Source organism: Nocardia sp. NPDC051030 (assembly GCF_040683015.1).
In the GTDB taxonomy this organism is placed as follows: Bacteria; Actinomycetota; Actinomycetes; order Mycobacteriales; family Mycobacteriaceae; genus Nocardia.
Window position 1 is genome coordinate 346,029 of record NZ_JBFBCD010000006.1, and the last position, 57,671, is coordinate 403,699.

The 57,671-nt window shown below is 67.0% G+C and carries 47 protein-coding genes (2 of these 47 cut by a window edge); 28 read left to right on the top strand and 19 right to left on the bottom strand.

Annotation, left to right across the window (positions count from 1 at the left end):
* Nucleotides 1–1,105, top strand: the 3' portion of a protein-coding gene (locus AB0N05_RS22350) for an FHA domain-containing protein (RefSeq protein ID WP_364697370.1). The gene continues 272 nt to the left of window position 1, outside the view; only the last 1,105 of its 1,377 coding nucleotides appear in the window; its start codon lies beyond the left edge, outside the window; it ends in the stop codon at nucleotides 1,103–1,105.
* 33 nt (nucleotides 1,106–1,138) lie between these two features.
* On the opposite strand, the gene AB0N05_RS22355 is transcribed toward AB0N05_RS22350, so the two are convergent.
* Nucleotides 1,139–2,596 (bottom strand): neutral zinc metallopeptidase, encoded by a 1,458-nt coding sequence (locus AB0N05_RS22355; RefSeq protein ID WP_364697899.1) that lies wholly within the window; start codon nucleotides 2,594–2,596, stop codon nucleotides 1,139–1,141.
* A 153-nt stretch (nucleotides 2,597–2,749) separates the two neighbouring features.
* Here AB0N05_RS22355 and AB0N05_RS22360 point away from each other — a divergent pair, with 153 nt between their 5' ends.
* The 5 genes from AB0N05_RS22360 to glmM all read left to right on the top strand — a co-directional run bounded on the left by AB0N05_RS22360 (nucleotide 2,750) and on the right by glmM (nucleotide 10,559).
* Entirely contained in the window at nucleotides 2,750–5,473 is a 2,724-nt protein-coding gene (locus AB0N05_RS22360) for an FHA domain-containing protein (protein WP_364697373.1), read from the top strand.
* A gap of 109 nt (nucleotides 5,474–5,582) precedes the next feature.
* Complete coding sequence (locus AB0N05_RS22365) at nucleotides 5,583–7,880, top strand: hypothetical protein (RefSeq protein WP_364697376.1); 2,298 nt, start codon at nucleotides 5,583–5,585, stop codon at nucleotides 7,878–7,880.
* Between the two features lie 182 nt (nucleotides 7,881–8,062).
* Nucleotides 8,063–8,506, top strand: coding sequence for a 50S ribosomal protein L13 (gene rplM / locus AB0N05_RS22370; protein WP_364697379.1), 444 nt, complete (start codon nucleotides 8,063–8,065; stop codon nucleotides 8,504–8,506).
* Nucleotides 8,503–9,024, top strand: coding sequence for a 30S ribosomal protein S9 (rpsI, locus tag AB0N05_RS22375; RefSeq protein ID WP_364697382.1), 522 nt, complete (start codon nucleotides 8,503–8,505; stop codon nucleotides 9,022–9,024). Before rplM ends, rpsI begins: the two co-directional genes overlap by 4 nt.
* 167 nt (nucleotides 9,025–9,191) lie before the next feature.
* The gene (gene glmM / locus AB0N05_RS22380) at nucleotides 9,192–10,559 is read left to right on the top strand and encodes a phosphoglucosamine mutase (RefSeq protein WP_364697386.1); all 1,368 of its coding nucleotides are present in this window, start codon (nucleotides 9,192–9,194) and stop codon (nucleotides 10,557–10,559) included.
* 68 nt (nucleotides 10,560–10,627) lie between these two features.
* On the opposite strand, the gene AB0N05_RS22385 is transcribed toward glmM, so the two are convergent.
* Nucleotides 10,628–12,271, bottom strand: coding sequence for an ABC-F family ATP-binding cassette domain-containing protein (locus tag AB0N05_RS22385; protein WP_364697388.1), 1,644 nt, complete (start codon nucleotides 12,269–12,271; stop codon nucleotides 10,628–10,630).
* A 116-nt stretch (nucleotides 12,272–12,387) separates the two neighbouring features.
* Here AB0N05_RS22385 and AB0N05_RS22390 point away from each other — a divergent pair, with 116 nt between their 5' ends.
* The 4 genes from AB0N05_RS22390 (at nucleotide 12,388) to AB0N05_RS22405 (ending at nucleotide 15,062) form a co-directional block, all read left to right on the top strand.
* A complete protein-coding gene (locus AB0N05_RS22390) occupies nucleotides 12,388–12,588 on the top strand; it encodes a PspC domain-containing protein (protein ID WP_364697392.1) in 201 nt (66 codons plus the stop codon).
* Nucleotides 12,589–12,691: 103 nt separating this feature from the next.
* On the top strand, nucleotides 12,692–13,000 hold the full coding sequence (locus AB0N05_RS22395) for a DUF6802 family protein (protein WP_364697395.1): 309 nt from the start codon (nucleotides 12,692–12,694) through the stop codon (nucleotides 12,998–13,000).
* Between the two features lie 32 nt (nucleotides 13,001–13,032).
* Complete coding sequence (locus tag AB0N05_RS22400; RefSeq protein WP_364697398.1) at nucleotides 13,033–13,353, top strand: hypothetical protein; 321 nt, start codon at nucleotides 13,033–13,035, stop codon at nucleotides 13,351–13,353.
* Complete coding sequence (locus tag AB0N05_RS22405; RefSeq protein WP_364697401.1) at nucleotides 13,350–15,062, top strand: hypothetical protein; 1,713 nt, start codon at nucleotides 13,350–13,352, stop codon at nucleotides 15,060–15,062. The genes AB0N05_RS22400 and AB0N05_RS22405 overlap by 4 nt, the downstream gene beginning before the upstream one ends.
* Nucleotides 15,063–15,298: 236 nt before the next feature.
* Here AB0N05_RS22405 and AB0N05_RS22410 read toward each other — a convergent pair whose 3' ends face one another.
* Nucleotides 15,299–16,162, bottom strand: coding sequence for a dienelactone hydrolase family protein (locus AB0N05_RS22410; RefSeq protein WP_364697403.1), 864 nt, complete (start codon nucleotides 16,160–16,162; stop codon nucleotides 15,299–15,301).
* A 101-nt stretch (nucleotides 16,163–16,263) separates the two neighbouring features.
* Here AB0N05_RS22410 and glmS point away from each other — a divergent pair, with 101 nt between their 5' ends.
* Nucleotides 16,264–18,132 carry a glutamine--fructose-6-phosphate transaminase (isomerizing) gene (gene glmS, locus AB0N05_RS22415; RefSeq protein ID WP_364697406.1) on the top strand — a complete coding sequence of 623 codons (1,869 nt, stop codon included), beginning with the start codon at nucleotides 16,264–16,266 and terminating at the stop codon, nucleotides 18,130–18,132.
* Nucleotides 18,133–18,198: 66 nt separating this feature from the next.
* On the opposite strand, the gene AB0N05_RS22420 is transcribed toward glmS, so the two are convergent.
* Nucleotides 18,199–18,621, bottom strand: a complete 423-nt coding sequence (locus AB0N05_RS22420; protein ID WP_364697409.1) for a cupredoxin family copper-binding protein — start codon at nucleotides 18,619–18,621, stop codon at nucleotides 18,199–18,201.
* 232 nt (nucleotides 18,622–18,853) lie between these two features.
* Between AB0N05_RS22420 and AB0N05_RS22425 the strand changes: the two genes are divergently transcribed.
* Nucleotides 18,854–20,395, top strand: coding sequence for an NAD(P)H-hydrate dehydratase (locus AB0N05_RS22425; protein WP_364697412.1), 1,542 nt, complete (start codon nucleotides 18,854–18,856; stop codon nucleotides 20,393–20,395).
* Nucleotides 20,396–20,879: 484 nt separating this feature from the next.
* On the opposite strand, the gene AB0N05_RS22430 is transcribed toward AB0N05_RS22425, so the two are convergent.
* Nucleotides 20,880–21,770 (bottom strand): LysR substrate-binding domain-containing protein, encoded by an 891-nt coding sequence (locus tag AB0N05_RS22430; protein ID WP_364697415.1) that lies wholly within the window; start codon nucleotides 21,768–21,770, stop codon nucleotides 20,880–20,882.
* A gap of 71 nt (nucleotides 21,771–21,841) precedes the next feature.
* Between AB0N05_RS22430 and dapA the strand changes: the two genes are divergently transcribed.
* The 6 genes from dapA (at nucleotide 21,842) to tsaD (ending at nucleotide 26,813) form a co-directional block, all read left to right on the top strand.
* A complete protein-coding gene (dapA, locus tag AB0N05_RS22435; protein ID WP_364697418.1) occupies nucleotides 21,842–22,735 on the top strand; it encodes a 4-hydroxy-tetrahydrodipicolinate synthase in 894 nt (297 codons plus the stop codon).
* A 72-nt stretch (nucleotides 22,736–22,807) separates the two neighbouring features.
* Nucleotides 22,808–23,959 (top strand): alanine racemase, encoded by a 1,152-nt coding sequence (gene alr, locus AB0N05_RS22440; protein WP_364697421.1) that lies wholly within the window; start codon nucleotides 22,808–22,810, stop codon nucleotides 23,957–23,959.
* A 20-nt stretch (nucleotides 23,960–23,979) separates the two neighbouring features.
* The gene (gene tsaE, locus AB0N05_RS22445) at nucleotides 23,980–24,411 is read left to right on the top strand and encodes a tRNA (adenosine(37)-N6)-threonylcarbamoyltransferase complex ATPase subunit type 1 TsaE (protein WP_364697901.1); all 432 of its coding nucleotides are present in this window, start codon (nucleotides 23,980–23,982) and stop codon (nucleotides 24,409–24,411) included.
* Between the two features lie 73 nt (nucleotides 24,412–24,484).
* Complete coding sequence (tsaB, locus tag AB0N05_RS22450) at nucleotides 24,485–25,249, top strand: tRNA (adenosine(37)-N6)-threonylcarbamoyltransferase complex dimerization subunit type 1 TsaB (protein ID WP_364697424.1); 765 nt, start codon at nucleotides 24,485–24,487, stop codon at nucleotides 25,247–25,249.
* On the top strand, nucleotides 25,246–25,785 hold the full coding sequence (rimI, locus tag AB0N05_RS22455) for a ribosomal protein S18-alanine N-acetyltransferase (protein ID WP_364697427.1): 540 nt from the start codon (nucleotides 25,246–25,248) through the stop codon (nucleotides 25,783–25,785). The genes tsaB and rimI overlap by 4 nt, the downstream gene beginning before the upstream one ends.
* The gene (gene tsaD, locus AB0N05_RS22460; protein ID WP_364697430.1) at nucleotides 25,782–26,813 is read left to right on the top strand and encodes a tRNA (adenosine(37)-N6)-threonylcarbamoyltransferase complex transferase subunit TsaD; all 1,032 of its coding nucleotides are present in this window, start codon (nucleotides 25,782–25,784) and stop codon (nucleotides 26,811–26,813) included. The genes rimI and tsaD overlap by 4 nt, the downstream gene beginning before the upstream one ends.
* A 427-nt stretch (nucleotides 26,814–27,240) precedes the next feature.
* On the opposite strand, the gene AB0N05_RS22465 is transcribed toward tsaD, so the two are convergent.
* Nucleotides 27,241–28,710, bottom strand: coding sequence for an Hsp70 family protein (locus AB0N05_RS22465; protein ID WP_364697433.1), 1,470 nt, complete (start codon nucleotides 28,708–28,710; stop codon nucleotides 27,241–27,243).
* A gap of 704 nt (nucleotides 28,711–29,414) precedes the next feature.
* Here AB0N05_RS22465 and groES point away from each other — a divergent pair.
* Nucleotides 29,415–29,717, top strand: coding sequence for a co-chaperone GroES (gene groES / locus AB0N05_RS22470; protein ID WP_067698216.1), 303 nt, complete (start codon nucleotides 29,415–29,417; stop codon nucleotides 29,715–29,717).
* Between the two features lie 153 nt (nucleotides 29,718–29,870).
* On the top strand, nucleotides 29,871–31,478 hold the full coding sequence (gene groL, locus AB0N05_RS22475; RefSeq protein WP_364697437.1) for a chaperonin GroEL: 1,608 nt from the start codon (nucleotides 29,871–29,873) through the stop codon (nucleotides 31,476–31,478).
* An 87-nt stretch (nucleotides 31,479–31,565) separates the two neighbouring features.
* Here groL and AB0N05_RS22480 read toward each other — a convergent pair whose 3' ends face one another.
* From AB0N05_RS22480 to AB0N05_RS22500, 5 genes are all read right to left on the bottom strand, one after another.
* Nucleotides 31,566–31,757, bottom strand: coding sequence for a hypothetical protein (locus AB0N05_RS22480; protein ID WP_364697440.1), 192 nt, complete (start codon nucleotides 31,755–31,757; stop codon nucleotides 31,566–31,568).
* Nucleotides 31,750–31,932, bottom strand: a complete 183-nt coding sequence (locus AB0N05_RS22485) for a hypothetical protein (protein ID WP_364697443.1) — start codon at nucleotides 31,930–31,932, stop codon at nucleotides 31,750–31,752. Before AB0N05_RS22485 ends, AB0N05_RS22480 begins: the two co-directional genes overlap by 8 nt.
* Before the next feature lie 138 nt (nucleotides 31,933–32,070).
* Nucleotides 32,071–32,382 carry a hypothetical protein gene (locus tag AB0N05_RS22490; protein WP_364697446.1) on the bottom strand — a complete coding sequence of 104 codons (312 nt, stop codon included), beginning with the start codon at nucleotides 32,380–32,382 and terminating at the stop codon, nucleotides 32,071–32,073.
* Between the two features lies 1 nt (nucleotide 32,383).
* Nucleotides 32,384–32,959: a sigma-70 family RNA polymerase sigma factor gene (locus AB0N05_RS22495; RefSeq protein WP_364697903.1), complete on the bottom strand. Its 576-nt coding sequence runs from the start codon at nucleotides 32,957–32,959 to the stop codon at nucleotides 32,384–32,386.
* 373 nt (nucleotides 32,960–33,332) lie between these two features.
* Nucleotides 33,333–33,626: a WhiB family transcriptional regulator gene (locus AB0N05_RS22500; protein WP_153805677.1), complete on the bottom strand. Its 294-nt coding sequence runs from the start codon at nucleotides 33,624–33,626 to the stop codon at nucleotides 33,333–33,335.
* Nucleotides 33,627–34,237: 611 nt separating this feature from the next.
* Between AB0N05_RS22500 and AB0N05_RS22505 the strand changes: the two genes are divergently transcribed.
* From AB0N05_RS22505 to AB0N05_RS22515, 3 genes are all read left to right on the top strand, one after another.
* Nucleotides 34,238–35,173, top strand: a complete 936-nt coding sequence (locus tag AB0N05_RS22505; RefSeq protein ID WP_364697450.1) for a hypothetical protein — start codon at nucleotides 34,238–34,240, stop codon at nucleotides 35,171–35,173.
* 157 nt (nucleotides 35,174–35,330) lie between these two features.
* Entirely contained in the window at nucleotides 35,331–35,912 is a 582-nt protein-coding gene (locus AB0N05_RS22510) for a sigma-70 family RNA polymerase sigma factor (protein WP_364697453.1), read from the top strand.
* The gene (locus AB0N05_RS22515) at nucleotides 35,905–37,053 is read left to right on the top strand and encodes an anti-sigma-D factor RsdA (protein ID WP_364697456.1); all 1,149 of its coding nucleotides are present in this window, start codon (nucleotides 35,905–35,907) and stop codon (nucleotides 37,051–37,053) included. The genes AB0N05_RS22510 and AB0N05_RS22515 overlap by 8 nt, the downstream gene beginning before the upstream one ends.
* A 299-nt stretch (nucleotides 37,054–37,352) precedes the next feature.
* Here the strand turns inward: AB0N05_RS22515 and AB0N05_RS22520 are convergent, their stop codons facing one another.
* The gene (locus AB0N05_RS22520) at nucleotides 37,353–37,766 is read right to left on the bottom strand and encodes a DUF5319 domain-containing protein (RefSeq protein WP_029923780.1); all 414 of its coding nucleotides are present in this window, start codon (nucleotides 37,764–37,766) and stop codon (nucleotides 37,353–37,355) included.
* Between the two features lie 370 nt (nucleotides 37,767–38,136).
* On the opposite strand from AB0N05_RS22520, the gene guaB reads away from it, so the two are divergent.
* Both guaB and AB0N05_RS22530 read left to right on the top strand, forming a co-directional pair.
* On the top strand, nucleotides 38,137–39,693 hold the full coding sequence (gene guaB, locus AB0N05_RS22525) for an IMP dehydrogenase (RefSeq protein ID WP_364697459.1): 1,557 nt from the start codon (nucleotides 38,137–38,139) through the stop codon (nucleotides 39,691–39,693).
* A 77-nt stretch (nucleotides 39,694–39,770) separates the two neighbouring features.
* Nucleotides 39,771–40,904: a GuaB3 family IMP dehydrogenase-related protein gene (locus AB0N05_RS22530; protein ID WP_364697462.1), complete on the top strand. Its 1,134-nt coding sequence runs from the start codon at nucleotides 39,771–39,773 to the stop codon at nucleotides 40,902–40,904.
* A gap of 174 nt (nucleotides 40,905–41,078) precedes the next feature.
* Here the strand turns inward: AB0N05_RS22530 and AB0N05_RS22535 are convergent, their stop codons facing one another.
* Entirely contained in the window at nucleotides 41,079–41,903 is an 825-nt protein-coding gene (locus AB0N05_RS22535; RefSeq protein WP_364697465.1) for an alpha/beta hydrolase, read from the bottom strand.
* A 119-nt stretch (nucleotides 41,904–42,022) separates the two neighbouring features.
* Here AB0N05_RS22535 and guaA point away from each other — a divergent pair, with 119 nt between their 5' ends.
* The gene (gene guaA, locus AB0N05_RS22540; RefSeq protein ID WP_364697468.1) at nucleotides 42,023–43,582 is read left to right on the top strand and encodes a glutamine-hydrolyzing GMP synthase; all 1,560 of its coding nucleotides are present in this window, start codon (nucleotides 42,023–42,025) and stop codon (nucleotides 43,580–43,582) included.
* A 71-nt stretch (nucleotides 43,583–43,653) separates the two neighbouring features.
* On the opposite strand, the gene AB0N05_RS22545 is transcribed toward guaA, so the two are convergent.
* The 5 genes from AB0N05_RS22545 to AB0N05_RS22565 form a co-directional block, all read right to left on the bottom strand.
* The gene (locus AB0N05_RS22545; protein ID WP_364697471.1) at nucleotides 43,654–43,854 is read right to left on the bottom strand and encodes a hypothetical protein; all 201 of its coding nucleotides are present in this window, start codon (nucleotides 43,852–43,854) and stop codon (nucleotides 43,654–43,656) included.
* Entirely contained in the window at nucleotides 43,847–45,532 is a 1,686-nt protein-coding gene (locus AB0N05_RS22550) for a PspC domain-containing protein (RefSeq protein WP_364697474.1), read from the bottom strand. The genes AB0N05_RS22545 and AB0N05_RS22550 overlap by 8 nt, the downstream gene beginning before the upstream one ends.
* 79 nt (nucleotides 45,533–45,611) lie before the next feature.
* Nucleotides 45,612–49,583, bottom strand: a complete 3,972-nt coding sequence (locus AB0N05_RS22555; RefSeq protein WP_364697477.1) for a hypothetical protein — start codon at nucleotides 49,581–49,583, stop codon at nucleotides 45,612–45,614.
* A 45-nt stretch (nucleotides 49,584–49,628) separates the two neighbouring features.
* Complete coding sequence (locus AB0N05_RS22560) at nucleotides 49,629–53,597, bottom strand: WD40 repeat domain-containing protein (protein ID WP_364697480.1); 3,969 nt, start codon at nucleotides 53,595–53,597, stop codon at nucleotides 49,629–49,631.
* Between the two features lie 122 nt (nucleotides 53,598–53,719).
* Nucleotides 53,720–54,379, bottom strand: coding sequence for an MspA family porin (locus AB0N05_RS22565; RefSeq protein ID WP_364697482.1), 660 nt, complete (start codon nucleotides 54,377–54,379; stop codon nucleotides 53,720–53,722).
* A 469-nt stretch (nucleotides 54,380–54,848) separates the two neighbouring features.
* Between AB0N05_RS22565 and AB0N05_RS22570 the strand changes: the two genes are divergently transcribed.
* Together AB0N05_RS22570 and AB0N05_RS22575 are read left to right on the top strand one after the other, a co-directional pair.
* On the top strand, nucleotides 54,849–56,153 hold the full coding sequence (locus tag AB0N05_RS22570) for a PspC domain-containing protein (RefSeq protein ID WP_364697485.1): 1,305 nt from the start codon (nucleotides 54,849–54,851) through the stop codon (nucleotides 56,151–56,153).
* An 18-nt stretch (nucleotides 56,154–56,171) separates the two neighbouring features.
* Nucleotides 56,172–56,858 carry a response regulator transcription factor gene (locus AB0N05_RS22575; RefSeq protein WP_364697488.1) on the top strand — a complete coding sequence of 229 codons (687 nt, stop codon included), beginning with the start codon at nucleotides 56,172–56,174 and terminating at the stop codon, nucleotides 56,856–56,858.
* A gap of 67 nt (nucleotides 56,859–56,925) precedes the next feature.
* On the opposite strand, the gene AB0N05_RS22580 is transcribed toward AB0N05_RS22575, so the two are convergent.
* Nucleotides 56,926–57,671: the 3' portion of a serine/threonine-protein kinase gene (locus AB0N05_RS22580; RefSeq protein ID WP_364697491.1), read on the bottom strand. 406 nt of this gene lie beyond the right edge of the window; only the last 746 of its 1,152 coding nucleotides appear in the window; its start codon lies off the right edge, out of view; it ends in the stop codon at nucleotides 56,926–56,928.

The following is a 57,671-nucleotide window of genomic DNA, read 5'->3' on the forward strand; positions in this document are numbered from 1 at the left end:
CGCCGCCGAGACCGGTGGACTGGCCATCTTCCTGCACGGATCGGTCACCGCGGTGCTGGCGGGCGGCGTGCTCGAGTACTACCGGGGCAGCGATGCCGCCTTCACCGTGGACCGGGTCGCCGAACATCCGGCCACGGCGGCGGCGCTGTTCATCGAGGACGACAAGAAGCGGGTGCCGGAACTGCCCGAGCGCGGAATCGGTTCGCTCATAGAAGGAGTCGCGCCCGCGGTGGGAGCGGTCGTCTGGTTCGAGGGCGAGCCGGAACCGGTCAAGACCACCCCGGTGCACCGCAAGCGGCCCGAACCGGTCGCCCGCACCCGTGGCGACGATCCGCTGCCGGAGACCGCCGCCTATGACCCGGACCCGGACCGCTCGGACCCGATTCCGCTGGACCCCAACCTGATCCCCACCCGCACCTCCATGAACCTGCCCGCGGCACTGGACCCGGTGCTCGGCGAGGGAATCGAATCCTCCACCGCCACCAGCGGTTACGACCCGCGCGAGTCCGAGTTCGACCCGCATCACGCGCCCACCGAGGTGGGCACCGTCGGCGGCACCAATCCGGCCCCGAAGCCCGATCCGGATCTGCAACGCCGGCTCGAGGCCACCGCCAAGGCCAACGCACTCACCGTGAAGGTGCTCGGATTCAAGTGCGCGCGAGCCCATCCCAGCGATCCCCGCTCCGCGTTCTGCTCGGTCTGCGGCATGCCGGTCGACCAGACCCAGCAGGTCTCCGAGGTGATCCGGCCGCCGCTCGGCATGCTCGTGCTCGATGACGGCATGACCTACGTGCTGGCCGCCGACGCCGTCCTCGGCCGCGATCCGGAACAGTCCGAACCGGTGCAAAAAGGCCTGATCCCCTTGAAGATCGACGACACCTCCGGCGGCATGTCCCGGGCGCACGCCGAAATCCGCCTGGTCAACTGGGACGTCACCGTGGTGGACCGCGGCTCCACCAATGGCACCCGGGTACGACTACCCGGCTACCGGGATTGGGTTCGCCTGCAACCGAATCAGCCGATGACCATGATCGCGGGCAGCGAGATCATGCTCGGCAACCGGCTGCTGCGGCTGGAGCCGGTCGCGCCACCACCGTTTGGGTAAAACCTCAGCCTTTCGGGTGAACCGAAGTGGCGGTTACGAATAGCGCGCCTTGCAGGTGTTCTGATCGCCCAGTACGCCCGCGCGGAACGCGTCCACCCGGGAGAACCCGCTCGGCACCGTCTTGCCATCGGTATCGCTGGCCGCGAGGCCGTCGGTGAGCAGGCCCGATACCGCTTCGTCCAGGTCGCCCGCGGACAGGGTGATATTGCCTTCGGACTTGGATCGGTTGGGGTCGGCCAGTTTTCCGGTGATCACCCCGGACAGGCAGGCCGCTCGCAAGCCGACCTTGGGGCCGGTCATCGCCTGACCGGCGCTGTGCTGCACGGCCAGCGCGTAGCGGGAGATGAAGACGATGTAGGAGGTGAAGTCGCCGGTCACCTTGACCGGCAGGCCATCCTGTTCATCGCTGTTGGAGACCCCGCGCTCGTGCAGGGCGGGCACATCGGAGCCGATGGTGTTGGTGGCGGGGCAGTAGGTGACCGGCACGGTGTCGGAACCATTGCGGCACTTCAGCTTTGCCGTGGTGTAATCGTATTTGGGCTCGTCCGTGATCGGCATGATGGCGGCCATGGACTTGGCGAGTTCCTCCAGATTGGCCTGGTCCACATCGGAATCGCCGTGCGTGGTGTCATTGCCGAAGGTCTGCGGCAGTTTGCCGCGGCGGCGGTCGATCTCGTTCATATCGATGGCCTTGCAGCCCTTGGGGCCATCGGTGAAGCCGATCTGCATGGCCGTGACGCGTTCGAAGGCCGAACCGTGCACGCTGTCCGGGTCATCCGGATTGTCGTCGCGAATGGCGACCGTGGCGGCCAGCACCTGGTTCAGGCCATCGGACGTATTGATCGTGAAGTGTTTCGAGTTGCCCTCGGCCACATGCCGGATGAACGCGCCGGAGAAGCAGTCCGCCTGCTGCTCCTTGACGATCGTCGGCGTCTTGCGAGTCACGATGCCCGCCATGTCCTGGATGGCGTGCCCGTACTCGTGGGCCAGCACCGAGACCACGGCCATCTTTCCGAAGGATTCCTGCACGGCGGGCAGCAATACCGTGCGATCCCAGCCGACCGACCGGTCCAAGCTGCAGTAAGCGGCATTGACGAGTCGATAGGTAGTTTCCTCGCAGAACTTGACCTCCTGCGAGCGCGGCGCGCGGGCACTCCAGGACACCAGCCTGGTCACCCGGGTGAAATCACCCGAGAATTCCTTGGGGTACTCACCCTGCCAATAGGTCTCGATGTCCTCGATGGCGTTCATGACCAGGTGGTCCACCTCGCCGCCATCGGTATTGTCCGGTTTCACCGGGTTATCGGCGACGCCCGCCCGCGGCCCGCTGGGGCCGCTCGTGGTGGGCAATCCGGCCACCTTGAACGGATCGTCATAGATGGAGACGGCCCGTCCGTGAACAGTTCGTGTACATCCGGTCAGCATCATCACCACCAGGGCGAGGATCCCGAGCACGACCGCGGACCGTCGGATTCCCTTGCCTCGCCGCATCCGAACCGTCGCAGACCGGCGCAACGAGATCGCCTCCCCCTGGCGCATAGCCACCTCAACTCCTCGTAGGCAGGTCGGTCGTTCTCTCCCGGTATCGGGCAAATGGCCAACAAGCGCAACGCCGTAGTCCGGGGCTTCGCATATTATGCGGCCATGTCTTCACCGGGGGCGCAGCAGATCACCGTGCGTCATGATGGAACCGATCGGGTCTTCGACGCGACCCAGCAGATCACCATGGGGCGGGCGCCCGAGGTGACGCTGTTCGTGGACAGCCCGCTGGTATCCAGGGTGCACGCGACCCTCATTTTCGAGGCCGGCTCCTGGATGCTCACCGACAATGGGAGCACCAACGGTGTTTTCGTCGACGCCAGGCGCTTGAACAGCCCGGTCGTCATCAACCGGCCCACCCAGGTGCGGCTGGGCGACGCCATCAACGGGCCACTGCTGCATCTGGTGCCGCAGGGGGCGGGCAGTCCTACTCCGCCGCAACGCCAGCAGGACCGGCGCGTACCGCCGCCCCAGCAGAACCGGCCGCCGTCGCGGCCGCAACAGCCGAATGCGGCTGCCCCGCAGCCCAATGTGCACGCCCAGCGGCCGCCGGTGCAACCCTGGCAGAACCAGCAGAACATCCCGAGCGCACAGCAGCAGCGCCCGCCGACGCCGCAGCACAATATTCCGCAGCAGCACATCCCGAGTGCCCAGCAGCGTCCGCAGATGGGGCCGCAGCACAATATTCCGAGCGCGCAACAGCATCGGCCGCCGAGCACGCCGCCGCGCCCGCAGACGCCGAACCCCCAGCAGTCCGGACCCAATGTCCAGCAGGACATGCCGCTGCATCCGGACGTGCCGACCAATATGAACATGACCGCCAAGGCCAGCACCTCCATGCTGCCCCCCATGCGGGCCCGCTCCGCCGACGCTCAGGTCGCCAGCGCGGATCGACTGCCGCGCGGCGGCCTCACCATCGGCCGCACCAGCGACAACCAGATCGTGGTCAATGACCCACTGGCCTCGCGCAGGCACGCCCGCCTGGTCCCGGACCGGCAGGGCCTGGCCATCGAGGACCTCGGCTCGGCCAACGGCACCTTCGTCAATGGCCGCCGCGAACAGCACACGGTGCTGCGCGAACGCGACATCGTCACCATCGGCAATGTCGACTTCGTGGTCGAGCAGGGCACTCTCGTGCACCGGCAGAAGCCGGCCGCCGAACAGGGCCTGCACGTGCACGGCGTCGGATTCACCATCGAGGGCAATAAGCAGCTGCTGATCGACGTGAACATGACGGCCGGGCGCGGCTCGCTGACCGCGCTGATCGGTCCCTCCGGCGCGGGCAAGTCCACGCTGTCCAAGCTGATCGCCGGTGCGACCCGGCCCTCGGCGGGCGTGGTCACCTTCGAGGGCCGCAATCTGCACGCCGAATACGACGCGCTGCGCTCCCGCATCGGCATGGTGCCGCAGGACGATGTGCTGCACCGGCAGCTCACCGTCCGGCAGGCGCTCGGCTTCGCCGCCCAGCTGCGACTGCCCCCCGACACCAGCAAGGAAGACCGCAAACAGGTGATCGAGGGTGTGCTGAAAGAGCTTTCGCTCACCCAGCACGCCGACACCCGGGTGGACCGGCTGTCGGGCGGTCAGCGCAAGCGCGCCTCGGTGGCCATGGAGCTGCTCACCGGTCCGTCGCTGCTCATCCTCGACGAGCCCACCTCCGGCCTGGACCCGGCGCTGGACCGTCAGGTCATGACCATGCTGCGCGAGCTGGCCGACGCGGGCCGCACCGTCATCGTGGTCACGCACTCCGTGGCCTGCCTGGACATGTGTGATCAGGTGCTGCTGCTCGCGCCCGGCGGCAAGACCGCCTACGCCGGGCATCCGGGACGGGTGCGCGAATTCCTCGGCACCAATGACTGGGCGGAGATCTTCTCCCGGGTCGCCGCCGATCCGGATCGCGCCTTCGCGAACTTCCGCTCCCGCCAGACCTTCGCACCGCCGCCACCGGCCGCGAAGCAGATGGAACGGGCGAAGCCACCGAAATCCAGTGGGGTCAAGCAGTTCTCGACCCTGGCTCGCAGACAGTTGCGGCTGATCGTGGCCGACCGCGGATATCTGATCTTCCTCCTGGTGCTGCCGTTCGTACTGGGCGGGCTGTCGCTGGTGGTGCCGGGCAAGAACGGTTTCCACAAGGGTGCGCTGACGCAGATGCCGGACGGTTCGTTCGTGCTCACCGGCGGCAGCGAATCTCAGCAGCTGCTCGTCGTGCTGATCCTCGGCGCGTGCTTCATGGGTTCCACGCTCACCGTGCGTGACCTGGTCGGCGAGCGCGCCATCTACTTCCGCGAGCGGGCCGTCGGATTGCGTTCCGGCGCATACCTGATGTCGAAGGTGATCATCTTCAGCGTCGCGGCGTTGTTCCAGGCGGGCATCATGATGGCCATCGTGCTGCTCGGCAAGAAGCGGCCCGGACCCGGCGCGGCCATCTCGGCGGGCAGCCTCGAGCTCTACATCGACATCGCCGTGACCGCGGTCTGCTGTGTGGTGCTCGGCCTGCTGCTGTCCACCCTCGCCAAGTCCAATGAACAGGTGATGCCGCTGCTGGTGGTCATCATCATGTGCCAGCTGGTGATGGCGGGCGGCATGATCCCGGTGACCAATCGGCCTGTGCTGTCACAGATTGCGTGGCTCTTCCCGGCGCGCTGGGGGTATGCCTCCGGTGCGGCGACGGTGAACATACGAGACCTTTTCCCAGCTTCACAGGCGGATTCGCTGTGGAAGCACGAGGCCGCCGCCTGGGCGCTCGACGTCTCCATGCTCGGCGTGCTCACCGTGGCGCTGGCCCTGCTGACCTGGTCGCGACTGCGTTTGAAGAAGTCCGCCGCATGACGCCCGAATTGCCGGAATCGGCCGTCCCGGCGGAAGTCCGATCCCGCGTGTCGTGCGCGAAGAAGGCTCGATCGCGCACCGCGCGGATTCAGCAGGCACACTGATGGCTGTGACAGCTCGAGTCGGCGCAGTGCATCTCGGCTGGGACGTGGTGTCGGTGGCCGCCGGTGGCGGCGGCGCTGCCATTCGCCCGGTCCAGGTCGAAGGGACATACACACCGCCCGCCTATCTGCTGGCGGATTCGTCGGGGCGGTTGCATACCGCCGGCGTGGATCGGCGGCCCGATGTGGGCATCGCCATCGCGGATGTGCGCGACATCATCGGTCACCCGCAGATCGTGGTGGCCGGGGCGACCTGGCCGGCCGAACTGGTCTTCCGGGCGCGCATGCACAACCCCCTCGCCTCCATTGCCGACCACCTCGGCGCACAGCCCGATGTGGTCGCGCTGCCCTATCCGGACGAATGGCCGGACGGCAAGGTCGACGCGTACGTGCAACTGGTCGAGCAGCTCGGCGTGCTCGCCGAACCGCTGCCGGAATCGGTGGCGCTCTCCGGGTATGTGCGGGCGCTCGGACTGGTCCGGGCTCCCGGCCGCGGACCCGCCGTGGGTGCCGTCGGCGTCTACTCGGACGGGCGCGAATGCCTGGTCGTGGCCGTGCACGGCGATGACGAGCAGCCCACCGAATCGGTCAGCGTCGCGATTACCGCGGACGCCCTGCACGAGGCCCGCGCCGCCGACAATGTGGTGATCGAGGTGATGGCCGCGGCCCGCACCATCAATGCCGACACCTCCACCATCCTGCTGACCGGCAATGTGTGCTTCAACGAAGCCATCCGGCTGGCCTTCCGCAATCACCTCGGGCACCGATTCCAGGTGGCCGACCATCCCATGCACGCGCTCGTGCTCGGGGCCACGCATCTGCTGGTCGCGGACAGTGAGGGCGAATTCCCGGAACGTGAGGCCCGGCAGCCGAATTCGCCCGCCGCGTCGGCTCCCCACGCGCAATCGGCGCCGCCTGCGCAGTCGGGTCCTCTCGTGCAATCGGCACCGTCCGCGCAGTCGGCACCGCCCGCACAATCGGCACCGTCCGCGCAGTCGGCACCGCCCGCACAATCGGCACCGTCCGCGCAGTCGGGTCCCCTCGCACAGTCGGGTCCGTCCGCGCAGTCGAGTCCGCCCGCGCCGGATGCGGGCGGCGACGAGGGCCGCCGAGTCGATCAGGGCCCGCGCCATGTCGAGCCCAATGCCCCGGCCGGGATGCAGCCCATGCAGCGGCAGCCCGAACCGCTCGCACAGCAGCCGGAAATGGTTCCGCGGCATAGGGAATCGGCACAGGCGGCCGAATCCGAGGGTCCGGCCTCGGGCCCGCAGCCCGCGACCGACCCCGCCGGTGCCACTCGTCGGATCGGTGCCGAGGAACTGGCCGCACTCGGTGCGGCGGAAGCACCCGCGGGCGAAGGCGAGACGCGACGTATTGCACCCGAAGACGTTTCGTCCGTACCGGTCGCTTCCCGAGGCGGACTACCGCCGGGGCTGGAGGGCGTTGGCAGCCGGTTCACCCGGCCGCCCGGTACTCCGGCCGATGATCAGATGACGGCCGTGATGGGGCGTGGGCCGCAGTCGGGGCAGCCGGGCCAGCCCGGATACGGCGATACCGGTACGCCCGGATACGGCTCGCCGCAGCAGCAATCCGGTGCGGCCTATGGTCAGCAGGGTCCGACGCAGCAGTATCCCGCGGGTCCGCAACAGGGTCATTCGGGTGCTCAGCAGGGGCATTCCGGTGCTCAGCAAGGTCATCCGGGCGCTCAGCAGGGTCCGACGACCGGGCAATACGGCCAGGTGCCGGGTGGCCCGGCACCGTACGGGCAGCACGCCGCCGGAAGGATTCCCGGCCAGCCGCAGGGTCAGCCCGGCGGCTACCCGCAGCAGGGCCAGTACGGAGCCGCGGGTCCCGGCGGCTATGGCGCACAAGGCGGATACGGCCCCGGTGGTTCCGGAAACGCTCCTGGTCAGCCGGGCGCGGGGTACGGTGGGCCGATGCCGCCCAGTGGTTCTCGTCCGGAAGATGCCGCAGGGCAATCGGATTCAGAATCCGATGCGGAAGGCCGCAAGCCGCGCAAGGGCAAGCTGTGGGGCAAGGTGAAGGACAAGTTCACCGCCCCCATCGTGATCGGTGCGACCGCACTGACGGCGATCGGCCTGCAATCCGGTGGCGAGCCCGCACAGCTGGCGGACACGCAGACCTGCGCACTGACCCCATCCATCTCCGGCGCTCCCCAAGCGGGCATCGCCGATATCGGCGATCCGCAGGACCTGGATTGCCTACGCCTCGGCATCGACAATCTCCAGTACACGCTGCCCGGCCCGCCCCGCGGAGTGGACCCGGGCCCGCCGATGCTGATCTGACCGGTCGGCCTTCCGGCCGGTTTCAGATGAGCTATAGGCCGCTGGTATGGTGGCTCGTTGGCGTGCGGTACGGCCGGGGTTCTGCCCTGGTTGTCCAAACGAGCCCCGGGTCTCCACTAGCCGCTGGGAATCGCTCGACCGCGCGCTTGGCTGGCAAAACCTACGACAGACAGGGAATCACTGTGCCTACGTACAGCCCCAAGGCTGGTGACGTGACCCGCAAGTGGTACGTCATCGACGCCACTGACGTAGTGCTCGGCCGTCTCTCCGTGCAGGCTGCGAACATCCTGCGTGGAAAGAACAAGCCGACCTACGCCCCCCACGTCGATGGTGGCGATTTCGTCATCATCATCAATGCGGACAAGGTTGCCATCTCCGGCAACAAGCGTGAGGACAAGGTCCTCTACACCCACTCCGGCCACCCCGGTGGTTTGAAGGGTCGTACCGTGGGCCAGATCCTGGACACCCGCCCCGACCGTCTGGTCGAGCGTGCCGTCAAGGGCATGATCCCGAAGAACAAGCTCGGCAACCAGATCATCGGCAAGCTGAAGGTCTACGCGGGCCCGAATCATCCGCATGCCGCTCAGCAGCCCATTCCGTTCGAGATCAAGCAGGTGGCCCAGTGACCGCTCCTGAGGAATTCAACGAAGAAGAATTCGTCGTCGAGGACACCGCCGTCGAGGTTGTGGACGAGGACGGCTACGAGGGCGAGGCAGAGGCCGAGGACTTCACCGCTTCCTTCGCCCCCGTCGGGATCGATCGCCCGATCCAGACCGTCGGCCGCCGCAAGGAAGCCGTCGTTCGCGTGCGCATGGTGCCGGGTACCGGCAACTTCGTGCTCAACGGCCGCACCATCGAGGATTACTTCCCGAACAAGGTGCACCAGCAGCTGGTCAAGTCGCCGCTGGTGACCGTCGAGCGTGTCGAGAACTTCGACATCTACGCCCGTCTCGTCGGTGGCGGCCCGTCCGGTCAGGCCGGCGCGCTGCGTCTGGCGATCGCGCGTGCGCTGATCGTGGTTACCCCGGATGATCGTCCCGCCCTCAAGCGTGCCGGCTTCCTGACTCGTGACCCGCGTGCCACCGAGCGTAAGAAGTACGGCCTGAAGAAGGCCCGTAAGGCGCCTCAGTACTCGAAGCGCTGATTTTTCGTCGTATGGCTGTACCGTGTTCGGTTCCTCGCGGCACTGGGCACGGTACGGTTTACACGGCAACCTGTACGAGAGCAGGCTCCCTGCAACGGTTTTCGGTTCACACCGGGGATCTCTGGGGTGCCTGCTCTCGTGCGTTTTCGACCAACCAGGGGTGAGCTATGGGACGTTTGTTCGGCACCGATGGAGTCCGCGGGCTCGCCAACGACTCATTGAGTCCGGAACTGGCGCTGCGCGTTTCGGCCGCGGCGGCCCAGGTTTTGAGCACGGGCAAGGAGCGTCCGCTCGCCGTGGTCGGCCGCGACCCGCGCGCCAGCGGCGAAATGCTGGAGGCCGCCGTCACCGCGGGCCTGACCGCCGCGGGCGTGGACGTGGTTTCGGTGGGCGTGCTGCCGACCCCCGCGGTCGCTTATCTGACCGGCGTCTATGGCGCCTGCTTCGGCGTGATGATCTCCGCCTCGCACAATCCCATGCCGGACAATGGCATCAAGATCTTCGCGGCCGGCGGGCACAAGCTCGACGACAGCGCCGAGGACCGCATCGAAGCCCTGGTCGCCGAGGGGACGTTCACGCGCCCCATCGGCGCGGGCATCGGCCGCGTGCTCGGCCACCCCGGCCGACTGTTCGACGCCAATGACGCGTACAGCCTGCACGACACCCATGAACGCTATGTGGAGCATCTGGTCGAGGCGACCGGGCGCGACCTGAGCGGGATCACCGTGGTGCTGGACTGCGCCAATGGCGCGGCCTCCGAAGTCGGCCCCGCCGCCTACCGCGAGGCGGGCGCGACCGTGATCGCCATCAGCGCCGAGCCGGACGGGCTCAATATCAATGACGGCTGCGGCTCAACCCATTTGGGGCAGATCCAGCGCGCCGTCCGCGAGCACGGCGCGGATATCGGCCTCGCCCTCGACGGCGACGCCGACCGCTGCCTCGCCGTGGACGCGACCGGCGCGATCGTCGACGGCGACGCCATCATGGCGGTCATCGCCATGGCCATGGCCGAGTCCGGCGACCTCGCCGAGAAGACCCTGGTAGCCACCGTCATGAGCAACCTCGGCCTGCACATCGCCATGCGCGACGCCGGAATCGCCATGCGCACCACCGCGGTCGGCGACCGCTACGTGCTGGAGGAACTCCGCCGCGGCGGCTTCACCCTCGGCGGCGAACAGTCCGGGCACGTGGTCTTCCCGCAATTCGGCACCACCGGCGACGGCGTCCTCACCGGCCTGCGCCTCATGGCCCGCATGGCCGAAACCGGCCGCACCCTGGCCGATCTGGCGTCGGTGGTCGAGACCGTCCCCCAGGTCCTCGTGAACGTCCCGGTCTCCGACAAGGCCGCGGTAGCCTCGGCCCCCTCCGTCCAGGAAGCGGTGGCCGAAGCCGAACGCCTCCTCGGCGACACCGGCCGAGTCCTGCTGCGCCCCAGCGGAACCGAACAACTCGTCCGCGTCATGGTCGAGGCCACCGACCCCGACCGCGCCAACCGCATCGCCGACGACCTCGCCAAACTCGTAGCAGCCGTATAGAGGTGAGGGAGCACTGGTGGTGGGAATTCGTCCGGATTCCCACCACCAGAGCTCCCTGATCTTGGTGGCTAGTGGGCTTCGGTGAGGTGACCCGCGGTGATGTGCCAGCGGCGGGTGGCTCGGACAGTGTCGAGCATGCGGCGGTCGTGCGTGACGAGTAGGACTGTGCCGTCGAAGGATTCGACGGCTTCCTCCAGTTGCTCGATGGCGACCAGGTCCAAGTGGTTGGTGGGCTCGTCCAGGACCAAGAGATTGACGCCCCGGGCTTGCAGCAGAGCCAGGGCGGCTCGGGTGCGCTCGCCGGGGGAGAGAGTGTCATTGGGGCGCAACACGTGTGGGCCTCGGAGGCCGAATTTGGCCAGGAGGGTGCGGACTTCGGCTTCCGGCCAGTCGGGGACCTCGGCGCTGAAAGTGTCGGCGAGGGTGGCATTGCCGCGGAAGAGGCCGCGGGCCTGATCGACCTCGCCGATGGCTACGCCCGAGCCCAATGACGCGGATCCGCTGTCCGGCTTGGTTTTTCCCAGTAGGAGCGAGATCAGGGTGGATTTGCCTGCGCCGTTCGCGCCGGTGAGGACTATGCGGTCGCCGAAATCGACCTGGATGGTGATCGGGCCGAGGGTGAAGTCTCCGCGGGTGACCGTCGCGTTCGACAGGGTCGCCACGACCGTGCCGCTGCGGGGCGCGGTGGCGATGGTCATGCGCAGTTCCCACTCCTTGCGCGGTTCCTCCACCGCGTCGAGGCGTTCGATGCGCTTGACGGTCTGCTTGACCTTGGAGGCCTGCTTCTCGGTGGATTCCGCGCGGGCCTTGCGGCCCATCTTGTCGGAGTCCTGCTTGCTCTTGCGGCGGGCATTGCGGACGCCGTGTTCCATCCAGTTGCGCTGCATGTTCGCTCGCGCTTCCAGGCCCGCCTTGGTGTCGGCGAATTCGTCGTAGGCCTCGCGGGCGTGGCGGCGGGCGATCTCCCGCTCCTCCAGATACGACTCGTAGCCGCCGTCGTAGATGCCCACCTGCTGCTGGGCCAGGTCCAATTCGACAATGCTATTCACGGTGCGGGCCAAGAACTCTCGGTCGTGGCTGATCACCATGAGGGGTTCGCGGACGCCCGTCACGAACTGTTCCAGGCGGGCGAGGCCTTCGAGGTCCAGGTCGTTGGTCGGCTCGTCCAGAAGAAGGATATCGAAGCGCGACAACAGAACTGAGGCCAAGCCCGCCCGTGCGGCTTGGCCGCCGGATAGCACCGTCATCAGCGTGTCCAGGCCGTTCGGGAGGCTGGCGGCGAGCCCGAGATCGGCCGACACCTCATCGGCCCGCTGTTCCAGGTCCGCGCCGCCGAGGGCCAGCCAACGTTCCAGGGCGGGGGAGTACTCGTCCTCGCCGCCGTCGGCGAGCCGTTCCGCGGCGTCATCCATGACCTGCTGCGCGGCCGCGACTCCGGTCCGGCGGCGCAGGAATTCCAGCACCGTCTCGCCCGGAATCCGTTCGGGTTCCTGGGCCAGATAACCGACGGTGGCATCGGGCGGGCTGAGCGTGATCTCGCCCTCCGGGGCGTCGCCCTCGGCCAGCATGCGCAGCAGGGTCGACTTTCCGGCCCCGTTCACGCCGACGAGACCGATCACATCGCCCGGGGCCAGGACGAGATCGAGGTCGGAGAACAGGGGGCGTTCGCCGTGACCGGCGGCTAGTCCACGGGCATGCAGAGTGGTGCTCACCAGGGCGATTCTGCCGTGCTCGGGGTTTCACCCTGACCCCGACCCTACTGAAGTTCAGGGTCGGAATAGGTCAGGGGACCGATGTGCGATGAGATCGCGATCAGCAGAGTGGAGGTATGACAACTCCGATCACCACCAGCAAGCAGCTTCGCCGTTCGCCCGACGATCAGTGGATCGCCGGCGTCTGCGGCGGTATCGCCGAATATCTGGGCTGGAACGCCAATATCGTCCGACTGCTGTTCGTGCTGTCCTGTCTGCTGCCCGGACCGCAGTTCATCCTCTACATCGCGCTCTGGATCATCATTCCGAAGCGCTGAATATCCACACGCGCAGAGTTATCCACAATCGGCATGGAAGGGGCTGTGCGCTCCGACCGGGAGTGACAGGATGGTAGCCACGTCACTGCGGAGGAGCGCATACATGGTCACATCAGGTGATCTGCCGGGTCTTGATCTGCCGAATCTCGACGCCCACTCGGAACTGGGTGCCCTCGGTGCCATCGAACTAGAGCACCCGACCCAGGACATCGATGGTGACGGGCTACTCGACACCGTGACCACCACCAGCGACCATGCCATGCATGTCTGGACCGATCTGGATCACGATGGCATCGCCGATCACGTGACCGTCGTGGACACCGGCGGGGACTACGCGGCATGGGAGTTCCACCACCATTCGGACGGCACCACCGAATGGGTGCGCACCGATGAGGGGCGCCTCGGCAAATAGCCGCGCGCCACAGGGGATTCGAGGGGGGACACATGGGTGGATCAAACGTGCTCGGCGTCGACACCGACGCCCTGCGCGGCGCGGCCGCAACCCTGCGGGACTGCTCGGCCACACTGGATCAACAAGCACGCCTGGTCACCGAGCACGCCTTCGGAATCGGCAATGACCAAGCGGGCCGCAACTATTCGAAGCAGGGCGCGGCCATCCACACCGGCTTCGAACACATAGCTGCCTGCCTGCGCAACTGGTCGACGGCCGCAGCCACCACCTCCGCCGTATTCGACAGCGCGGCAAAGGAATACGACCGCATAGACGCCGACCGTGCCGCGGCCGTCACGGCGGTGCAGCCATGACCTTCGACCCCGGTGGCAAGTCCATCGACGAAATCCTCGACTACGGCGCGCCCGGCCTCCAGTACTGGGAGCACTTCCTCCCCCTCTACGAAAAGGCCTTCGGCTGCTCACCTCGCATCAAAGGTCTCCCCACCCTGCAAGCCGTCTACGACGAGCAGCGCAATACCGACCTCGCCGCATTGGATTCGGCCCGCAACCACATGGAGCAGGCCCTCACCGCCGCCGAAACCCAATGGTCCGCCTACCAACGCGTGACCCACGCCCTGCCCGCCGCCTGGACCGGCGGCACCGGCGCGGAAGCACTCACCGTCCTCTCCACCCAACTCCGCCGAGCCCGCGACGACCTCGACACCGCCCGAACCGCCACCACCGCCCTCGCCGCCATAGCAACCCCCCTCCGCCAAGCGGTACTCACCAAGGCCGAGGACACCCTGTCCCTCCTTCCCCGAACAGATAATGGCGCAGCCGAACCCACCATCGACGGCCGAACTCCCGCCGAGATCGAAGCCCTGATCGCCGATGACACCTCCGACTGGCTCACCAAGGTCTTCAAACCCGACGTAGAACACAAACTCGACACCTTCACCGCCACCTGCACAACCACCAACCAGGCCTTCGAATCCCACTACGAAACGGTCATCACCACCCTGACCCGAGTCCTGGACCTCCCCTACCCCCAACCCTCAGACCTGCTCATCCCAGCCTCGCCACCCGCCCTCGAATCAACGTCCCCCCAAGCACGTTCACCGCAGCCATACCTGCCCACCCAACCGCAATCGACCTGGCAACCCCAGTCGGCGGACCAGTCACAAGCATCGTCACCGTGGGCGTCGTTCCCTGCACAGTCCGCCCCGGATTACGCGCAGCCCCGAGCATCCACGCCGGATTCCGGTCGAGCGCAGCCATACTCGAACCCCCAGACTTCGACTTCTGACGAATCCTCCTTGGCCGAGACCGCGCCCTCATCCGGCTCCGCAGCCCCGGCTACGGAACAGCCACAATCGCTCTCGCGTCCCGAACCCTCGAGCGACCCGGCACCCGATCTGACCTCGGAAGCCACGACGGGCCTCACCGACCTCATCCGCTCCCTCGTCACTACCCTCTCGAGCCTCGACCTCACCAAACTCGGCTCCCTCACCGACCTCCTGGGCGCGCAGGACCCAACCTCCGATCCCGCACCGGGAGAAGACCCTCCGCCGACCGAGAACCCGCCCACGGACCAGGCAGATCCGCCGAGCGATCCGAATGACCCACCACCACCGGACGGATCACCGCCCACAGGTTGCCCTCTGCCCGCACCAGAGCAGACCCCTGATCCGACGCTCTCGGATGGCCAGACCCCGCCCGCCGACGGCATTGCACCGAATCCGGACAGCGCCACGCCACCCCCGAACGACGCTGCCCCGCCACCGAATTGCGTGCTGCCACCCGCCGACGCCGCAGTCCCACCCGAAGCTTGTGAGCCACCCCCGAACGGCACCGACCCCGAGAAGTGCACGCCCCCAGCCGAGAACGACGTCTCCTCGCCGCCAGACGCCGTGCCGCCTCCCGCCGGTCCCTCGTCACCTCCGGCGACCGATCCCGACTTATCCGACAGTCCGGATGCCCCTCGGAACCCATTGCCGCCCATGGGCGGCAGCGACCCATCCGTCGAAATCCCGGATGGGGGTGTGGAAATCCCCGAGATCCCGGAGTCGGCAACCCCCTGACCACCATCGCCCAGGGCGCACCCCTCCAGCTGGGCGGACACCCCGTTGCGGGTGATCCCGCCGAGCATGCGTTCTAAGCGAAGAGGCCGCGTACCAGCGGATTTCAACGATCGGCCGGAAATCCGCCAGGGCTCTGCTCCCACCGGACGCTGACGCCCACGATTCGCGTCTCTTTTGTTAGGCACGCCCAGACTGAGGATGACCCGCAGAGGGGGCGTGCCGAAAGAGGTGCGAGGTTACTTGCGGAGGGCTTGGACCAGTTGGAGGATGGGGAGCTTTTGGGGCTGTTCGGGCTCTTCGTCGATGGCGTTGGGGTCGACGACCTGGGTGTGGGGGATGAGGGCTTCGGGGTCGGCGAAGGGCTTGTATTTTTTGTCGCCGAGGACTTGGTAGTTGAGGTAGCCGACCAGGAGGGCTCGGGTGAGGCGTTCGGTTTTGGGTTCGTGTTTGCCTGCGCCGAGGGCGGCCAGGGCTCGGCGGCCTTCGACCATGCCATTGTGGGAGGCGCGGTCGAGGGAGCGGAGGATGGTGCCTTCGCCCCAGGCGGCGGCCAGGGGGATGGCGTTGGAGCTGACCGAGTCCTTGTCCTCCGCGCCGGTGAGGATCAGGGCGGGGATGTCGATATTCGGGGCCAGGGCTTCGGCGGAGGGAGCCGTGGGGGACGGGAACAGGGCCGCCACCGCGGCTACCTCGCGTTGGGAGGCGGCGATTACGGCCGCGCCCGCGCCCATGCCGTGACCGACCAGGGCCAGTTTCTTCGGGTGGACGCTGATATCGCCGACGCCCAGTCGCACGCCCGCGCAGATGTCGAGGGTGGTGAGGAGATCGGTGGCCAGGTTCAGGTGGGAGGGGATCGGGCCGCGCTCGGTGTCGGGCGCGGCGGCGACGTAACCCCACGAGGCCAGGTGTTCCAGTAGTCGGCGGTAGTTCCCGGCCCCGGCCAGCCACCCGTGCCCGAAGGCCACCGCGGGCAGGTTCAGCCCCTTCGCGGGGGTGTACACCACACCCGGCTGCCCGGCGATGCCGAGGTTGCCGCGCAGCACCTGATGGGGGCCGCGGGCGGTCAGGGTGCTCAGGAGCGATTTCACAGACGCCGACACGACGTAGAACCTATCCGATCCAGATGTCGTTGGGGCGTTTCGCCCAGTCCTGATCCCACTCGGGTTCATGTGCTTCACGAGCACGGTTAGGCTGGTGCCCCATGTGCGGAATCGTGGGGTATGTGGGGTACCGGGATGCGCTCGGCGTCGTCGTGGACGCGTTGCGCCGCATGGAATATCGAGGTTACGACTCCGCGGGGGTGGCAATCCTGGACGGCGTCGGGGGCCTCGCCGTGGAGCGCAAGGCGGGCCGCCTGGCGAATCTGGAAGCAGAATTGGCCGAATCCGGCACGGCACGTTTCGCGGGCAGCACCGGCATGGGCCACACCCGCTGGGCCACGCACGGCGCGCCGACCGACCGCAATGCCCACCCGCACCGGGATCTGGCGGGCCGGGTCGCCGTGGTGCACAACGGCATCATCGAGAACTTCGCCCCCCTGCGCCGCGAACTCGAGGATGCCGGGATCGAACTCGGCAGCGACACCGACACCGAGGTAGCCGTTCACCTGGTCTCCCGCGCCTACGCCTCCGGCGAGACCGCAGGCGATTTCGTCGCCTCCGCACTCTCGGTGGTCCGCCGCCTGGAGGGCGCGTTCACCCTGGTCTTCACGCACGCCGACCACCCGGACACGATCATCGCCGCCCGCCGCTCCACCCCGCTCGTGGTCGGCGTCGGCCAAGGCGAGATGTTCATCGCCTCCGATGTGACCGCCTTCATCGAACACACGCGAGAAGCCGTGGAACTCGGCCAGGATCAGGCGGTTGTCATCACCGCCGACACCTACCGCGTCACCGATTTCCACGGCGAGACCGACGGTGTGCAAACCCGCCCGTTCACCATCGACTGGGATCTGGCCGCCGCCGAGAAGGGCGGCCACGACTACTTCATGCTCAAGGAGATAGAGGAGCAGCCCGCCGGTGTCGCGGATACGCTCATCGGCCACTTCGCCGACGGCCGCATCATTCTCGACGAGCAGCGCCTCGCCGACCAGGAGCTGCGCGAATTCGACAAGGTGTTCGTGGTCGCCTGCGGCAGTTCGTATCACGCGGGCCTGCTCGCCAAGTACGCCATCGAACACTGGACCCGTCTGCCCGTGCAGGTCGAACTGGCCAGTGAATTCCGTTACCGCGACCCGATTCTGGACCGCTCCACCCTGGTGATCGCCATCTCCCAATCCGGCGAAACCGCGGACACCCTGGAAGCGGTTCGCCACGCCAAGGGCCAGAAGGCCCGAGTCCTGGCCATCTGCAATACCAATGGCGCGCAGATCCCCCGCGAATCCGATGCCGTTCTCTACACCCGCACCGGCCCCGAGATCGGTGTCGCCTCCACCAAGGCGTTCCTCGCCCAGATCACCGCCAACTACCTGGTCGGCCTGGCCCTCGCGCAGGCCCGCGGCACCAAATACCCCGACGAGGTGGCCCGCGAATTCGCCGAGCTGGAGGCCATGCCGAAACTCGTTGAGCGCGTACTCGAATCGGGCCCCCAGGTGCGCGCCCTCGCCCGCCAGCTCGCACACGTCCCGACAGTCCTGTTCCTGGGCCGCCATGTCGGCTACCCGGTCGCCCTCGAAGGCGCGCTGAAACTCAAGGAATTGGCCTACATGCACGCCGAGGGCTTCGCCGCTGGTGAACTCAAGCACGGCCCGATCGCCCTGATCGAGGACGGCCTCCCGGTCATCGTCGTCATGCCCTCCCAGAAGAGCCGCCCGGTCCTGCACTCCAAGATGCTCAGCAATATCCGTGAGATCCAGGCCCGCGGCGCGCGCACCATCGTCATCGCCGAGGAAGGTGACGACACCGTCCGCCCCTTCGCCGACGATCTCATCGAAATCCCGTCGGCCCCAACCCTCTACCAGCCGCTCCTGTCCACCGTCCCCCTCCAGATCTTCGCCGCCGAGGTGGCCCAGGCCCGCGGCTACGACGTGGACAAGCCGCGCAACCTGGCGAAGTCGGTGACGGTCGAGTAGGCCATCGAACAGCAAAGAGCCCCGCACCTCATCGGAGACTGCGGGGCTCTCTCGTTCCGACCCGTCCTATTCGACGGTGACCGTCCCCTTCATATCCGGATGCAGCGGGCACAGGTACCGGAACACACCCGGAGTGGTGAAGGTGTAACTCCACTGCCCCTTGGTGATGATCGGACTGTTGATGCCCAGCGCCACATCCCCGATCCCCTGCACCGCATGCGGCTTGCTATCGGAGAACTTCCAGGTCACGACATCCCCGGCCTTGACCGTAAGCGCAGCCGGAGAAAACTTCATATCGGCGACCTCCACCGTCACCGTGGCAGGCGTACGCGGCCCCGATGCCGGGCCCGCCGAGGTGGAAGCCGCCACCGAAGTAGTGGAAGCGGTGCTGGTCGACTTGTCCGACCCACATCCACCGGCGACCAGCGCCCCGGCAACCACGGTCACAAGGAACAGGGCACGCACAGACGAGAAGCGGCGGATTGACATGCCAGCCAGGGTAACCGCCACCGTTAGCAGGCAATTCGCGGGCCGCCCCCCGACGCCGAGCGGCCGAGGGAGCTCTGGTGGTGGCGAATTCGGACATTCGACTCCGCCAGAGCTCCCTCACACCTGATCGGCGCGACTTCGCGACCAGGGGGGATGGCGCGCGGCGTAATCTGCTGTCGTCGCAGGTACGCGGGCGGTGGGTCCGTGGAGTCCTAGTCGCGGGAGGCGCAGCATGACCGCATCGGCGGTACGCGGGTATTACACGGCCGATGAGGTGCGGGCCGCGGAGGCGGAGCTGTTCACCCGGGTTCCGGAGGGAATGCCCATGCGGCGCGCCGCCTTCGGGCTCGCCGATGTGGTGGCGCGGGAATTGCGGGCGCGCACCGGCGGAGTGGCCGGGCGCAGCGTGACCCTGCTCGTCGGCTCCGGCGACAATGGCGGCGACGCGCTGTGGGCGGGATCCTTCCTGCGCCGCCGCGGAGTCGCCGTACGGGCCATCCTGTTCGCACCCGAGCGTGTCCACACGGCCGGGCTGGCAGCACTCCAGCGCGCGGGCGGCCGAATCTGCGCCGCCCCCGCCACCGTCGAGGAGTTGGAGGAAGACCCCGGCGCGATATTGCGGGTAAGGGTGTCGACCCATGTGCCCCAGCCTGTCCGCGATCTGCTCGGCGCGCCCGACCTGGTCGTCGACGGCATCGTAGGTATTTCCGGGCGCGGACCGCTCCGCCCGGTGGCGGCCGAAGTGGTTGCGGGCGTGCGAAGCCCGATCATCGCCGCCGACCTGCCGAGCGGCGTGGACCCCGACACCGGAGCCGTATCCGGCCCCGCCGTCCGCGCAGAGGTGACCGTAGCCTTCGGCGCGCACAAGCCGGTACACGCCCTGGCAGCCGCGCACTGCGGGCGAATCGAACTGGTGCCCATAGGCTTACAACTACCCTCAGCGAATCTGCTGGCAATGGATCCACGCTCGGTAGGTGCCGCCTGGCCCGTCCCCGGCGCGGCCGACGACAAATACACCCAGGGCGTAACAGGCGTCTGCGCCGGCAGCGGCACCTACCCCGGCGCAGCGGTCCTCTGCACCGGCGGCGCAATAGCCGCCACCTCCGGCATGGTGCGCTACACAGGCACCGCCGCACCCCAGGTCCTCGCCCACTACCCGGAAGTGATTGCCGCCGAATCCATTTCCGCCACCGGCCGAGTCCAATCCTGGGTCTTCGGCCCCGGCGCAGGCACCGACCCCGCCGCCCTGGATCGCCTCGCCGAAATCCTCGCCACCGACCTCCCCGTCGTAGTCGACGCCGACGGCCTCACCCTGCTCGCCAAGAACCCGGGCCTCGTAACCGGCCGCACCGCCCCGACAGTCCTGACCCCCCACGCCGGTGAATTCGCCCGCCTCACAGGCTCCGACCCCGCCCCCGACCGTGTAGCCGCAGTCCGCAAACTAGCCGACTCCTGGCAGGTCACAGTCCTCCTGAAGGGCCGCGCCACCCTGATCGCCACCCCCGGAGCCCCCGTAATCGTCAACGAAGCAGGCGCATCCTGGGCCGCCACAGCCGGTTCCGGCGACGTCCTCTCCGGCATCCTCGCCGCCCTCCTCTCCACCAACCTCCCCCCCTTCCTCGCAGCCCCCGCCGCAGCCCGAGCCCACGCCCTAGCCGCCAACCTCGCCGCCCACGAATCCACCCCCGCAGGCGCCCCAATCTCCGCCACCCCCTTGCTCTCCCACGTCCGCCAAGCAATAGCCACCCTCCGCGAACTCGCCGCCCCCAACTGACCTCACCCACTCTCTCCATCGAGGGGGACATAAGCAGGGGTTTTGTCCGGTAGGCCAAAGATCAAGAGACACAAGAACAAAAGACAAAGCCGCCCGGACAAGAAGAGAAAGAACCCAAAGACACAAGACTCGAGACAACCCGAGCGGGCCCGGTCCTGGTGTGTCGTCGGCGTGTCGGCGTGGCCTGTTCGTCGAGGGGGACATGAGCCGGGGTTTTGTCCGTTTACCCCAGCCTCATGTCCCACTGAACGTGTTCTACCCTGAGACGCGCAGCGGCGAGGCCTTGAGAGGCCTTCGCGGCTGCGCGTTGGTGTTTGTTCTTGTGTCTTTTGTTCTTTGGGGTTTGGTCCCGGAACGGGACCACAACCTTTCAGCCAGGCCGGAATCGGCGGCCGACGGCACCCGATGGGGGAGCCAAAGCCGGGTACGGCAGGCGACGCAACCACGCTACTTCTTTTCCCGCTCTACCCCAGCCCAGGGAGGGTCACTCTCCGACGGCGGCCTGGAGTGCGGCGCGCGCTGCGGCGATGGTCGGGTGGTGGGCGGTGCCTCGGCGGTAGGCGAGGTGGGTGCGGCGGTGGGTTTGCAGTGGGGTGAGGGCGATTTCGGGTGGGAGGGTGTGGATGCCCAGTTCGGGGACCAGGGCTACGCCTTGGCCTGCGGCTACCAGTGCCAGGACGGTGCCGAAGTCGTCGGCGTGGTGGCGGATTCGGGGGGTGAATCCCGTTGCGCGGCAGGCTCGGACGGTCATGGCGTGGCAGAGGGTTCCCGGGGTACCCGCGATCCAGAAGGAATCACGGTGTGCGGCAAGCGGGTCCGAGGTGGCTGCCGAGGACTCGGGTGAGGCCAGAGTGGCCAGATAGACGGTTTCCTGGAGGAGCGGTTCGGTGTCCAGTCCGGGGTCGGGGTCGACGGGAACGTAGTCGTATTCCTGAACCAGCGCGATGTCGAGTGTCTCGGCGCGGAGGGCGGCAGGTGCCGCAGCCGGATCCAGCTCGGTGACAAGAAGTTCCAGGTGAGGATGGGCTCGGCTGAGGCTGACCAGGGCCGGGGACAGGATGGTGCGGACGGCCGTCGGAAACGCTCCGATTCGGAGCGTGCCGGTGAGTTCGGTTCGAGCGGTGGCCAATTCGGCGGCCGCCTGTTCGAGAGTCGCGAGGATGGTCTCGGTGTGTTCGACCAAGCGGACCGCGGCCGGGGTGAGTGTCACGCTGCGGCCGGTGCGTTCCAGCAGCGGGACGCCCGCTTCGCGTTCCAGCGCAGTGAGCTGCTGCGAGACCGCGGACGGCGTGTAGGTGAGGGCGTCAGCCACAGCCGCGATGGTTTTGCGATGCGCAAGCTCACGGAGCAGCCGCAGGCGGCGAACATCGAGCATCAGCTCAGCTTACGCTCGAGTGCAGGAACCTGAACTGGTCCTGAAGGCCCGCCCCGACCAGGCTGGTAGCCATGACATTCACCGGATTGTTCGTGCCCCTGATCACGCCGTTCACCGCCACAGGCGAGATCGCCGAGGAAGCCTTGGCCGGTCTTGCCCACGAGTCCCTCGATGCGGGCGCGGCCGGGCTAGTCGCGCTGGGCACCACCGGCGAACCCGAAACACTCACCGAAGACGAACGGCGCCGAGTTCTCGACATCTGCGCGGACGTATGCCAAGAACGCGGAGTCCCGCTGATCGCCGGAGCCGGATCGAATTCCACCGCTGATTCGGTGCGAACCCTGTCCGCGCTCGACCCCCGCGTCTCGGCCGCGCTAGCCGTCGTCCCCTACTACACCCGCCCCTCCGAGAACGGCGTCGTAGAGCACTTCCGCCACCTGGCCGCCGCCAGCCCCGTACCGCTGATCATCTACCACATTCCGTACCGCACCGGCCGCCCGCTCACAGCCGAAACCCTGTGCCGCCTAGCCGAATTGCCGAATGTCGCCGGTTTCAAATACACGACCGGCGGCATCGACGACACCGCGATCGCCTTCCTCGGCCGAGTCCCCGCCCACACCTCAGTCCTGGCAGGCGACGACCTGTACGCCGCACCCCTGCTCGCCCTCGGGGCCTCCGGCGCAATCCTGGCCTGCTCGAATGTCGCCCCCGCCGCCTACGCCGAGCTGATCGCCGCCTGGCGCTCCGGCCCTCTCGATCAGGCCCGCGACCTCGGCAATCGCCTGGCTCCCCTCGCCGCCGCCCTGTTCGCCGAGCCGAATCCCACTGTCCTGAAAGGAGTCCTGGCCGCCCGGGGCCGCATTCCCACGCCCGATGTGCGCCTCCCCCTGCTCGCCGCGTCCGAGGCCTCCGTATCCGCCGCCCTCACCGCACTCGCCTCGGTCTCGGTAGCTCCCATAGCCTGACTGCGGCGCACGCTACGACCCGGGACCGGGTGTGATCCGGGTCGCGGCGGCGCGGATGGCAGGATCGGAAAGGTGAACAACCCCGACCCACAGGTTGAGACCGTCATAGATCTGAACGCCATCGCCCACAATGTGCGGATTCTGGCCCAGCACGCCGGTGACGCCGCCGTGATGGTGGTCGTGAAGGCCGACGGCTACAACCACGGCGCGGTCGAGGTAGGCCGGGCGGCCATTGCCGCGGGTGCGCGGGAGTTGGGCGTGACCACGCTCGACGAGGCGGTGGCCCTGCGTACCGCCGGTATCGAAGCGCCGATCCTGTGCTGGCTCAATAATTCCGACGCCGATTTCGGCCGTGCTATTGCCGCGGATATCGAGATCGCGGTGTCCTCGGTCGCGCATCTGGAATCGGTGGCGGACGCGGCCCGGCGGCTCGGGCAGTCCGCGACGGTTTCGCTCAAGGTCGATACCGGACTCAACCGCAATGGCATCTCGCAGATCGAGTATCCGCTGGTACTGGAGCTATTGAAGCGACTGGTCGCCGACGGCACGGTCCGCTTCCGCGCGATCTTCTCGCACCTCGCCAACGCCGATCTGCCGCAGCATCCGGTCAATGACATGCAGCGCGATCGCTTCCTGGATTTCATCGCCACCGCCAAGGACCACGGTCTGCAACCCGAGCTGGTGCACCTGGCGAATTCGGCTGCCACCCTGACTCGCCCGGATCTGGCCTTCGACATGGTGCGTCCCGGCATTGCGGCATACGGTCTTTCGCCGACTCCGGAGATCTCCGATTTCGGTTTGCGCCCCGCCATGACCTTCCGCGCCCGCGTCGCCCTGGTGAAGCGGGTCGCCGCCGGCGAGGGCGTCTCCTACGGGCATGAGTGGACCGCCGACCGCGACACCACCGTGGCCCTGATTCCCGCAGGGTACGCCGACGGCGTCTCTCGGATCCTGGGCGGCCGGTTCTCGGTGTGGGTGGGCGGCGAACTTCGCCCGAATGTCGGCCGCATCTGCATGGACCAGTTCCTGGTGAACCTCGGCGAGAACGAGTCCGGTGTGCGCGAGGGTGATGAGGCCATCCTGTTCGGCGGCGAGGCGGGCGTCACACACCCACAAGAGTGGGCAGACACACTCGGCACCATCCACTACGAAGTCGTGTGCTCACCGCGCGGCCGCACCGTGCGCAGCTATGTCGGAGACAGCAATCTCGGAGTGAACCAGTGAGCGACGCGCGCGGCCACCGCATGCTCCCCACCGTCGAGGACACCGAAACCCTCGGCCGGGAGCTCGCGGATCAGCTGCAAGCCGGTGACCTGGTGGTCTTGGACGGTCCGCTGGGCGCGGGCAAAACCGCACTCACCCGTGGCATCGCCGCTGGTCTCGGCGTCGAAGGACGGGTCAGCTCACCGACTTTCATCATTGCCCGCCAGCATCGCGCCGGATCGCATCCGGGCGCGGTCGCGCTGGTGCATGTGGACGCCTACCGCCTCGGCGGCGATCTCGATGAACTCGACGCCCTCGACCTGGACACCGACCTCGATCATGCGGTCGTGGTGGTCGAATGGGGTACCGGAGTGGTCGAGCACCTGTCGGACCGTCACCTGCGCGTGCAGCTCCGCCGCGAACCCGAGTCCGACGTGCGCACCGCCGAATGGGAATGGATCGCCGCCAACTAGCAGGTGGGGGTGCGGGCGCACACAGCACGCGACACCGAAGTGGCCGCTACCACCCGGTATCGTAAGGACAATCATGCTTATCCTCGCTGTCGACACCGCGACCCCCGCTGTTACAGCGGGACTGGTGGAACTGGAACCGGCTGACGCCGGGGCAACCGCACCCCGCATCACCACGATCATCTCCAAGGTGACCGTGGACGCACGCGCGCACAACGAGGTGCTGACCCCGCAAATCCTGGCCTGCCTCGCCGAATCCGGCCGGTCCCGCAGCGACATCGATGCCGTCGTCGCCGGAATCGGGCCCGGCCCGTTCACCGGGCTACGAGTGGGCCTGGCCACCGCCGCCGCCTTCGGTGACGCCCTCGGTGTGCCGGTGCACGGCGTGTGCAGCCTCGACGCCATTGCCGCCGACACCGAAAGCTACCTGCGCGACCCGGCCGAACCGGTCGAACTGCTGGTCGTTACCGATGCCCGCCGCCGCGAGGTGTACTGGGCCCGCTACCGCGCTCTGCCCACTTCGGAGTCCGCGGAGCCCTCCGTGGTTACGCAGGCTGCCGCCTCCGGGCTTGACGCGCACTCCGGGGGCCGCGTCGAAGGCCCCGAAGTGAGCAAGCCCGCGGATCTCGACCCCGCCGCTGCGACTGTGATCGCCGGTTCGGCCTCGCACGTCGACTATTTCGATCTCCCGGTGCTGCCGGTGGAGACTCCGTCCCCCGCCGGTCTGGTGCGCTGTGCCGCCGCCGATCTGCTCGCGGGCGTCACCCCCGAACCGTTGGTGCCGCTGTACCTGCGCCGTCCCGACGCCGTCGAGCGGAGCTATGCGCAGGTGGGGCGATGACCCTCCGCATCGAATCGATGCGGCCGGCCGATGTGTCGCGCTGCGCCGAGCTCGAACAGCTCCTGTTCCCCGAGGACGACCCCTGGCATGAGGTGTCGTTCCTGTCGGAACTCGCGGGCCCGCACAACCGCTACATCACCGCCCGCGACGCCGACGACCGCATGATCGGTTACGCCGGAATCGCCCTGCTCGGCACCGCCGAACACCCCGAAGCCGAAATCCACACCATCGGCGTGGATCCCGCATTGCATCGCGGCGGTGTCGGCACCCGTCTGCTGGAAGCCCTGCTGGCCGAGGCCGATCAGCGCGGCGGCCCGGTATTCCTGGAAGTGCGCACCGACAACGCGCCCGCCATCGCCATGTACGAGAAGCACGGCTTCCACATCATCGGCCTGCGCAAGAGCTACTACCAGCCCAGCGGCGCGGACGCGTACACCATGCGCCGCCCCGTCACCGCCGGATTCCCGCAGGACCTGCTCAACGGTTCTGCCGCAGAAGAAGATTCCGCCCTGCTCCCACCCGAGGTCCGGTCATGATCGTCATGGGTATCGAAAGCTCCTGCGACGAAACAGGAGTCGGCATCGTCCGCCATCTGCCGGACGGCAGCTGCGAACTACTCGCCGACGAGGTCGCCTCGAGCGTCGACCAGCACGCCCGCTTCGGCGGCGTGGTCCCGGAAATCGCGTCCCGCGCCCACCTCGAGGCCATCGTCCCCGCCATGCGCCGCGCGCTGGCGGCCGCGGGCATCGACAAGCCCGACGCCCTCGCCGTCACCATCGGTCCCGGCCTCGCCGGTGCCCTGCTGGTAGGCGTGGCTGCCGCGAAAGCCTATGCGGCAGCGTGGGATATCCCGTTCTACGCCCTCAACCATCTCGGCGGCCACGTGGCCGTGGACACCCTCGAACACGGCCCGCTGCCTCCGGCCGTCGCCCTCCTGGTCTCCGGCGGCCACACCCACCTGCTGAAGGTCACCGACCTCTCCCAGCCGATCGTCGAACTCGGCAGCACCGTCGACGATGCGGCGGGCGAGGCCTTCGACAAGGTTGCCCGCCTCCTCGGCCTCGGCTACCCGGGTGGACCGGTCCTGGATGCCCTTGCCTCCGAAGGTGATCCGCACGCCATCGCCTTCCCGCGCGGCATGACCGGCCCCCGCGACGCCCGCTACGACTTCTCGTTCTCCGGCCTCAAAACCGCGGTGGCCCGCTATGTCGAAGCGGCCCAACGCGAGGCCCGCGACCTCCCCATCCCCGATATCGCCGCGTCCTTCCAGGAGGCCGTCGCGGACGTCCTCACCATGAAGGCCGTCCGAGCTGCCCAAGACCTCGGCGTGGACACGATCGTCCTGGGCGGCGGCGCAACCGCGAACTCCCGAATCCGCTCGTTGGCCGAAGAACGCTGCACCGCAGCCGGTCTCACCCTCCGAGTCCCCAAGCCCCGCCTCTGCACCGACAACGGCGTCATGATCGCCACCCTAGGCGCACACGTAATAGCCGGCGGCGCAAAGCCTTCCGCGCTGACAGTGGCCACCGACCCCGGCCTGCCGGTCTCCACCAGCCAACTCTGACCGCTCGTACATCCCGGGCTGGGGTAAAGCGGGAAAAGAAGTAACGTGGTTGCGTCGCCTGCCGTACCCGGCTTTGGCTCCCCCATCGGGTGCCGTCGGCCGCCGATTCCGGCCTGGCTGAAAGGTTGTGGTCCCGTTCCGGGACCAACAACAAAAGACACAAGAACAAACACCAACGCGCAGCCGCGAAGGCCTCTCAAGGCCTCGCCGCTGCGCGTCTCAGGGGTAGAACACGTTCAGTGGGACATGAGGCTGGGGTAAACGGACAAAACCCCGGCTCATGTCCCCCTCGACGAACAGGCCACGCCGACGCGCCGCCAGCCGGGCCCGCTCGGGTTTGTTCACGCCCGAATCGCCGGATTCCCTTGCTGGGCACGAGTTCCGAGGGCCTCCACGGCCGGGTTGTCTCGATTCTTGTGTCTTTGGGCTAGTCGGTGGGGCGGATCAGGGTGGTGGTTGCGCCGCCTGCTGAGCCGGATCCGGAGCTGTTGCGCGGCACGCTCGGGGTGGTTGTGCCGGGTGTGATCGGGGTGGTTTCCGTTGTTGGTGGGAGGGTGGTGCCGAGTAATGGGCCCAGCAGGCGCGGGAGGTCTGCGGGGAACGGGATTTGGGGTAGGTCGGGGTCGGGGCGGAGCGGGGGCTGCTGGGGGGTGGTGGACAGCTCGCTGGGTTTGCCGCTGACGGTGGTTGGCTGGCCCGTGGGCGGAATGACGGGGGCCGTGGTCGTGCGGCCCTGGTTCACCGTGCTGGTGCCGGGGGTCGGGCCCGTGGATGGGGCTGTGGGTACGACTGGCTGGGTGGTTCCGGCTGTGGTGGGGGAGTAGTTGGTGCCCTGGGGTTCTGGGACCAGTTCCTTCACGCCGTAGCCGATGATCAGGCCGACGACCACGATCGCTCCGGCGAGAGTGCCCGCGAGCTTGGTGAACGTGCCGACCGGGGCGTCCGAGCCCAGGCTGATGACCGGGAATGTTGCCGGGGTGGCCGAATCCGCGACCAGGGCAGCGCCTTTGGCGATCGCGGCTTCCGGTTCGGGCACGGTGAAGACCGGGACGTCGAGTTGGCGTTCCAGCTGCACCACGATGGCGGGGGTGTTCGCGCCGCCGCCGATTACGGCTACCGCTTCCGGGAACTTGGGGGCTCGGGCGAAGACGCCGCGGGCGAAGACCGCCAGCTCGCGTAGGAGGTCCGAGATGAGTTCTTCGAAGTCCACGCGGGTGAGCTTGAGGGGCTGTCCGGCCACATGGTCGATGGTGACGGCGGGGGCGATGGACAGGTGTTCCTTGGCGGCGCGACTGCGGTTGAGGAGCATGCCGCGGTTGGGGCGGGTGCCGCGGCGGGCCAGGTGGCAGTCGAGGAGGTGTTGCAGGATCAGTTCGTCGACGGCGTTGCCGCTGATGGTGGTGGTGCGCTCGGAGCGCAGCACGGTGTCGTCGGCGTGATCGGCCACGGTGACGGTGGCTCCGGTCGCGCCGATGTCGAGTACGGCGACCGTCTCGTAGCGGTCCAGCAGGCCCGTGTGGCGCAGGAAGGACAGGGCGGCGGTGCTTTCGGGGATGAGGCGCACATCGCGGCGTTGCCGGCCGATAGCCGAGCGGATGATCTGGGCCTGTTCCCGGTCGCGGTAGGCGACGGCGATATCGGCGGGCGGCGCGGATTCGGGGCTGTGATGCACGCCGGACATGGCGACGGGATGCGCGCCTACGGGGTGCACGATGTCGCGGGGCATCTGGGTGGTCATCAGCTCGATGGAGGATGCCACGAGATCACCGAGGTCGGAGTGCGCGGTATCGGCCGTCACGACCCGGTAGTCGAAATTCTGGACGCCGTTCTGCGTGGTGGCGACCGTCGCGGAGCACACCACTTCGCTCCCGGCGGAAATGCCGAGGGATGTTCGCATGTTCACCTCCCTTCGAGCGGATGGTCATGGTGGCGCCGACCATCTCGAACGGACTGCGGAGTCCGCGCCGTATGGATGACGGCGACCGACCCCGAGCTACGGATCCGGCCGGGCCCTTGTCCGATGGGGCGTCGGGACCAGCCACTGATCACTTGCGGTAAAGCTCTCGTCTCATGCCTGCACGGACGATGCCGCACAGTTAGCGGGGTGAAGCGTTTGCTGCGTGAAGCCTTTGTGTAACTGTCGACGGTGCGCATGACGAAGGCGTAGTGGTCTTGTCGCGCGGCCGTCGTCAATGTTGTCACAATCCGTTATCCGAACGTTACAGATTTTCGTTTTTCTTTGGAAGCCCTCAGATTCCCTGGCCGTTCACTCGGCGCGTCGCGTTGTCCAGCGCCATTGCGGTGCCGGATCGACTGTTGGTAGCCCGTGGACCAGCACCGGGGATGCACGAGCCGAGTTGGCGTTGCATCTGTAAGTGCAGTCCGGGGTAGCAGAGCCCAGCCTTGAGCGCTGGCACTCCCATGTATAGAGTGCTAGCTGGCACTGGTTGTGTGCTCCAGAGCCAGCTATGACTACTGAGCAGGTGTCCCGGCACCCGCGACGACGGGGCTATGCGCAGGGGTCAGCAACATGACCGAAATCGTTCGTTCCGGGGAACCGCCCCGGACGAGATGAAATCCCCTGAAAGTGGAGGGCTCAACGTGGCGAGCGTGAACATCAAGCCGCTCGAGGACAAGATCCTCGTCCAGGCCAATGAGGCCGAAACCACCACCGCCTCCGGCCTGGTCATCCCCGACACGGCGAAGGAGAAGCCCCAGGAGGGCACCGTCATCGCCGTCGGCCCCGGCCGCTGGGACGAAGATGGCGAGAAGCGGATTCCGCTGGACGTCAAGGAAGGCGACGTCGTCATCTACAGCAAGTACGGCGGCACCGAGATCAAGTACGCCGGCTCGGACTACCTGATCCTGTCGGCGCGCGATCTGCTGGCCGTCGTCACCAAGTAAGCCGCTAGGCCTACGCATTCCCGCCCCGGCGTCGCCGCTGTACAGACAGCAAACGACCCGGGGCGGAGTGCGTTCGCCTCACCCAAACCTTCATTCGGGGGTTCGGGGGCCGGGCCCCCGAGTAACCCTGGACCCACCAGGAGTAGGTAACTCATGCCAAAGCAGATCGAGTTCGACGAGAAGGCTCGCCGGGCAATGGAACGTGGCGTCGACAAGCTTGCCGACGCCGTGAAGGTCACCCTGGGCCCGCGCGGCCGGCACGTGGTGCTGGCCAAGGCTTTCGGCGGCCCGACCGTCACCAATGACGGCGTGACCATCGCCCGCGAGATCGATCTCGAGGACCCGTTCGAGAACCTGGGCGCGCAGCTCGTCAAGAGCGTCGCCACCAAGACCAACGACGTCGCCGGCGACGGCACCACCACCGCCACCGTGCTGGCCCAGGCGCTCATCAAGGGCGGCCTGAAGAACATCGCGGCCGGCGCGAACCCGATGGTGCTCGGCAAGGGCATGGCCAAGGCCGCCGACGCGATCACCGTCGCCCTGGCCGCCGCCGCGACCCCCGTCAATGGCGAGAAGGCCATCGCGCAGGTCGCCACCGTGTCCTCGCGTGACGAGGAGATCGGCGCGCTGGTCGGCAAGGCGCTCACCACCGTCGGCAAGGACGGCGTGGTCACCATCGAGGAGTCCTCCTCGCTGCAGACCGAGCTGGAGATCACCGAGGGCGTGCAGTTCGACAAGGGCTACCTGTCGCCGTATTTCGTCACCGACCCGGAGACCCAGCAGGCCGTCTTCGAGGACGTCCTGATCCTGCTGAACCGCGAGAAGATCACCTCCCTGCCGGACCTGCTCCCGCTGCTGGAGAAGATCGCCGAGTCGGGCAAGCCGGTCGTCATCATCGCCGAGGACATCGAGGGCGAGGCGCTGTCGACCCTGGTCGTCAACGCGATCCGCAAGACCCTCAAGGCCGTTGCCGTGAAGGCCCCGTTCTTCGGTGACCGTCGCAAGGCGTTCCTGGACGACCTGGCCATCGTCACCGGCGGCACCGTGGTGAACCCGGATCTGGGCATCACCCTGCGCGAGGCCGGCCTCGAGGTGCTGGGCAAGGCCCGTCGCATCGTGGTCACCAAGGACGAGACCACCATCGTCGAGGGTGCGGGCACCCAGGAGGCCATCGACGCGCGGGTTTCCCAGCTGCGCAAGGAGATCGAGAACACCGACTCCGACTGGGACCGCGAGAAGCTGGAAGAGCGGCTGGCCAAGCTGGCCGGCGGCGTCGCCGTGATCAAGGTCGGCGCGGCCACCGAGACCGAGCTCAAGGAGCGCAAGTACCGCGTCGAGGATGCGGTCTCCTCCGCCAAGGCCGCGGTCGCCGAGGGCATCGTCCCCGGCGGCGGCACCGCCCTGGTGCAGGCGGCGGCCCAGCTCGTCGAGCTGCGTGACTCGCTGTCCGGCGACGAGGCGGTCGGCGTCGAGGTCGTGCGCGCGGCCCTGCTGGCCCCGCTGTTCTGGATCGCCAGCAACGCCGGCGTCGACGGCGCGGTCGTGGTCTCCAAGGTCACCGAGGGCAAGGACGGCTTCAACGCCGCCACCCTCACCTACGGTGACCTGGTCGCCGACGGCGTCATCGACCCGGTCAAGGTGACCCGCTCCGCCGTGGAGAACGCCATCTCCGTGGCGCGCATGGTCCTCACCACCGAGAGCGCCATCGTGGAGAAGCCGGCCGAGGAGCCGGCCAACGCCCACCACGGCCACTCGCACTGAGGCACTCGCTCATCTGAGCACGCCTGAATAAGCCAAGGCCCCCGAACGCGAATCGTGTTCGGGGGCCTTGTCGTTGAGGGCCGGGACTCACCGGGGCATGTGAACGTGTGTCGAGGTGACCACGGTCGAGCCGGGCGGTAGCGGTGCGAAATTCGAACTTCCGCTGAGGGCGATCACCCCGAAGGCGACCAGCCCGAGGGCGGTCAGCACCGCGAGGATCAGCAGGAGCGAGCGCAGGAAGTTGAGGGTCTGGTAGATCCCCGGTGGCACCTCAGGCATGGCCGTGGCGGGTCGGGAGGGCTGGGGCTTCGGCGCGGTGGAATTCGCGGATCATTGCTCTACGGGCATTTCGTGGGTCGCATCGACCCACGACCCCGGAATCCGCGGCCCGCTCGGCCAGCGTGCCGTACAGCGGGGCGAGATCGGTGGTGTGGAACAAGTCCCGGCCGGACATGAGAACCTCTTCCCCCTGAAGCTGATTGCGTCGGAAGGAACGGAAGCAATCACTGGGACAATCAACTGAAAACCGGCCAACCGCCCGGAGTGAACCGGACGGGCGACCGAAACCTTGGAGCGACGGAAACGGCCCGAATCAATCGTGTACGGCGCGGGGGCGACCGTTTCCGGGGTGAATAGCGGTGCGGCTGTGGTGAATCGCGGTCGGCGGTGCCTGGTCTGTAGCTATCGCGGCGAGTAGCCGATCGCGGAGCGCGGGCGGTGGCTCTACTGCCACCGATGCCGCGAACTCGGCGAGGGCCGCTCGGGTCTGCTGCACTTCCTGGGTGAAGTCCGCGCGCAGTACCGAATCGTCGGTATCCAATATTGCCTGCACTGCGCGCTGATCCTCGTCGCCGATCGATCCGAGCGCGACAGTGTGCGCGAGATCGATCTGGCCTTCGTTCATCTCACGTCACTCCCAAACTTTTCTTGAGTCGTGTCAATCCATCCCGTATACGGGACTTAACGGTCGGTAATCCTACGCCCAGATACGCCGCTACCTCGGCATATGTGCGCCCGCCGAAGTAAGCGAGCGAGATGGCTTCTCGTTGCGTCTCCGTCAGTGTCGCGAGACCTTGCAGCACTGCCTGCTGTTCCAGCCGTCGGCCTACTTCTTCGGTTACCTCATCGAATTCGTTACCGAGGGTGCTGGTTCCGTAGGCGACCTCGCGCAATGCGTGTGCCTGCTCCGCTCGCACCCGATCGACCGCGCGCCGGTGGGCGAGCGTCATCAACCAGGTGACCGCGGAGCCCTTGGCGGGATCGAAATTGGTTGCCGTGCGCCAGATCTGCAGGAAGACCTCTTGTGTGGTCTCCTCCGCATACCCGGGATCATGTAGCACACGTAGGACCAAGCCGAATACCCGCGCACTGGTGCGGTCGTACAGTTCGGCGAAAGCCTGCTCGTCGGAATGCCCGCAGCGTTGTAGAAGTGCTGCGAGTTCGAGGCTTTCGGCTGCGCGTGCCGTCACCGCAGAGTCCACGCTGGGTGTTTCCACCCGCCCGTCCCTGGAACTCTGGAACGAGTTGCCCTCTGCAGCCGACGGCCGCGTTGTCACAACGCTCCGTTCTGTGTCATCGGCCACGAGGGTAGCTTGCCGCTATGACCTCCTTTCGGGTGGGGGTATCGGCAAACCGATTGTCGCGCAGTCGATTTCCGTTTTGTACCGACTCGCCGCAAACGCGAACTTTGTGAGACACGCCGTGACTCGTCAGCCACAACCGATCCCTGCCTGGCAGTGGCCGGTTGTTTGCTAGACATTCGGCGCGCCGTGCCGCGCGGATGGGTATTTTTCCGAACCGGCCGCACTTACCCGAATCAGCGACACCGCTGGTAGACACCCGTCACATCAGAGATCAAGCAACGGCTCGCCGACGATTCCGGCGAGCGTGCATCTCGCGCTCGGTCTCGGACATTCCGCCCCAGATTCCGTAGGGCTCGCTGACCTTCAGGGCGTGCGAACGGCACTGCAGAAGCACGGGGCAGGCCCGGCAGACCTCTTTGGCGCGCATCTCCCGCTGGGCCCGCGCACGACCGCGCTCGCCATCCGGATGGAAGAAGACCGAGGAATCCTGGCCTCGGCAGGAACCGCGCATCTGCCAGTCCCAGACGTCGGCGTTCGGGCCGGGGAGGTGGGTCGGCATAGGCATGGTGAACTCCTTATGGTGCGAGCTCGTCGGCGTTGTCGAGCGGGTGCTGGTGGCAAACAGTTGGCCGCATCGCCGAAGCGCGGCGATCGCACTTCGCCGGTGCCGCAATTTCGAGCGGCGCCAACGTCGGCGATGTCGTACGTTAGGGCGGACAACTAAATCGAGTCAATAGTTTGTCCTATCGCGATTCAAATACCAGCGCATTAAGGAATTAACATCTTCGCTATTTACAAAGCGGCCGCTCTGTGGTGATACTGATCGGTTGCCCAGTAGCGCGGCGGTGCTGCGATAGCCCATCCGACTTGTCAAAAAGCCTGGTAGGACTAGGTTTCCGGTCGCGAACACGGTGAATCCCGGCTATGCCGGACCCCCGATCGGAGTGATCTCAGCCATTGCACCGAGCGCCGTGAGTAGGGTAGAGATGGCCGGCGAGAGGCCATCCGGTTAATAGCGCGAAACGCTATACGAATTCCTAACGGGCGTGCTAGGGGATAGCGAGAACACTTTTACGGAGTGGAAACACAAAGGCACTTGTGAATGCTGAAAGGTTGCTGAATATCTGTGGTATGGCGGCCTACGGCGACCACGGCGGCACTGGTTACAGTGCGGCGGTGCCTGTGCTCGAAGTGAACTCCGAACTCGCCGACGCCGCATTCGGTGCGACCCCGGGTCGCGCTGCCGCCGGATTGCCGGTCGCCGGCACCGCCCCCGAAAGTTGGCTCCGCGCCGTCGCATTGGGCGGGGTCGGTCACTACGCGGCCGCGCATGCCGAACTCCGGCGCGCCCGGCGATCTTCCAGCGACCCGATTCTGCGTTCGCTCACCCACAGCACCGAAGGCTCGCTGCTCCGCCAGCTCGGCTGGCACACACACGCCGCCGTCGCAGATGGGCGTGCGGCCGCCCTGGTGCTCTCCACTCCCTCTGCTCCCGGTCGCCACGGCGTCGCCGCAGAGTCGGAAGCCGCTCGCGCCGAGGCCGTTTGCGATGCATTGACGGGACTCGCCGCCGATGCGCTCGGCACCGCCCGCCCGGCCCTCGCGGCCCGACTGCTGCATCGTTGCCAGACCGAGTTCGACACCCATCTCTCCGGAGTCGAGGCCGCTTGGCGGCAACGTGTCCGACTCCACTGGGTGTGTGCTGAAACTGCGCTGTGCTCCCCGGGCTCCGGTTTGATCACCGCACCGCCCGGAACCGGCGGCGCGGACTCGCGACACGTCTCGGCTGATCCGGCTCTCGCGCACGCCGAGGCCGCCCTGGAACTCGCCGAGAAGGCTCCCTCCCTGCGGCATCGAGTCAAATCCCGGCTACTCGTGGCCGCCGCATCCGCCGCCGCGGGGGACCTCGGCCGATCGCTGTCCCTCGCAATCGAAGTCGATGCCCAGTGTCGGGAACTCGAATTGCTGCCACTGCGGTGGGCCTGCGCCATGTTGCGTTCCGGTCTCGATCCCACCGGAAACGCCGCCGCGGAGGCCGCCGTGTGCTCGCGGTTGCTGGCTGCTCGCGGTGGGGGATTGCGTTCGGACAGCGGTCTTCTCGACCGACCCTGAATCGTCTCGGGGAGGTCCCTGATACCTCCCCGAGAACGACCCCGTAACCGGTGGCGCAAATGTGATAGCCGCTATTGTTGAGCCCGTTCCGCCCTCCCGCGGAAGCACCGGCCCTCCCGCCGCGGTGCCACTCGTAACGCCAGGAACAGCTCTGACGATGAACAACACGGGTGAGGAGTTGGATCCCGCTGTCGTCGCTGCCGCAGCGCAGGGCGACCGGTCTGCCCTAGCCCAGGTACTGGAGAGCATCCGCCCCTTGGTGGTGCGGTATTGCCGTGCGCGCATCGGATCCGCCGAGCGGGGTCAGCTCTCCGCGGACGATGTGGCGCAGGAGGTTTGTCTGGCCGTCATGACAGCCCTTCCTAGGTATCAGGACCAGGGCAGACCCTTCATGGCCTTCGTGTACGGCATTGCTTCCCACAAAGTCGCCGACGCTCATCGAAACGCCGCCCGTAACAAGGCGGACGCCATGGCCGAAGTACCGGATGTCATATCCACCGACCAGGGGCCAGAGCAGCGAGCACTCGATTCCGAAACCAGTCGCCAGATGAACACTTTGCTGGCGACGCTTCCGGAGAAGCATCGAGAGATCCTGATCCTTCGCCTGGTCATGGGTTTGTCGGCCGAAGAAACCGCAGTCGCCGTGGGCAGTACGGCGGGTGCTATACGAGTCGCCCAGCATCGGGCACTCGCGAAACTCAAGTCTCAAGTGGCGAGGGCAGGTGAAATGTATGGCTAGGGATGGCGAGCGCGGTCGGGGCGACTGGAAGGCGCGATCTGGATCGCACAACAGCGGTCCCTACGCCGATGCGTCCGGTGGAGACGCCGGGCCGGTGGACATCGCAGCGGTACGCCGCGACGATGCGCTGATCGAAGCCATCGCCGGTGACGGTCCCGTGCAGACGGGAACCACCGAGGAGTATCAGCTCGCGGCGTTGCTCGCGAACTGGCGTGCGGAGATCGTTGCCGAGCCGATGCCGGCCGGACCGGACCTGGATTCCATTGTCGCAGCGGTTAATCAAGAAATAGGAGCGCGGCAGGCACGGGTCGGCGCGCGGAACAGCGGGCGACTACGGCTGCTGCGTCCCATCGCCGGTGCGGCGGCTGGGCTCGCATTGGTCATCGGCGGTCTGACGGCCTTCTCCTACAGTGCCCAGCCCGGCGATCCGCTCTGGCGGGTCAAAGAGGTCGTGTTCAGCGAACAGGCTCAGACCACCGTGGTGCAGCGCGCCGACAGTGATCTGGTCCAGGCGCAGAACCTGATCGATCAGGGCAAGCCGGAGCAGGCCAAGGCACTGATGGAAAGTGCCGCCAATAATGCGGGTCAGGTCAACGACACGACCAAGAAGGATGATCTGGTCGATCGCTGGCAGCAGCTGTTCGCGCAGTTGCAGACCAAGGCACCGGAGGTGGCCGCATCGCTGCTACCGGTGGCTCCGACCACGACCACCACGAAACCACCGGTCGTGACCACCAATCCGGATGTCACGGTGCTGCTGACGCCTGCTCCGGACACCTCCGGCGGCACCACGAAGCCGGTGGATCCGAGCACCGAGCCGAACGGTGGTAATCCGACGACGCCCGGCGGGGTCACGACCCTGCCGTCCACGCCGCCGGTGACCGCCAAGCCGACGCAGCCCTCGACCGGTGGCGAGCCCACCGAACCGGGGACCGTGCCGGGCGGCGGCGGGGTCACGACAACGTCCGCGGCATTGCCGACCGGAGGGCCGGGGACGATCACCAATCCCGGCGACGGTCAGCAGCCGGTGACGCAGCAGCCGGTTGAAAAACCGACAGCCGCGCCACCGGTGGTGCCGACCCAGAATCAGTTGCCGACCATCGCGCCGCAGCCCAGTCTGCAGCTCCCGGGAGTGCACTGAGGAACAGCTACAACGGACGAGTGCACAGTGAACTCGCGAACACCGATCGTCGGAAGACGGTCGGCTTTCTTTGAGATCAACACAGTTTTGAGATCGAGTGGCTCGGAGGGATCTGTACAGCGGTGAGGTCTGTATAGGTTCTTCGAGATACGCAGTGTTGGTTCTTCGGGATACGCGGTGTTGGTTCTTCGAGACACGCGGTGTTAGTTCTTCGAGATACGAAGTGCACGTCCGGAGTTGACCCCGGTCAACTCGAAAAGGGCCCGCGTCCAATCGGATGCGGGCCCTTTTGCGATGAGCTAGACGTCGAACCCGTCGAACCCGTCACCGTGCAACGCCTCGTTCATCGAAGCATCGGCGTATCCACGGCAGTAATCCCAGGTGACGTACGCCTCCGGGGTCGGGTCGTAGGCGGGCTCGTGCGGGCGCACAGTGCCGTCCACCAATAGCTGGAGGAGGTTGGCGCGCAACATGTCCCAGTCGTGGTAGTGGTCCTGTCGGCAGTCCTCGCAGCTGACAACCAGGCCGCGGATTCCGCGGTGTGCCAGCAGTGCCTCATATACCGCGAGGTCGGCGAGATCCTCTTCGACCGCTAGGCGCTCGTGAGGATCCAGCGGTTCCCCCGGCTCGATGGCATCGAGCGCGGCCGACGGGTCGGAGGGGTCTCCGGCGAATGGATCCGGCGGCAAGCCAGGTGGTAGATGGTCACGCACAGTCCCACGGTACGCAGAAAGAGGCCCTCTGCGCCAGCGCTGAAAGGTATTTGCCCCCACTTCGCTGGTGGTACGGCACACAGTCATGTCGTGCAGGCGATCACAGTCCCGTCGTGCAGGCAACCACAGTGATGTCGGGCAGGCAACCGCAGCGTTGTGGCGTACCCGACAACGCTGCGGTCATGCGGGGAATACAGTGCTTTCAGCGGCGGCTGCGCGGTGGCCGGGCGCGGCTGCGATACGGAATTGCGGGACCGATACCATGGTTGACCAAAGGCCGGGTAGTAATTCACCGGCATTGTCGTTCATCCACGCGTTCACCGGGACCCGGTCCGGGGACGTTGCCGAGCTCCAGGAGGGGTCGATCCGAATGAGCAGTCCCGTGACGGGCGAACGCAGTGATTTCGCCGGACGCGCCGGCCGCCCCCACACGGGCGGAGACGATCCGAACAAGATCGCCATGCTCGGCCTCACCTTCGACGACGTATTGCTGTTGCCTGCCGCCTCGGATCTGATTCCCAGTTCGGTCGACACCTCCAGCCGTCTGACTCGTGACATCACGCTGCGCACGCCGCTGGTGAGCTCCGCCATGGACACCGTCACCGAGGCGCGCATGGCCATCGCCATGGCCCGCGCGGGCGGTATGGGTGTGCTGCACCGCAATCTGTCGGTGGCCGCGCAGGCTTCGCAGGCCGAGACCGTGAAGCGGTCCGAGGCCGGCATGGTGACCGATCCGGTCACCTGTCGCCCGACCGACACGCTCGCTGAAGTCGATGCCATGTGTGCCAGATATCGCATCTCCGGTCTGCCCGTGGTGGACGAGAAGGGCGAGCTGGTCGGCATCATCACCAATCGCGATATGCGGTTCGAGGTCGATGAGAACCGTCAGGTCGCCGAGGTCATGACCAAGGCGCCGCTGATCACCGCGCAGGAGGGCGTCACCGCCGAGGCCGCGCTGGGCCTGCTGCGCCGCCACAAGATCGAGAAGCTGCCGATCGTGGACGGCAGCGGCAAGCTGCGCGGCCTGATCACGGTCAAGGACTTCGTCAAGACCGAGCAGTACCCGAACGCCACCAAGGACCGCGACGGCCGCCTGCTGGTCGGTGCCGCGGTCGGTGTCGGTGAAGACGCCTGGACGCGCGCCATGACCCTGGCCGACGTCGGCGTGGACGTGCTGATCGTGGACACCGCGCACGGGCATCAGGCCGGCGTGCTCCAGATGGTCACCAAGATCAAGGCCGAAGTCGGCGATCGCGTGCAGATCATCGGCGGCAATGTCGCCACTCGCGCGGGCGCCCTGGCGCTGGCCGAGGCGGGCGCGGACGCGGTGAAAGTGGGTGTGGGCCCCGGCTCCATCTGCACCACCCGCGTGGTCGCCGGTGTCGGCGCGCCGCAGATCACCGCCATCATGGAGGCCAATGCAGCGTGCGCGCCGCTCGGTGTTCCGGTCATCGCCGATGGTGGCGTGCAGTACTCCGGTGATATCGCCAAGGCGATCGCCGCCGGTGCCTCGACCGTCATGCTCGGTTCGCTGCTGGCCGGTACCGCCGAATCCCCGGGTGAACTGATCCTGGTGGGCGGCAAGCAGTTCAAGAGCTACCGCGGCATGGGTTCCCTCGGCGCGATGCAAGGCCGCGGCGAGGCCAAGTCCTACTCCAAGGACCGCTACTTCCAGGACGATGTGCTGTCGGAGAAGAAGCTGGTGCCCGAGGGCATCGAAGGCCGAGTGCCCTTCCGCGGCCCGCTGGACCAGGTCATCCACCAGCTGGTGGGCGGCCTCCGTGCGGCCATGGGTTACACCGGCGCGCAAGGCATCACGGATCTGCAGGCAGCACAGTTCGTGCAGATCACGGCGGCGGGTCTCAAGGAGTCGCACCCGCACGACATCACCATGACCGTCGAGGCTCCCAACTACACCACTCGTTAGCAGCCGCTCGTGGCCGGTTCGCCCTCGCGAACCGGCTCGACCGGTAGAGCCAACGTTTCCGAGAGGATTGACTGACGATGCGCGACCTCGTCGAGATCGGCATGGGCCGGACCGCCCGGCGCACCTACGAACTGGACGATATCGACATCGTTCCGTCGCGGCGGACCCGTTCGTCCAAGCAGGTTTCCGTGGCTTGGCAGCTGGACGCCTACCGGTTCGAGATCCCGTTCCTGGCCCATCCCACCGATGCGCTGGTGTCGCCGAAGTTCGCCATCGAACTCGGTAAGGCCGGCGGTCTGGGCGTCATCAATGGCGAGGGGCTATGGGCCCGGCACGCCGATGTGGACGCCAAGATCAAGCAGCTGGCCGACGTCGCCGAGAAGGAGGGCGTGGAGGCCGCTGTCGCACTGCTTCAGGAGCTGCACGCCGCGCCGATGAAGGCGGATCTGCTCGCGGCCGCGGTCGCGGAGGTGCGGGCCGCCGGAGTCACCACCGCCGTGCGGGTTTCGCCGCAGAACGCGCGGGCGCTCACCCCGGCCTTGGTTGCCGCGGGCATCGACCTGCTGGTCGTGCACGGCACCATCATCTCCGCCGAGCATGTCGGCGACGGTGAGCCGCTGAACCTCAAGACCTTCATCGCCGAACTGGATGTGCCGGTCGTCGCGGGCGGCGTGAGCGATCACCGCACCGCGCTGCACCTCATGCGCACCGGCGCGGCGGGCGTCATCGTCGGCTACGGCTCCATGCAGGGCGCGACCACCACCAATGAGGTGCTCGGCATCGCCGTGCCGATGGCCACCGCCATTGCCGACGCCGCCGCCGCGCGCCGCGACTACCTGGACGAGACCGGCGGGCGCTATGTGCACGTCATCGCGGACGGGGAGGCGCTCACCTCCGGTCATATCGCCAAGGCCATCGCCTGCGGTGCGGACGCCGTCATGCTGGGCGTGCCGCTGACCCTCGCCCAGGAGGCCCCGGGCGCGGGCTGGTACTGGCCTTCGGCCGCCGCGCACCCGTCCGTCCCGCGCGGCGCGGTCCTGCCGTACGCCATCGACGAGGAGCGCGTCCCGCTGGAGCAGGTCCTCAACGGCCCCTCCAACGATCCGTTCGGCTCGCTGAATCTGGTTGGCGGCCTGCGTCGTTCGATGGCCAAGTCGGGCTACTGCGACCTCAAGGAATTCCAGAAGGTCGGGCTCAACGTTCGCGGCTGAGAACCTACGAACGCCTCGCGCCCCCGTCGCTAGCTGCGACGGGGGCGCGAGACGTTTCGGGAGGTAGAACCCGGTGTTCGCAAAGGTGACAACCGATTTCGCGCGGAGCCGGACAACTCGTCGGCACCACCGGAATCGGTTCGGCAGTCGACCGTTGCCACGCGGGCGAGGCGGTCAACGACTCCTGGGCTGTGCGCTCAAGTCCCGCAGCGGCGGCATCGCTCGGTCCCTGAGGAATTCGCGAATAGCGGCGTTGACGGCTACGGGGTGGGTCATGTTCGCCGTTTGGCGGGCACCCTCGATTTCCACGTAGCGGGCGTCGGGGAGGCGGTCGGCCAGCTCGCGGGCGTGGGAGCGGGGGACTCCGCTGCGGGTGGGGTGGATTACCAGTGCGGGACAGGTGATCTCGGGTAGTCGGTCCAGGATCGAGTCGCGGGACAGGAGGGCTCCGGCGGCGATCTCGGTGGCGTGCGGGTCGCGGGCCAGCCAGCGCTTCACCCAGACGGCGCGATACCAGTCGTCGTCGCCGATGAGCCAGCGGGCTAGATGTTCGGCCAGGGCGTGGCGGGGCTTGTCCTCGGTCCACTTGTCGAGGAAGCGGCGGGCATTGTCGAGCTCGCCGACGGTGGGCTCGTGGGCCTCGCTGCTGATCAGGATGAGCGCCGAAACCCGTTCGGGCGCGAGCAACGCGGTGCGTAGCGCGATGAAGCCGCCCTGCGCGATGCCGCCCACCACGGCGCGCTCCACACAGAGTTGATCCATGACGGTCAGGGCATCGCGGGCACAGGTCCAGTAGGTGAACGGCAACCCCTCGTCACGAGTTCGGCCGTGCCCGCGCGCATCCCAGGAAATCAGCCGGAACTCCGGCGTCAACGCCGCCTGCTGCGATGCGAACATCGTTCGATCCATGAGGAATTCGTGTCCGAGCAACACCACCGGCCCGTCGCCCCCACTGTCCTCGTAATGGACTTCGGCATCGATCGCACGGGCGAATGGCACGAGTTAGAGGATAGCCAGAGCCTCTGACAAACAAAGGAGCTTTGTAACCCACCGCCACACAGTGTGTCGGTGTGTTGCCCGGGGCAAGGGTGTTCCATGTCTCTCACTAGACTGGGCGGGTGGCAGATACCCAGCGACCAGTCCTTGTTGTCGACTTCGGTGCGCAGTACGCGCAGTTGATCGCGCGCCGGGTGCGCGAGGCCAGCGTCTACTCCGAGGTGGTTCCGCATACCGCCACCATCGAGGAGATCGCCGAGAAGAACCCCCTCGCGGTGATTCTCTCCGGTGGTCCCAGCAGCGTGTACGCCGAGGGCGCGCCGCAGCTGGACGCGCGGCTGTTCGACCTGGACGTGCCGGTCTTCGGCATCTGCTACGGATTCCAGGCCATGGCGCAGGCGCTCGGCGGGACCGTGGCGCACACCGGGACTCGCGAGTACGGGCGCACCGAAATCAGTGTCGACGGCGGCGTGCTGCACGGCGGCCTGCCGACCCGACAGCCCGTGTGGATGAGCCACGGTGACGCGGTCACCGACGCGCCCGCCGGGTTCGAGGTCACCGGTACCTCCGCCGGTGCGCCGGTCGCGGCCTTCGAGAATCTGGAGCGTCGGCTCGCCGGTGTCCAGTACCACCCCGAAGTGCTGCACTCGCCGCACGGCCAGCAGGTGCTGAGCCGCTTCCTGCACGAGATTGCCGGGATTCCCGCGGCCTGGACCGCCTCCAATATCGCCGACGCGCTGATCAAGCAGGTGCGTGAGCAGGTCGGTGACGGGCACGCCATCTGCGGCCTGTCCGGCGGCGTCGACTCCGCGGTGGCGGCGGCCCTGGTGCAGCGCGCCATCGGCGACAAGCTGACCTGTGTGTTCGTCGATCACGGTCTGCTGCGGGCGGGCGAGCGCGAGCAGGTGCAGCGCGATTTCGTCGCCTCCACCGGCGCGAAGCTGGTCACCGTGGACGCGGTCGACAAGTTCCTGGGCGAGCTGAAGGGTGTCACCGACCCCGAAGAGAAGCGCAAGATCATCGGCCGCGAGTTCATCCGCTCCTTCGAGGACGCGGTCGCCGAGGTCGTCGCCGAACAGGGCGAGGCCAAGGTCGAATACCTGGTGCAGGGCACCCTGTACCCGGATGTCGTCGAATCCGGTGGCGGTGCGGGCACCGCGAATATCAAGAGCCACCACAATGTCGGCGGCCTGCCCGATGACCTCGAGTTCGCGCTCGTCGAACCGCTGCGACTGCTGTTCAAGGATGAGGTGCGCGCCGTCGGCCGCGAGCTCGGCCTGCCCGAGGAAATCGTCGCGCGGCAGCCGTTCCCCGGTCCGGGCCTGGCCATCCGCATTATCGGCGAGGTGACCTTCGACCGGCTCGAGCTGCTGCGTCAGGCCGATGCCATTGCGCGCGAGGAGCTTACGGCCGCCGGACTGGACAAGACGATCTGGCAGTGCCCGGTCGTGCTGCTGGCCGATGTCCGCAGCGTCGGCGTGCAGGGCGACGGCCGCACCTACGGGCATCCGATCGTGCTGCGACCGGTGTCCAGTGAGGATGCCATGACGGCCGACTGGACTCGCCTGCCTTACGAGGTGCTGGAACGCATCTCCACCCGCATCACCAACGAGGTGGCGGAGGTCAACCGCGTGGTGCTCGACGTGACGAGCAAGCCGCCGGGGACCATCGAATGGGAGTGAGCGCGTAGGTATACGCGAGAAGGGCCCTCGATCCCGGTGGATCGAGGGCCCTTTCCCGTTGTGCCGGAGCGCTATTCCTTGTGTTTGCGTGGGGACAGTACGAGCACGATTCCCACCACGATGGCGGCGATCACCACGATCCAGCCGAGCGAGAGGCCGCCCGATACCGGCCACGAATGCGGGCCGATGAAGGCCCAGACGCTCACCAGTAGGGCCAGCACACCGGCCAGGAGCAACGAGAACGACGGACGACGGGTCTTGTTCTCAGCCACGATTCACCTCCGCATTTCCCATTGTCACTTTGACATTCAAGTTGAGGACCGGGCCGGTGCCCGAGCCCGTCATGCCGCTCACGCAGTTCGAATCACCCATGTTCACATGGCAGGTGGTGTTGACTCGCATGTTCGGCGGGAGCACTACGCGGGCGTCGCCCATGCTCACCGAGACCGCGACCGTGCGGTCCTCGGTCAGTTGCAGTTTGCTCAGGTCGAGCGTGGCCGAGCCCATGGACACGTGGTACTCCGGTCGCAGGTCGGCCGCCGAGACGGCGGTCCAGGATTGATCGCCCATCGCGCCCTTGTCGAATTCGATCGGGCCGATCAGTGAGGCCAGGATGACGAAACCGGCGAGCGGGGCCAGCAGCACCATGAGGCCGTGGCCTCGGCGCAGGAACGCGCCGACGATCAGGCCGAGCGCCACCACCGCGAGGGCGGCCGCGCCGATTCGGGCCGGGGTCATCCACTCCACGCCGGAGGCCGCCACCGAACCTGCGGCCGCGGCGGCCAGGAGTGCCAGGCCGATCACCACCGGGGTGAGGCGGGAGCGCGGTCGGCGCGGGGGAGCCTGCACGGGCTGTTGAGCGGATGCGTTGTTGGGCTCGGGCAGATCCCAGGCCAGCGGGGCCACGCCGAAGGGGTCCCAGCCGGGCGGGGTGGGGCCGAAATCGGGGGAGAGGGGGGCGGGGCCGTAACCGGTGTAGGTGCGTTCCGAGGACGGAATACGGTGCAGGGTACGGGGTTCGGCCAGTTGTGGGCCGTCTTCAACCGTATCCTTATCGCCCTTGTCGAGCGGGACCGGAGTCGCGTCCTGTGGCGCATCCTTGTGCAGCACAACGGTTTCGGAATCGGTGCCGGGCTGCTGGTTGGCGGCCTGGACCTCCGGTTGACCCGTTGAATCTTGCTCGGCCGCCTCAGGTTTGCGCAGCACCACCGTTTCGGAATCCGCCGAAGGATCGGCGTCGGCCTTCGGAGCATCGTCGGCCTTCGAAACATCCTGGACCGGAACAAATTCAACCTTGTTCAGGACTTCCGTCGGAGCCTCGGCGGCCTGCTGCTGGTTCGGGTCGGGCTCATAGTGATCGGGGAGCTGGGTGTAGGGACCGTAGGTCTCATACGGGGCGTTGGTGCCCGGATACCCGGTCCAGAAAGGGTTGTTGGCGCTCGGATACGCGCTGTTGAGCACGCTGTCCGCGGCCGGATCCAGATAGCCCGCGGGCGGTTCCGGCTGCCGCTGATGCAGCAGCCACCAGCCCGCCAGCATGAGCGCGAAGCTGATCGCGCCGGACCCGCCGAGACCCACCCCGACAGGCCCCACCGTGCTCACGGCGATCCCCAACGCCACCATCAGCACAATGGTCTTGGACGAGGGCTGCGAGCTGTGACCCCGGCCCAGCAGCGATTCCGCCGCCGAACTCTGATCACCCTGCTGATTGAGCAGCAGCCAACCCAGCAGATAGAGCACGATTCCCGCCCCGCCGAACAAGGCCGACACCACGAACGCCACCCGAATCAGCACCGGGTCCACGCCGTAGCGGCGGCCGAATCCGGCGGCGACGCCCGCGATCGGTCCCTGCTGGGGCAGCCGCACCGGCCGGGTGCGCCACATATCGTGAATCTGATCCGCGAACCCGGCACGCCCGGTGCCCTTGGACCGATCGCTCGTTCTCGTCATGGCTCCCATCGTGGCGGTCCGGCCTGCTCACGCGCATCGGGGGGAACCCTGAAAACCCACCTGAAATGCCGGTCGGAGCTCACCCGCAGGGTGGGTTGTACTTCAACTCCGGCAGATACCGCTGCCACAACTCCTCGGTCCAGAATTTCCCGGTGACCGAGCAGATCCGGTCGATGGCATGCTGTTCGTCCAAGTCCCACAGGCGAATCGCGCCGTTGCGGCCGCCGGCGGCCACCTGCTTGTCGCCGGGGGCGAGGGTGACTGTCCAACTCGCCTCACCGGATTCATCGAGGGTGCCGCGAGTCTTCTTGGGATGCGCCCGATCGGAGAAGTTCCACAGCTGTACTGAGCCGTCGGAACTATTTGTCAGCATGGTTTGGGAATCCGCGCTGAACGCGATCCCGCGGACATCCAGCACATGCGCGGCGAACGGCTCACCCAATCGGACGGGCTTGGTGGGATCGCTGATGTCCCAGCTCTGGATATTCTCCTGCGTTGCAACGACCATGGTGCGGCGGTCGGGCGTGAACTGGATGGGGTAGCTGCTCTGCGAACTCCGTAGCAGTTCGGCCACCTGGCGTGGCCGGGATGGATCGGTGACATCCCATTGCACGACCGACGTTTCGGTTTTCTTGTCTCCCGTGCGGGTGATTTGCAGGGTCAAGGTGTTGCCGTCCTGGAGGAATTGAGGCCGGGTGAGATTCGATTCCGTCGGCAGCTGGATTCCGATGGGCGTCGGCCGGGCACGATCGGACAGATCCCACAGGTGCACCATGCCGTCGCGAGCCACGCTGGCCAGTCGCCGCCAATCGGGGCTGACCGTCAGCGCGCCGTTTGCCGACCCTGGCAGTGGCCAGTCGGTGAGCGGCCGGATGCGCGTCGGATCGGAGAGGTCCAGCAGTTGATGCCGCGCGGTCAGGAGGGAGTTGATCAGCACGGTGTTGCCATCCGGGGACAGAGTGATGGACCCGAGCGTGGGTTCGGTCCGATACTCGCCGAGCCGGGTGGGAGTCTGCGGGTTCCGCAAGTCCCACACCTCGATTCGGCCGTCGCTGGACCTGGTGACCATGCGGGTGCCGGTCGAGTCGAAGACCGGGGCGCCCGCCCAGCCCGCATGCCCGGTGAGGATGGCTGGAGGCAGTGACCACATGTGCAGGTCACCGCTGAAGCCGCCAGCGGCGAGGGTGCTCCCGTCGTTGGCGAAGGCCAGCGCGCTGGGGCCGCCGTGGCACGGGATGGTTACGCCGTCGTTGTAGTGACAGGTTCCCGGACGTACCGGCAACTGCTCGACCTGCTTGTTTGGATAGGCCGGATCGGTCACGTTCCATATCGCCGCGCCGTCGCTGCCGCCCACTGCGAGGCTGTGCCCGTCCGGGGCGAAGGTTATCGCCCAGATACTGCTGAAACCGGCATCGAAGGTGGTGACAATGCGGGCATGGATCGGGTCGGTGACATCCCACAACTGCACGGTGGCATTGTTATTGCCGGTCGCGTGCAAGGAGCCGTCACCGTAGCCGACGGCGAGGAGCGTGCTGTCGGGGCTGAAGGTGAGGCTGCGAGAGCTCACGGTCGCGGCATCGCCGAGAACGGGGACCAGCAGGGTGGGGTTGGCTGGATCATCGAGTCCCCATATTTGGATGGAGGACTTCGCGAGTTGGGCACCGTGCAGGAGGAATGCGAGCAGTCGTCCATTCGGACTGAACACGACCTGGCCGACGGTCGTTTTCTCGCCTTGAAACTCCCGGATCGGCCCCAAGGCCGGTGCGGCCGGATTATCGATGTTCCATAGCATCAGCCGGTTGTCCAGGATGACCGCCAGCGTGCGCCCGCTCGGAGCGAACGCCACCCGGGCGATCACTGAAGGACCCACGCCGGGCAAGGTGGTGATCGGGCGCGGCGCGGACAGCACCGTGACATCCCACAGCGTGATCTCTTGTGGCCCAGCCTTCACGCTGGTGGTGGCCATGACCTTGCCGTCCGGGCTGAACGCCACGTCGCCGACGCCGTCGATCTGCGGCCCCAGCGGTCGCGGATGCTGCGCCTCACTGGTATCCCACAGCCGTAGACCTTCGTCGAAGGACAGGGATGCGAGCGTCTGGCTGCCGGGAAGGTACTGAAGTGTATCTACTCCCTGCGAATGCGCGGGAACAGCGGTGGCCAGCGGTGTGGTCTGCGTTCGCAGCAGTCTGGAGCGGACCTCCGGATCATTCGGACGCATCCGCCAGGCGATCAGATTCAGTTGTGCCGCAAGCGATGTGTCCACTTGTTCCAGTTGATCGGCCTGCGCCAGGACTGCGGCGAAATTCTTGTCGTCGCGGCGCTGGTCGGCCAGGCTCATTGCGGTGTACGCGTAGAAACCCAGGACGAGCAGGATCACGCTCAGTAGTGCCAGTGCCACCTTGGTGCGGGAGGAGCGGCGACGGGTGTGGTCGCGGGATGCGGTTGACGCGGTGAGGAATTCGTGCGCGAGTGGGCCGACGGGTGGCGGGTCGACGTGGTTCAGGACGTTCTGTAGGCGGGTGCCGCGGTAGAGGAGGGATGAATCTCGTTCTTGGGCAGCCCATTCGGCGGCATCCATTTCCAAGCGCTGGCGGACGAGGTAGCCGACTCGGTCTTCGTCGATCCAGCCGCGTAGGCGGGGCCAGGCGGTGAGGACGATTTCGTGAGTGAGGGTGACTGCCTCGGCGTCGAGGGTGATGAGTCTGGTGCGGGAGAGGAGTTCCAGTGCGGTGGTGGCATCTTCGGGGTCGGAGACTTGGCGCAGCAGCTCGGAGCGTTGCACTCGGCGGCGGGCGTCGCTTGAATCCTGGCTCACCGCAACGAGTCCGAGCAGGATGTCCTTGGCGGCGGTTTGCTGGTTGGAGGACAGTTCGTTCCAGGCGTGTTCGGCGGTTTCGGCGACCGAGCCGACTACGCCGCCTACTTTGCGGTATCCAGCGATAGTGAGTTTGCGGCCTTCTCGGTGTTGCCAGGTGGCGGCCATGACGTGGGAGAGGAGGGGGAGGGCGCCCGGGTCGTAGGTGGGGCGGCCGTGATGGTCTCCGGCACCGCATAATTCGGTGATTACCAGGTCTTCTAGGCCGGGTTCGAGTTCCAGGCCGGCGGCTCGGGCGGGGCCGGAGATGGCTTGTGCCAGTTCGTCTGGCTGCATGGGGCCCAGCAGGTAGCTGCGCTGTTCGAGCGCGTGTTGCAGGACCAGGTAGTTCAGGCAGTGGGCATAGAAGTCGGCGCGCAGGGCGACCACCACGGCGATCGGATCGTCGGTGCGGGTGGCGCAGGCATCCAGTGCGGCGAGGAAATCTTCGCGCTCGCGTTCGCTGTCACAGGTGGTGAACAGCTCCTCGAACTGGTCCACGATGAGTAGTCGGCGCGGACCGGTCGGGCGCGGGGTGAGTGCGGGTGCCGCGTTCAGGGCGGTTAGCGGGTGGGCACCCGGGGTGAGGGCCGTGATCTCCCAATCTGTCAGTGCGGGAGTGAGTCCCGCGGCCAGCAAGGACGACTTGCCTGCTCCGGAGGCGCCGAGGACGACGATCATGCCGGTGGTCTCGCGCACCAGATCGGTTAGCTCGGCGGTGGGGCGGGTGCGGCCGAAGTACAGGTTCCGGTTCTCGCGGCGGTAGGGGGTGAGGCCCAGGTAGGGACAGGCGGCTTCGTTGTCCTCGTCGGGGTTCCAGGTGGTGGCGGCGAGCCAGAGGCGTTGCCATTCCCTGGGGTCCGTGAGCTGCCGAGAGAGCTGGTTCCCGGTTTTGCGGGACAGCTCGATGAGGGTGAGTACCACGGGCAGTAGGGATTCGAAGCGGGCCGGGACATTTCGCCCCGCCTTCCAATCGCTGATGCGCTGGGCGGACGCACCACCGGGACGATTGCCCTGGGCCGCACGCATGCGGGCCTCTGCTGCGGTGGCTACCCGGCGGAGGGTCGGATTGCCCGCTGCTTCATAGAGTTCAGCGAAGCGCTGGGTGAAAAGTGCTCGTGGCGACAGGGTTTGGTCGTCGTCGACGTCCGCAGCCGTCACCGATGGTTCGTCGTTCGATTGATCCCCCGCGAGCATGCGGTCAATTTATCGTCTGGGACGGGGAATTGGCGATTTGATAGGTCAGTCGCAAGGTGGGTTGTAGGGGAGTTGAGGGAGGTAGTACTGCCAGAGTTCGGGGGTCCACATTGTGCCGGTGACGGCGCAGATACGGGTGATGGCGTGCTGTTCGTCGAGATCCCAGAGCAGGAGGGAACCGCCGACAGCGGTTGCGGCCAGGTATCGGCCGGACGGGTGAAAGCGGGTGCGCATGGTATTTCCGGACCCGGACAGTGAGCCGCCGATGCGTTGGGGCTTGGCCGGGTTGGTGAAGTCCCATAGTTGAACGGTGCCGCCCACGGCGCTGGTCACCATGGTTCGGGCGTTGGCGGTGAAGTCGACGGAGAGCCCCGTGCCCGGGTGCTCCATGACTGGATCGCCCAGCCGGACCGGCCTTTCCGGATTGCTGATATCCCAGCTCTGTAGCGAGTCGGAGTTCAGGACGACGAGTGTCCGATGGTCGGGTGTAAAGGCCAGGGAATCGCCGCTGTGGGAGGGCTGACGGAACAGATCGTCGAGTTGTCTGGGGTGTAGAGGGTCGCTGATATCCCAGCGGGCGACGATGAAGTCCCCGGCCAACGAGTGCCGTGACAGCAGCAGGGTGCGGCCGGTCGCGTCGAAGTCCACCGTTTCGAAATGCGGTGAGGTCGACGTGCGGGGGGCGATCGGGGAGGGGTTTCCGTGCTCGGAAAGATCCCAGAGTTGCGGGTATCCGCCTTGCAATACGACCGCGCGCCGCCAATCGGGGCTGATGGCGACTTTCTCGAATTGTTCGTCCGCAGACAGCGGCCAGGTGATGGGCGGCCCGATGTGCGCGGGATCCGACAGGTCGAGCTGCGATACTGCGGAGGGCAAGCTGTTCGTGGCCAACAGGGTGCGGCCATCGGGTGCCAGGCTCATGGAGTAATAGCCGTGCGGCAGCTGGTAATCGCCGATTCGCTTCGGTGCGGCAGGGGTTCGGACATCCCAGACCACGATCAGTCCATCGATATCGGATGTCACCATCATGTCGCCAGCGGCATCGAACACTGCGTCGCTCACCGTCGCGGCGTGCCCGGTCAGGCGAGCCGGTGGTGGCGACCATATTTGGATATCCCCGGCGAGATCGCCGGCTGCGAGGGTGCGCCCGTCGGGCGCGAACGCGACGGCTTGGAAGGTGTAGTCGCAGGTGTCCGAGACCCCGTTGTATTGGCAGGTGCTCTCGCCTGTCGACAAATGGTTCGGTATCCGGGCGGGCTGTGCAGGATCGGTCACATTCCAGAACGAACCCGCTTGACTCCCGGAAGTCGCCAACGTCTGTCCGTCTGGGCTGAACGCCAGTCCGTACACGCCCTTGTTGTCGGAGTCCGTGATCGTTGCGACCGGTCGCGGGTGCGCGCGGTCGGTGATATTCCACAAGCGCAGAGTCGATTCGACTGTGTCCGTACCGGATTTGGGGATATCGCCGACGACGGCCAGGATCGTCCCATCGGGACTGAACGCGAGCTGCCCGACACCTGCGGTGGTGGGCTGGAATTCGCCGATCCGGACGGGCATGGCCTGGCTGCCGACATCCCAGAGCTGGACTGTTCCAGTGCGGTCGAAAAGACTGCCGGTAGCCAGAATCTGTCCGGTTGGGCTGTACGCCAACGACTCTCCGCCGACGGTGATCGGCGTTGCGGGATCTCGGGTGGACTGCAGTGGCATCGCCGGTCCGGGGATCGGTGCGGCGGGGTCACTGATGTTCCACAGCGTGAGGTGAATCGGCGAATATGCGGCGACGGTGCGGCCATCACCGACGAAAACCGCATGGACGGAGCGATTACCTCCGATCGGCGGTAGCGTGCCCACACGGCGGGGTTCGGCGGGAGTGGTCACGTCCCATAGCTGCGGATCGTGGCTATAGCTGGAAGTGATCATCAATTTGCTGTCGGGACTGAACGCGACATTCCTGACGTCTGCAATCTCCCGGCCCAGCTGTCGTGGATGCTGAGGATCCGTGGCGTCCCATAGCCGGAGGAAGTAATCATCGCCGCCCGCAGTGACCGTAGCCAGCACATCGCCACTCGGCCGGTACTGGATCTCCGTGATTTTCTCTTTATTCGCGGGTGTCAGGGTCATCAGCGGCAGATTCTGGGTTTGCAGCAGCCGGGTTCGGACTTCGGTGTCATCTGGGTGCAGGCGGTGGGCGATCAAGTACAACTGCGCTGCGACAGACGGGTCCTTGCTCACGAGGCGGTCGGCTGCTGCCATGACGGCCGCGAAGTTCTTGTCGTCCCGTTGTTGGCTGGCCAGGCGGTTTTGGGTGTAGACGGCGAAACCGAGGACCAGCAGGACTACGCCCAGTAGGGCGAGCGCCGATTTGAATCGGGTGGAGCGGCGGCGGGTTTGGGTGCGGGCTTTGGTGGAGGCGGTGAGGAAGGCTCGGGCCAGCTCGCCTACCGGTGGGGGTTCGGCGTTGTCCTCGGCGTTCTGTAGCCGGGTGCCGCGATAGAGGAGGGATGGATCTCGTTCCTGGGCAGCCCATTCGGCGGCATCGGATTCCAGGCGTTGACGGACGAGGTAGCCGACTCGGTCTTCGTCGATCCAGTTGCGTAGGCGGGGCCAGGCGGTGAGGACGATTTCGTGGGTGAGGGTTACGGATTCGGAGTCGAGGGTGATGAGGCGGGTTCTGGAGAGGAGTTCCAGTGCGGCGGTGGCGTCTTCGGGGTTGGTGGCTCGGTGTAGGAGGTCTGGGCGTTGGGCTGGGCGGCGGGTGTCTTGGGAATCCTGGCTTACCGCAACGAGTCCCAGCAGGATGGCTTTGGCGGCGTGACGTTGTGGGTCGGTGAGTTCGTTCCAGGCGTATTCCGCGGTTTCGGTGACGGAGCCGACCACGCCGCCGGATTTGCGGTAGCCCGTGACGGTGAGTTTGCGGCCTTCGCGGTGTTGCCAGGTGGCGGCCATGACGTGGGAGAGGAGGGGGAGGGCGCCGGGGTCGTAGCTGCGGCGACCGTGATGGTCTCCGGCGCCGCATAATTCGGTGATTACCAGCTCTTCGAGGCCGGGCTCGAGTTCTAGACCGGCGGCGCGTGCTGGGCCGGAGATGGCTTGGGCGAGTTCGTCCATGCGCATCGGGCCGAGTAGGAAGCTGTGTTGTTCCAGGGCCGTTTGGAGGATCAGGTAGTTGAGGCAGTGGGCGTAGAAGTCGGCTCGTAGGGCGATTACTACGGAGATGGGATCATCTGTGCGAGTGGCGTAATCGTCCAGGGCGGTGAGGAAAGCTTCGCGTTCGTTTTCGTCGCGGCAGGTGGTGAACAGTTCTTCGAACTGGTCGATGATCAGTAGGCGGCGTGGGCCGTCGGCGCGTGGGGCGAGTGCGTCCGCATCAGGTGCGGAACTCTCTGGGGCGGCGGGTGTGGTTGCCGCGAGTAGTGCGTCGAGTGGGTGGGTGCCGGGAGTGAGGGCGGTGACTTCCCAGTCGGCCAGGGCGGGGGTGAGACCCGCTGCGAGCAAAGAGGATTTGCCTGCTCCGGATGCGCCTATGACGGCGACTACGCCGGTGGCGGCGCGGACCAGGGCGGTGAGTTCGGTGGTGGCTCGGGTGCGGCCGAAGAAGAGGTCGCGGTTTTCGTGGCGGTAGGGGGTGAGGCCCAGGTAGGGGCATGCGGCTTCGTCGTCCGCTTCCGGGTTCCAGGTGGTGGCCGAGCGCCAGAGGCGTTGCCATTCCTTGGGATCGGAGAGGAGGCGGGGGAGCTGGGTGCCGGATTTGCGGGTCAGGTCGATGAGGGTGAGGACCACCGGGAGAAGGGATTCGAAGCGGGCGGGGACATTTCGGCCCGCTTTCCAGTCGCTGATGCGCTGGGCGGATGCGCCGCCGGGGCGGGTGCCTTGGGCGGCGCGCATGCGGGCTTCGGCGGCATTGGCTACACGTCGGAGGGTCGGATTGCCTGCTGCTTCATAGAGTTCGGTGAAGCGCTGGGCGAAAAGGGCTCTCGGCGAACGGGTCTGCGTATCGGCGGTTTCCCCGGTCATCGCGGTCCACCCGGTTTTCGAACGTCCCCCACGAGCATGACGCCAATTTAGCGGTCGGAAGCGGAGATTGGCGAAGCGGCGGCGCGGTTCGAGGCCGCGCCGGCGCTCCTCGTCGTGGTGTGTCACAGCGTGTACGGGTCGCCCATGACGTACTCCGCGACATTTGCTTCGGGTGAGGAGGCTTCGATGACGGTGTAGGCCTGCACCGTCAGCGGACCGGCGCAGTTCTCCACGTACAGGTGGTAGTCGCGGTCGATGAGGTAGCCGGTATTGCCCGCCGGCAGTTCCTTGTCGCTGAGCTCGGTCGGGAGTTTGACATCCACGATCTTGCCGGGCGCGAGCGACAGGTTCACCCCGATATGGCCGCCGATCTCGGGCGAGATCGAGGCGCTCGCGCTCGGCGTCACTCCGGTCATGCCTGCGCTCACGCCTGCGGACAGGTCCACATCGATGCCCGCTGTCGCGGTGATGGTGAACTTGACGTCCAGATCGACCGCGCAAGCGACGAAGAAGCCGGAATGCAGTTTGCCGTTGCCGCCGACGACGCGTCCGTAGGACGTGTTGTCCAGGTAAGCCTGCCGCGTGGTCGGCATGAAGTTCATCGACGATACCGGGCGGACCGCATTGTCGAGATGTCCGACGGTGACGGTCATTCCATTGGGTGCGGTGACGGTCTTCTCATGTGGAGCCAATGCGTCGGCGTGTGCCAGGGTCCCCGTCCCCGCGCCGAAGAGCAGGCCCGTCGCGGTGAGGGCGGCGGCGAAAGCGGTCTTGATGGTCATGATGTCTCCCCGAAACTGGTGCGAACCGCTGCGGTAGTGGTCGCGGTGGGGCTTGCGGCCCCTGGAACCGGTCCCCCCGTGGGCCGGTTCCGATCGGACTCGATCCCTTGCGGGAGTCGGTGTCCTGGTGTGGGACTCGCTGGTCCCGAGAAAGAAGTTATGGATCGGATGGGGGTCCGGCCGAGTCGATTGCGGGGTCGATCACCGGAAAACAGCAGGTGGGAGGGGTTTGCTCCGGTTATCCGGTCCGGTCGGGCGGTGACCAGTCCCGGAATGGCGGTGCATCCGGTCCGGCGGGCGGCGCGTGGCGTGGCGGCCGGGTCCGGCGCGGATTCGCGTCCGATCCGGTTCGGGTGAGCCGCAGGTCAGCACCTTTTTCTTGTCCGGACCGGACAGTCGGTGTTCTCAGGGCCGGAATGGGGGTGTTTCCCGATGTCGCCTGTCGGCGGGGCATGTCAGTATCGAAGGCATGTACCCGTCCGCGCCCTTGATCGACCCTGCCCGGGGTATCGCCCCCGTCGCGCAGCCGCCGAAGCTGGTGCGGCGCTCCGGCGGCCGGATCGTCGGCGGGGTGGCGGGCGGCATCGCCGACCATCTCGGGGTCGATGTGTTCAAGGTGCGGGTGGCGTTCGTGCTGCTGTCCGCGCTGGCGGGGGCCGGGGCGGTGGCCTACGGCATTCTGTGGATCTTCACGCCGGGCGGGGCGGACGCGTCACCGCCGACCGGGGCGGAGCGGCGGCAGGGCATCGGGCTGGCCCTGCTCGGGATGGCGTTATCGGTCGCCATGGCCTGGGTTTTCAATGGGACGGCCGCGCATGTGGTGGGGCCGATCATTGTGGTCGCCATCGGCGCGGCGCTGGTGTGGCGCGAATTCGACGCGGACGGGCCGAGATCCGTCATCGGGTTGCCCGCCAAGGCGTCGGTGGTCACCTGGGCGCGGATCGTCGGCGGCGCGACGCTGATCGTGGTCGGGCTGGGCGTGGTGGTGCTGGCGCGCATCGACTTGGGTTCGCTCGGTTCGGCTTTGCTGGCGGTGGCGGTGACACTGGTCGGGGCGGGACTGCTCACCGTGCCGCTGTGGCTGCGCATGGTGCGGGCATTGAACGCCGAGCGCGCGGCCCGCATTCGCAATGAGGAGCGCGAGGAGATCGCCTCGCACCTGCACGATTCCGTGCTGCAAACCCTGGCCTTGATTCAGCGGCAGGCCGAGGATCCGCAGGAAGTGGTGCGGCTGGCCCGCAGTCAGGAACGCGAGCTACGTAAGTGGCTGTTCGACGACACCGGACCGGCACAGTCGAGTCTGGCGGTGGCGCTGCGCACCATCGCGGGCGAGGTGGAGGATCAGCACGGGGTGAAGGTGACTCCGGTGACCGTCGGCGATGTGGCCATGGATATCGACGACAGCGGAATCGGGCTGGCGAAGGAGCAATTCACGGCGGTGCTGGGCGCGACCCGCGAGGCACTGGTGAATGCCGCCAAACACGCCGAGGTGCCGTCCATCGACCTGTTCGCGGAGGCCGAGCCGCATCAGGTCAGTGTCTTCGTGCGCGATCGCGGCAAGGGCTTCGACCCGGACGCGGTCTCCTCCGATCGGCAGGGGCTGTCCAAATCCATTCACGCCCGGATCGAACGGCGCGGCGGGCGTGTCGAGATCAAGTCCACGCCCGGGCGCGGCACCGAGGTGCGAATCTTCATGCCCCGCACCGACGGCGGCGACGAACGGCTGGTCGTACAGCCCACCGGACCGGAACAGGCGGAGACGGTCGAGCACTGAGCGCGCAATCTGCGGGGAATGTGGTACCGATGTGGGGTGACGGCGTCAGGTGAGGAGCCTTTGGTGAGTGTCCGGGTGTTTCTGGTCGACGATCATGCCGTGTTCCGGTCCGGGGTACGGGCGGAGCTGAGCCGGGAATCCGATATGGAGGTGGTCGGCGAGGCCGGTGGGGTGGCCGAGGCCATCGCCGGAATCAAGGCCACCACACCGGATGTGGTGCTGCTCGATGTGCACATGCCGGACGGGGGTGGGGTCGCGGTATTGCAGGGCATCGAATCCGGGCCGGTGTGCCTGGCGCTCAGCGTGTCCGATGCGGCCGAGGATGTGATCGCGGTGATTCGCGCCGGTGCGCGTGGGTACGTCACCAAGACCATCTCGGGTCCCGAACTGGCCGACGGCATCCGCCGGGTGTCGGGCGGTGACGCCGTATTCAGCCCGCGGCTGGCCGGTTTCGTGCTGGACTCCTTCACCGGACGCTCGCCGGTGCCCGAGCCGCCGCTGGATCCGGAATTGGACTCGCTCACCCCGCGTGAGCTGGAAGTCCTGCGGCTGCTGGCGCGCGGCTACACCTACCGTGAGATCGCCGAGAGCCTGTTCATCTCGGTGAAAACCGTTGAGACGCATGCCTCCAACGTGCTCCGCAAAACCCAGCAGTCCAATCGCAACGCCTTGACCCGCTGGGCGCACCGCCGCCGCATCGACTGAGAGCGTGTCGTGCGAAAACTCGGGCCCGATGCTTGTCGCATCGGGCCCGAGTTGTGAGAAGAGCTCTTTACAGCGCTACCAGGATCACGATGATGATCAGCAGGCCGATGAGCAGGCCGATCGCGACCGCGAGCGGTCCGGCATTCGGGCCGAGCTTGCTGAAGTCGAAGCCCTTCGGCTTGCGTTGCGGGGCAACGGGTGCCGGGGCGGCCTGGCGCTGCGGGCGGGGCAGCGGGCTGGAGTTGGGGCTGCGCAGGCCCGCGGCGGAATTGCGGGCGGCCCAGGCGGGGATGGTGCCGTCCTCGGTGCGCACGGGCGCGGCGAGGATATAGGGCGCGGTGCCGGGACCGAAGGCGGCGGTGAGGATTTCATTGCGCGCCTCGGTCATGGTGGGGCGGCGTTGCGGGGCCGGTTCCATCATGTGCAGCAGCGCCTCGGTGAGCGGGCCGCTGCGCTGCGGCGGAATGATCTGCGCCATGGCGGCGCGCTCCACGATGACGCCGCTGTCCTCGTCGAAGCCGTACGGCGGCTGACCCTCGATGGCGGTGTACAGCGTTGCGCCGAGCGAGAATACGTCGCTGGCGGTGGTCGGGCGGGCGCCGCGCGCCACTTCCGGCGGCAGGTAGGCGGGGGTTCCGGTGATCACGTCACCGACCTCGTCGGTATCGCCCGCGCTGCTGGAGATGCCGAAGTCGCTGAGCTTGACCATGCCGACCTCGTCACCGCGATCGGCGACCAGGATATTGCCGGGCTTGATGTCCCGGTGCGTGATTCCGGCGGCATGCGCGGCGGCCAGTGCGTCGGCGACCTGGG

Coding starts and splice junctions, on each gene's coding strand:
- AB0N05_RS22355 (WP_364697899.1), bottom strand. CDS start 2,596: ATGCGGCGAGGCAAGGGAATCCGACGGTCCGCGGTCGTGCTCGGGATC.
- AB0N05_RS22360 (WP_364697373.1), top strand. CDS start 2,750: ATGTCTTCACCGGGGGCGCAGCAGATCACCGTGCGTCATGATGGAACC.
- glmM (WP_364697386.1), top strand. CDS start 9,192: ATGGGACGTTTGTTCGGCACCGATGGAGTCCGCGGGCTCGCCAACGAC.
- AB0N05_RS22390 (WP_364697392.1), top strand. CDS start 12,388: ATGACAACTCCGATCACCACCAGCAAGCAGCTTCGCCGTTCGCCCGAC.
- AB0N05_RS22395 (WP_364697395.1), top strand. CDS start 12,692: ATGGTCACATCAGGTGATCTGCCGGGTCTTGATCTGCCGAATCTCGAC.
- AB0N05_RS22400 (WP_364697398.1), top strand. CDS start 13,033: ATGGGTGGATCAAACGTGCTCGGCGTCGACACCGACGCCCTGCGCGGC.
- AB0N05_RS22405 (WP_364697401.1), top strand. CDS start 13,350: ATGACCTTCGACCCCGGTGGCAAGTCCATCGACGAAATCCTCGACTAC.
- glmS (WP_364697406.1), top strand. CDS start 16,264: ATGTGCGGAATCGTGGGGTATGTGGGGTACCGGGATGCGCTCGGCGTC.
- AB0N05_RS22420 (WP_364697409.1), bottom strand. CDS start 18,621: ATGTCAATCCGCCGCTTCTCGTCTGTGCGTGCCCTGTTCCTTGTGACC.
- AB0N05_RS22425 (WP_364697412.1), top strand. CDS start 18,854: ATGACCGCATCGGCGGTACGCGGGTATTACACGGCCGATGAGGTGCGG.
- AB0N05_RS22430 (WP_364697415.1), bottom strand. CDS start 21,770: ATGCTCGATGTTCGCCGCCTGCGGCTGCTCCGTGAGCTTGCGCATCGC.
- dapA (WP_364697418.1), top strand. CDS start 21,842: ATGACATTCACCGGATTGTTCGTGCCCCTGATCACGCCGTTCACCGCC.
- tsaE (WP_364697901.1), top strand. CDS start 23,980: ATGCTCCCCACCGTCGAGGACACCGAAACCCTCGGCCGGGAGCTCGCG.
- tsaB (WP_364697424.1), top strand. CDS start 24,485: ATGCTTATCCTCGCTGTCGACACCGCGACCCCCGCTGTTACAGCGGGA.
- rimI (WP_364697427.1), top strand. CDS start 25,246: ATGACCCTCCGCATCGAATCGATGCGGCCGGCCGATGTGTCGCGCTGC.
- tsaD (WP_364697430.1), top strand. CDS start 25,782: ATGATCGTCATGGGTATCGAAAGCTCCTGCGACGAAACAGGAGTCGGC.
- AB0N05_RS22465 (WP_364697433.1), bottom strand. CDS start 28,710: ATGCGAACATCCCTCGGCATTTCCGCCGGGAGCGAAGTGGTGTGCTCC.
- groL (WP_364697437.1), top strand. CDS start 29,871: ATGCCAAAGCAGATCGAGTTCGACGAGAAGGCTCGCCGGGCAATGGAA.
- AB0N05_RS22480 (WP_364697440.1), bottom strand. CDS start 31,757: ATGCCTGAGGTGCCACCGGGGATCTACCAGACCCTCAACTTCCTGCGC.
- AB0N05_RS22485 (WP_364697443.1), bottom strand. CDS start 31,932: ATGTCCGGCCGGGACTTGTTCCACACCACCGATCTCGCCCCGCTGTAC.
- AB0N05_RS22490 (WP_364697446.1), bottom strand. CDS start 32,382: ATGAACGAAGGCCAGATCGATCTCGCGCACACTGTCGCGCTCGGATCG.
- AB0N05_RS22500 (WP_153805677.1), bottom strand. CDS start 33,626: ATGCCTATGCCGACCCACCTCCCCGGCCCGAACGCCGACGTCTGGGAC.
- AB0N05_RS22510 (WP_364697453.1), top strand. CDS start 35,331: ATGAACAACACGGGTGAGGAGTTGGATCCCGCTGTCGTCGCTGCCGCA.
- AB0N05_RS22515 (WP_364697456.1), top strand. CDS start 35,905: ATGGCTAGGGATGGCGAGCGCGGTCGGGGCGACTGGAAGGCGCGATCT.
- guaB (WP_364697459.1), top strand. CDS start 38,137: ATGAGCAGTCCCGTGACGGGCGAACGCAGTGATTTCGCCGGACGCGCC.
- AB0N05_RS22530 (WP_364697462.1), top strand. CDS start 39,771: ATGCGCGACCTCGTCGAGATCGGCATGGGCCGGACCGCCCGGCGCACC.
- AB0N05_RS22550 (WP_364697474.1), bottom strand. CDS start 45,532: ATGACGAGAACGAGCGATCGGTCCAAGGGCACCGGGCGTGCCGGGTTC.
- AB0N05_RS22555 (WP_364697477.1), bottom strand. CDS start 49,583: ATGCTCGCGGGGGATCAATCGAACGACGAACCATCGGTGACGGCTGCG.
- AB0N05_RS22560 (WP_364697480.1), bottom strand. CDS start 53,597: ATGACCGGGGAAACCGCCGATACGCAGACCCGTTCGCCGAGAGCCCTT.
- AB0N05_RS22565 (WP_364697482.1), bottom strand. CDS start 54,379: ATGACCATCAAGACCGCTTTCGCCGCCGCCCTCACCGCGACGGGCCTG.
- AB0N05_RS22570 (WP_364697485.1), top strand. CDS start 54,849: ATGTACCCGTCCGCGCCCTTGATCGACCCTGCCCGGGGTATCGCCCCC.
- AB0N05_RS22575 (WP_364697488.1), top strand. CDS start 56,172: ATGTGGTACCGATGTGGGGTGACGGCGTCAGGTGAGGAGCCTTTGGTG.